Source organism: Amycolatopsis sp. NPDC004169, assembly GCF_040610315.1.
GTDB lineage: Bacteria > Actinomycetota > Actinomycetes > Mycobacteriales > Pseudonocardiaceae > Amycolatopsis.
Genome location: NZ_JBEXMD010000018.1, coordinates 57672 through 111956, shown reverse-complemented (window position 1 = coordinate 111956; position 54285 = coordinate 57672). Strand labels below are relative to the sequence as shown.

At 72.5% G+C, this 54285-nt stretch carries 61 protein-coding genes and 1 riboswitch (2 of these 62 running past the window's edge); of the genes, 23 read left to right on the top strand and 38 right to left on the bottom strand.

Annotation, left to right across the window (positions count from 1 at the left end):
* Both ABZX11_RS24490 and ABZX11_RS24485 read right to left on the bottom strand, forming a co-directional pair.
* On the bottom strand, positions 1–74 hold the start of the coding sequence (locus tag ABZX11_RS24490) for an aldo/keto reductase (protein ID WP_354916685.1). Its footprint begins 706 nt before the window's first position; the window shows 74 of its 780 coding nt (coding positions 1–74); its start codon is at positions 72–74; its stop codon lies beyond the left edge, outside the window.
* Between the two features lie 40 nt (positions 75–114).
* Complete coding sequence (locus ABZX11_RS24485; RefSeq protein ID WP_176177608.1) at positions 115–909, bottom strand: helix-turn-helix transcriptional regulator; 795 nt, start codon at positions 907–909, stop codon at positions 115–117.
* Between the two features lie 191 nt (positions 910–1100).
* Between ABZX11_RS24485 and ABZX11_RS24480 the strand changes: the two genes are divergently transcribed.
* Complete coding sequence (locus tag ABZX11_RS24480) at positions 1101–1460, top strand: nuclear transport factor 2 family protein (RefSeq protein ID WP_354916682.1); 360 nt, start codon at positions 1101–1103, stop codon at positions 1458–1460.
* A 38-nt stretch (positions 1461–1498) separates the two neighbouring features.
* Here the strand turns inward: ABZX11_RS24480 and ABZX11_RS24475 are convergent, their stop codons facing one another.
* Positions 1499–2653, bottom strand: a complete 1155-nt coding sequence (locus ABZX11_RS24475) for an NAD-dependent epimerase/dehydratase family protein (protein ID WP_354916679.1) — start codon at positions 2651–2653, stop codon at positions 1499–1501.
* Positions 2654–2792: 139 nt separating this feature from the next.
* Here ABZX11_RS24475 and ABZX11_RS24470 point away from each other — a divergent pair, with 139 nt between their 5' ends.
* Positions 2793–3290 carry a GtrA family protein gene (locus ABZX11_RS24470; protein WP_354916676.1) on the top strand — a complete coding sequence of 166 codons (498 nt, stop codon included), beginning with the start codon at positions 2793–2795 and terminating at the stop codon, positions 3288–3290.
* On the opposite strand, the gene ABZX11_RS24465 is transcribed toward ABZX11_RS24470, so the two are convergent.
* From ABZX11_RS24465 to ABZX11_RS24450, 4 genes are all read right to left on the bottom strand, one after another.
* Complete coding sequence (locus ABZX11_RS24465; RefSeq protein WP_354916673.1) at positions 3220–5394, bottom strand: glycosyltransferase family 2 protein; 2175 nt, start codon at positions 5392–5394, stop codon at positions 3220–3222. The two genes, ABZX11_RS24470 and ABZX11_RS24465, sit on opposite strands and share 71 nt — an antisense overlap.
* Positions 5391–6326: an SDR family NAD(P)-dependent oxidoreductase gene (locus ABZX11_RS24460; RefSeq protein WP_354916670.1), complete on the bottom strand. Its 936-nt coding sequence runs from the start codon at positions 6324–6326 to the stop codon at positions 5391–5393. Before ABZX11_RS24460 ends, ABZX11_RS24465 begins: the two co-directional genes overlap by 4 nt.
* Before the next feature lie 47 nt (positions 6327–6373).
* Positions 6374–9250 carry an aminomethyl-transferring glycine dehydrogenase gene (gene gcvP / locus ABZX11_RS24455; RefSeq protein ID WP_354916667.1) on the bottom strand — a complete coding sequence of 959 codons (2877 nt, stop codon included), beginning with the start codon at positions 9248–9250 and terminating at the stop codon, positions 6374–6376.
* A 300-nt stretch (positions 9251–9550) separates the two neighbouring features.
* Positions 9551–9649, bottom strand: a riboswitch (glycine riboswitch).
* A gap of 42 nt (positions 9650–9691) precedes the next feature.
* A complete protein-coding gene (locus tag ABZX11_RS24450) occupies positions 9692–10270 on the bottom strand; it encodes a MerR family transcriptional regulator (protein WP_033260631.1) in 579 nt (192 codons plus the stop codon).
* Positions 10271–10550: 280 nt separating this feature from the next.
* On the opposite strand from ABZX11_RS24450, the gene ABZX11_RS24445 reads away from it, so the two are divergent.
* Complete coding sequence (locus ABZX11_RS24445; protein ID WP_254896598.1) at positions 10551–11183, top strand: TetR/AcrR family transcriptional regulator; 633 nt, start codon at positions 10551–10553, stop codon at positions 11181–11183.
* Here ABZX11_RS24445 and trxA read toward each other — a convergent pair.
* The 8 genes from trxA to ABZX11_RS24405 all read right to left on the bottom strand — a co-directional run bounded on the left by trxA (position 11164) and on the right by ABZX11_RS24405 (position 15648).
* Positions 11164–11508: a thioredoxin gene (trxA, locus tag ABZX11_RS24440; RefSeq protein ID WP_176169413.1), complete on the bottom strand. Its 345-nt coding sequence runs from the start codon at positions 11506–11508 to the stop codon at positions 11164–11166. The genes ABZX11_RS24445 and trxA overlap by 20 nt on opposite strands.
* A gap of 11 nt (positions 11509–11519) precedes the next feature.
* On the bottom strand, positions 11520–11915 hold the full coding sequence (locus ABZX11_RS24435) for a MerR family transcriptional regulator (protein WP_176169412.1): 396 nt from the start codon (positions 11913–11915) through the stop codon (positions 11520–11522).
* A 115-nt stretch (positions 11916–12030) separates the two neighbouring features.
* Positions 12031–12504 (bottom strand): bifunctional nuclease family protein, encoded by a 474-nt coding sequence (locus ABZX11_RS24430; protein WP_004559569.1) that lies wholly within the window; start codon positions 12502–12504, stop codon positions 12031–12033.
* Between the two features lie 216 nt (positions 12505–12720).
* Positions 12721–13467, bottom strand: a complete 747-nt coding sequence (locus tag ABZX11_RS24425; RefSeq protein ID WP_217709532.1) for a MerR family transcriptional regulator — start codon at positions 13465–13467, stop codon at positions 12721–12723.
* Positions 13464–13928 carry a glycogen accumulation regulator GarA gene (gene garA / locus ABZX11_RS24420; RefSeq protein WP_004559567.1) on the bottom strand — a complete coding sequence of 155 codons (465 nt, stop codon included), beginning with the start codon at positions 13926–13928 and terminating at the stop codon, positions 13464–13466. The genes ABZX11_RS24425 and garA overlap by 4 nt, the downstream gene beginning before the upstream one ends.
* A gap of 114 nt (positions 13929–14042) precedes the next feature.
* Positions 14043–14429 (bottom strand): glycine cleavage system protein GcvH, encoded by a 387-nt coding sequence (gene gcvH, locus ABZX11_RS24415; RefSeq protein ID WP_013226819.1) that lies wholly within the window; start codon positions 14427–14429, stop codon positions 14043–14045.
* A gap of 89 nt (positions 14430–14518) precedes the next feature.
* Positions 14519–15133 (bottom strand): CDP-alcohol phosphatidyltransferase family protein, encoded by a 615-nt coding sequence (locus tag ABZX11_RS24410; RefSeq protein ID WP_176169411.1) that lies wholly within the window; start codon positions 15131–15133, stop codon positions 14519–14521.
* A 305-nt stretch (positions 15134–15438) separates the two neighbouring features.
* Positions 15439–15648, bottom strand: coding sequence for a hypothetical protein (locus tag ABZX11_RS24405; RefSeq protein WP_033260629.1), 210 nt, complete (start codon positions 15646–15648; stop codon positions 15439–15441).
* Positions 15649–15946: 298 nt separating this feature from the next.
* Here ABZX11_RS24405 and ABZX11_RS24400 point away from each other — a divergent pair, with 298 nt between their 5' ends.
* Entirely contained in the window at positions 15947–16450 is a 504-nt protein-coding gene (locus ABZX11_RS24400; RefSeq protein WP_176169410.1) for a hypothetical protein, read from the top strand.
* 30 nt (positions 16451–16480) lie between these two features.
* Positions 16481–16879 carry a hypothetical protein gene (locus ABZX11_RS24395; RefSeq protein ID WP_354916660.1) on the top strand — a complete coding sequence of 133 codons (399 nt, stop codon included), beginning with the start codon at positions 16481–16483 and terminating at the stop codon, positions 16877–16879.
* Between the two features lie 3 nt (positions 16880–16882).
* On the opposite strand, the gene ABZX11_RS24390 is transcribed toward ABZX11_RS24395, so the two are convergent.
* Positions 16883–18586, bottom strand: coding sequence for an AMP-binding protein (locus tag ABZX11_RS24390; RefSeq protein WP_354916657.1), 1704 nt, complete (start codon positions 18584–18586; stop codon positions 16883–16885).
* 13 nt (positions 18587–18599) lie between these two features.
* The gene (locus ABZX11_RS24385; RefSeq protein ID WP_354916655.1) at positions 18600–19442 is read right to left on the bottom strand and encodes a crotonase/enoyl-CoA hydratase family protein; all 843 of its coding nucleotides are present in this window, start codon (positions 19440–19442) and stop codon (positions 18600–18602) included.
* Between the two features lie 159 nt (positions 19443–19601).
* Here ABZX11_RS24385 and ABZX11_RS24380 point away from each other — a divergent pair, with 159 nt between their 5' ends.
* Together ABZX11_RS24380 and ABZX11_RS24375 are read left to right on the top strand one after the other, a co-directional pair.
* The gene (locus ABZX11_RS24380; RefSeq protein ID WP_176169407.1) at positions 19602–20477 is read left to right on the top strand and encodes an alpha/beta fold hydrolase; all 876 of its coding nucleotides are present in this window, start codon (positions 19602–19604) and stop codon (positions 20475–20477) included.
* Between the two features lies 1 nt (position 20478).
* Positions 20479–20997, top strand: a complete 519-nt coding sequence (locus ABZX11_RS24375; RefSeq protein ID WP_354916653.1) for an AAA family ATPase — start codon at positions 20479–20481, stop codon at positions 20995–20997.
* Between the two features lie 116 nt (positions 20998–21113).
* Here ABZX11_RS24375 and cobA read toward each other — a convergent pair whose 3' ends face one another.
* The 7 genes from cobA to rpmB form a co-directional block, all read right to left on the bottom strand.
* Entirely contained in the window at positions 21114–22331 is a 1218-nt protein-coding gene (gene cobA, locus ABZX11_RS24370) for a uroporphyrinogen-III C-methyltransferase (RefSeq protein ID WP_354916651.1), read from the bottom strand.
* 47 nt (positions 22332–22378) lie between these two features.
* A complete protein-coding gene (locus ABZX11_RS24365; RefSeq protein WP_354916649.1) occupies positions 22379–24250 on the bottom strand; it encodes a hypothetical protein in 1872 nt (623 codons plus the stop codon).
* Positions 24247–25308, bottom strand: coding sequence for a MoxR family ATPase (locus ABZX11_RS24360; RefSeq protein ID WP_354916647.1), 1062 nt, complete (start codon positions 25306–25308; stop codon positions 24247–24249). The genes ABZX11_RS24365 and ABZX11_RS24360 overlap by 4 nt, the downstream gene beginning before the upstream one ends.
* Before the next feature lie 89 nt (positions 25309–25397).
* Positions 25398–25652: a 30S ribosomal protein S18 gene (gene rpsR / locus ABZX11_RS24355; protein WP_176169403.1), complete on the bottom strand. Its 255-nt coding sequence runs from the start codon at positions 25650–25652 to the stop codon at positions 25398–25400.
* Positions 25649–25954 carry a 30S ribosomal protein S14 gene (rpsN, locus tag ABZX11_RS24350; RefSeq protein ID WP_176169402.1) on the bottom strand — a complete coding sequence of 102 codons (306 nt, stop codon included), beginning with the start codon at positions 25952–25954 and terminating at the stop codon, positions 25649–25651. The genes rpsR and rpsN overlap by 4 nt, the downstream gene beginning before the upstream one ends.
* A complete protein-coding gene (gene rpmG / locus ABZX11_RS24345; RefSeq protein WP_003091682.1) occupies positions 25954–26121 on the bottom strand; it encodes a 50S ribosomal protein L33 in 168 nt (55 codons plus the stop codon). Before rpmG ends, rpsN begins: the two co-directional genes overlap by 1 nt.
* Positions 26121–26357 (bottom strand): 50S ribosomal protein L28, encoded by a 237-nt coding sequence (gene rpmB, locus ABZX11_RS24340; protein ID WP_003091680.1) that lies wholly within the window; start codon positions 26355–26357, stop codon positions 26121–26123. The genes rpmG and rpmB overlap by 1 nt, the downstream gene beginning before the upstream one ends.
* A gap of 79 nt (positions 26358–26436) precedes the next feature.
* Here rpmB and ABZX11_RS24335 point away from each other — a divergent pair, with 79 nt between their 5' ends.
* From ABZX11_RS24335 to ABZX11_RS24315, 5 genes are read left to right on the top strand one after another with little or no spacing between them, the layout of a single operon-like run.
* Positions 26437–27681, top strand: coding sequence for a GTP-binding protein (locus tag ABZX11_RS24335; protein WP_354916643.1), 1245 nt, complete (start codon positions 26437–26439; stop codon positions 27679–27681).
* Entirely contained in the window at positions 27678–27932 is a 255-nt protein-coding gene (locus ABZX11_RS24330) for a type B 50S ribosomal protein L31 (RefSeq protein WP_354916640.1), read from the top strand. The genes ABZX11_RS24335 and ABZX11_RS24330 overlap by 4 nt, the downstream gene beginning before the upstream one ends.
* A complete protein-coding gene (gene rpmF / locus ABZX11_RS24325) occupies positions 27932–28084 on the top strand; it encodes a 50S ribosomal protein L32 (protein ID WP_176169398.1) in 153 nt (50 codons plus the stop codon). Before ABZX11_RS24330 ends, rpmF begins: the two co-directional genes overlap by 1 nt.
* Positions 28081–29190 carry a GTP-binding protein gene (locus ABZX11_RS24320; RefSeq protein ID WP_354916637.1) on the top strand — a complete coding sequence of 370 codons (1110 nt, stop codon included), beginning with the start codon at positions 28081–28083 and terminating at the stop codon, positions 29188–29190. Before rpmF ends, ABZX11_RS24320 begins: the two co-directional genes overlap by 4 nt.
* Positions 29160–29834 carry a hypothetical protein gene (locus ABZX11_RS24315; protein WP_354916634.1) on the top strand — a complete coding sequence of 225 codons (675 nt, stop codon included), beginning with the start codon at positions 29160–29162 and terminating at the stop codon, positions 29832–29834. The genes ABZX11_RS24320 and ABZX11_RS24315 overlap by 31 nt, the downstream gene beginning before the upstream one ends.
* Before the next feature lie 55 nt (positions 29835–29889).
* On the opposite strand, the gene ABZX11_RS24310 is transcribed toward ABZX11_RS24315, so the two are convergent.
* On the bottom strand, positions 29890–30186 hold the full coding sequence (locus ABZX11_RS24310; RefSeq protein WP_354916631.1) for a hypothetical protein: 297 nt from the start codon (positions 30184–30186) through the stop codon (positions 29890–29892).
* A gap of 142 nt (positions 30187–30328) precedes the next feature.
* Between ABZX11_RS24310 and ABZX11_RS24305 the strand changes: the two genes are divergently transcribed.
* The 4 genes from ABZX11_RS24305 to ABZX11_RS24290 are packed head-to-tail and all read left to right on the top strand — an operon-like array spanning position 30329 to position 33478.
* Positions 30329–30763, top strand: coding sequence for a MarR family transcriptional regulator (locus tag ABZX11_RS24305; protein WP_254896596.1), 435 nt, complete (start codon positions 30329–30331; stop codon positions 30761–30763).
* Positions 30760–32457, top strand: coding sequence for an MFS transporter (locus ABZX11_RS24300; RefSeq protein WP_354916628.1), 1698 nt, complete (start codon positions 30760–30762; stop codon positions 32455–32457). The genes ABZX11_RS24305 and ABZX11_RS24300 overlap by 4 nt, the downstream gene beginning before the upstream one ends.
* On the top strand, positions 32454–33194 hold the full coding sequence (locus ABZX11_RS24295; RefSeq protein ID WP_176169392.1) for a dienelactone hydrolase family protein: 741 nt from the start codon (positions 32454–32456) through the stop codon (positions 33192–33194). The genes ABZX11_RS24300 and ABZX11_RS24295 overlap by 4 nt, the downstream gene beginning before the upstream one ends.
* Before the next feature lie 11 nt (positions 33195–33205).
* Positions 33206–33478: a DUF6295 family protein gene (locus ABZX11_RS24290; protein ID WP_354916625.1), complete on the top strand. Its 273-nt coding sequence runs from the start codon at positions 33206–33208 to the stop codon at positions 33476–33478.
* Here the strand turns inward: ABZX11_RS24290 and ABZX11_RS24285 are convergent, their stop codons facing one another.
* The 5 genes from ABZX11_RS24285 to ABZX11_RS24265 all read right to left on the bottom strand — a co-directional run bounded on the left by ABZX11_RS24285 (position 33479) and on the right by ABZX11_RS24265 (position 38742).
* The gene (locus ABZX11_RS24285) at positions 33479–33946 is read right to left on the bottom strand and encodes a hypothetical protein (RefSeq protein WP_354916622.1); all 468 of its coding nucleotides are present in this window, start codon (positions 33944–33946) and stop codon (positions 33479–33481) included.
* Positions 33943–35358 (bottom strand): aminotransferase class V-fold PLP-dependent enzyme, encoded by a 1416-nt coding sequence (locus tag ABZX11_RS24280; protein WP_354916619.1) that lies wholly within the window; start codon positions 35356–35358, stop codon positions 33943–33945. The genes ABZX11_RS24285 and ABZX11_RS24280 overlap by 4 nt, the downstream gene beginning before the upstream one ends.
* On the bottom strand, positions 35345–36658 hold the full coding sequence (locus ABZX11_RS24275; protein WP_354916616.1) for an MFS transporter: 1314 nt from the start codon (positions 36656–36658) through the stop codon (positions 35345–35347). The genes ABZX11_RS24280 and ABZX11_RS24275 overlap by 14 nt, the downstream gene beginning before the upstream one ends.
* A 119-nt stretch (positions 36659–36777) precedes the next feature.
* Positions 36778–37803, bottom strand: coding sequence for an LLM class F420-dependent oxidoreductase (locus ABZX11_RS24270; protein WP_176169387.1), 1026 nt, complete (start codon positions 37801–37803; stop codon positions 36778–36780).
* Positions 37804–37812: 9 nt separating this feature from the next.
* The gene (locus tag ABZX11_RS24265) at positions 37813–38742 is read right to left on the bottom strand and encodes an oxygenase MpaB family protein (RefSeq protein WP_354916612.1); all 930 of its coding nucleotides are present in this window, start codon (positions 38740–38742) and stop codon (positions 37813–37815) included.
* Between the two features lie 87 nt (positions 38743–38829).
* Between ABZX11_RS24265 and ABZX11_RS24260 the strand changes: the two genes are divergently transcribed.
* The 3 genes from ABZX11_RS24260 (at position 38830) to ABZX11_RS24250 (ending at position 42195) form a co-directional block, all read left to right on the top strand.
* On the top strand, positions 38830–39420 hold the full coding sequence (locus ABZX11_RS24260; RefSeq protein ID WP_354916609.1) for a TetR/AcrR family transcriptional regulator: 591 nt from the start codon (positions 38830–38832) through the stop codon (positions 39418–39420).
* Positions 39421–39471: 51 nt separating this feature from the next.
* Entirely contained in the window at positions 39472–40257 is a 786-nt protein-coding gene (locus ABZX11_RS24255) for an IclR family transcriptional regulator (RefSeq protein ID WP_176169384.1), read from the top strand.
* A gap of 87 nt (positions 40258–40344) precedes the next feature.
* Positions 40345–42195: a glycosyl transferase gene (locus ABZX11_RS24250; RefSeq protein WP_354916605.1), complete on the top strand. Its 1851-nt coding sequence runs from the start codon at positions 40345–40347 to the stop codon at positions 42193–42195.
* A gap of 7 nt (positions 42196–42202) precedes the next feature.
* On the opposite strand, the gene ABZX11_RS24245 is transcribed toward ABZX11_RS24250, so the two are convergent.
* The 6 genes from ABZX11_RS24245 to ABZX11_RS24220 form a co-directional block, all read right to left on the bottom strand.
* A complete protein-coding gene (locus ABZX11_RS24245; RefSeq protein WP_176169383.1) occupies positions 42203–43354 on the bottom strand; it encodes an LLM class flavin-dependent oxidoreductase in 1152 nt (383 codons plus the stop codon).
* Positions 43351–44361 carry an ABC transporter substrate-binding protein gene (locus tag ABZX11_RS24240; RefSeq protein ID WP_354916602.1) on the bottom strand — a complete coding sequence of 337 codons (1011 nt, stop codon included), beginning with the start codon at positions 44359–44361 and terminating at the stop codon, positions 43351–43353. Before ABZX11_RS24240 ends, ABZX11_RS24245 begins: the two co-directional genes overlap by 4 nt.
* Positions 44348–45052, bottom strand: a complete 705-nt coding sequence (locus ABZX11_RS24235) for an ABC transporter ATP-binding protein (protein WP_354916599.1) — start codon at positions 45050–45052, stop codon at positions 44348–44350. Before ABZX11_RS24235 ends, ABZX11_RS24240 begins: the two co-directional genes overlap by 14 nt.
* Positions 45037–45855, bottom strand: coding sequence for an ABC transporter permease (locus tag ABZX11_RS24230; RefSeq protein WP_354916596.1), 819 nt, complete (start codon positions 45853–45855; stop codon positions 45037–45039). The genes ABZX11_RS24235 and ABZX11_RS24230 overlap by 16 nt, the downstream gene beginning before the upstream one ends.
* Positions 45856–45980: 125 nt before the next feature.
* The gene (locus ABZX11_RS24225; protein ID WP_354916593.1) at positions 45981–46691 is read right to left on the bottom strand and encodes an MBL fold metallo-hydrolase; all 711 of its coding nucleotides are present in this window, start codon (positions 46689–46691) and stop codon (positions 45981–45983) included.
* Between the two features lie 10 nt (positions 46692–46701).
* Complete coding sequence (locus ABZX11_RS24220; RefSeq protein ID WP_354916590.1) at positions 46702–47583, bottom strand: LysR family transcriptional regulator; 882 nt, start codon at positions 47581–47583, stop codon at positions 46702–46704.
* Between the two features lie 103 nt (positions 47584–47686).
* On the opposite strand from ABZX11_RS24220, the gene ABZX11_RS24215 reads away from it, so the two are divergent.
* Positions 47687–48298 (top strand): dihydrofolate reductase family protein, encoded by a 612-nt coding sequence (locus tag ABZX11_RS24215; protein WP_354916587.1) that lies wholly within the window; start codon positions 47687–47689, stop codon positions 48296–48298.
* On the opposite strand, the gene ABZX11_RS24210 is transcribed toward ABZX11_RS24215, so the two are convergent.
* On the bottom strand, positions 48267–49394 hold the full coding sequence (locus ABZX11_RS24210; RefSeq protein ID WP_354916584.1) for a hypothetical protein: 1128 nt from the start codon (positions 49392–49394) through the stop codon (positions 48267–48269). The genes ABZX11_RS24215 and ABZX11_RS24210 overlap by 32 nt on opposite strands.
* Positions 49395–49645: 251 nt before the next feature.
* The gene (locus ABZX11_RS24205; RefSeq protein ID WP_176169374.1) at positions 49646–50158 is read right to left on the bottom strand and encodes a DinB family protein; all 513 of its coding nucleotides are present in this window, start codon (positions 50156–50158) and stop codon (positions 49646–49648) included.
* Between the two features lie 54 nt (positions 50159–50212).
* Between ABZX11_RS24205 and ABZX11_RS24200 the strand changes: the two genes are divergently transcribed.
* The 3 genes in view from ABZX11_RS24200 to ABZX11_RS24190 are tightly spaced (at most 53 nt apart) and all read left to right on the top strand, a layout consistent with a single transcriptional unit that may run on beyond the window.
* On the top strand, positions 50213–51073 hold the full coding sequence (locus tag ABZX11_RS24200; RefSeq protein WP_354916581.1) for a hypothetical protein: 861 nt from the start codon (positions 50213–50215) through the stop codon (positions 51071–51073).
* Between the two features lie 53 nt (positions 51074–51126).
* A complete protein-coding gene (locus ABZX11_RS24195; RefSeq protein ID WP_354916578.1) occupies positions 51127–52797 on the top strand; it encodes an ABC transporter ATP-binding protein in 1671 nt (556 codons plus the stop codon).
* Positions 52794–54285 carry the 5' portion of an ABC transporter ATP-binding protein gene (locus ABZX11_RS24190; RefSeq protein WP_354916575.1) on the top strand. The gene runs 260 nt beyond the window's last position, so only the first 1492 of its 1752 coding nucleotides appear in the window; it begins with the start codon at positions 52794–52796; its stop codon lies off the right edge, out of view. Before ABZX11_RS24195 ends, ABZX11_RS24190 begins: the two co-directional genes overlap by 4 nt.

Genomic DNA, 54285 nt, shown 5'->3' with positions numbered 1-54285 from the left:
AGGCCGGCGACGCCGAACAGCAGCTGGGGGATGCGGACTCCGACGGACAGGGCGAGCGAAGGCGGGACGGCCATCAACCGGTGATCCTCACTTCGGATGCTGCGCGGACCCCCATCATCCCACCCGGGCGGCCCGCTCGCGCAGATACGCCGCCGTCGCCGGGTCGGCCGGGAAGAACGACTCGATCACCAGCTCCGCCACGGTGACGTCGAGGGGGGTGCCGAACGTGGCCACGGTGCTGAAGAACGTGAGGTCGGTGCCCTCGTGGCGGAACTTCAGCGGCACGAAGATGTCACCCGGTCCGGGGACCTCCACCTCGGGCACGGGCTGGTCGCAGGGGTACCCGCGCAGCTCGTCGAGGAGCTCGGCGAGACCGCTGTCGGCGGTCTGGGTCACCTGGCGCCGCAGCCGGCCGAGCAGGTGGGCGCGCCACTCCCCCAGGTTGAGGACGTGCGGCGCCATCCCGTCCGGGTGCAGGGTCGCGCGCAGCACGTTGGTGGTCAGCTCGGCCGGGATCCCGGCGACGAAGAGCCCGACGGCGGCGTTGGCGTCGACGAGGTCCCAGTTCCGGTCGACGACGGCGGCCGGGTAGGGCTCGTGGCCGGCGAGCAGCTGCCGGACGGCCTGGCGGACGGCGTCCATCCCGGGGTCCTTCAGCGCGGTCTCGGTGTAGGCGGGCGCGTACCCGGCGGCGAGCAGCAGCCGGTTGCGTTCCCGCAGCGGGACGTCGAGGTGCTCGCCGAGCCGCAGCACCATGTCCCGGCTCGGCTTGGAGCGCCCGGTCTCCACGAAGCTCAGGTGGCGGGTGGAGATGTCCGCCGAGATGGCCAGATCGAGCTGGCTGATCCGGCGCCGGTCCCGCCATTCGCGCAGCAGCTCCCCGACGGGCCGTTGCCGCGCCTGCACCATGGTCGTCACGCGGGCGACGCTACGGCGATCACGGAGCCGCCGCCATTACTTCGGGGGTAATGCCGCGCGGCCGCCGCGGCGGCCGCCCCGGCATTACCTCTCGCGTAATCGACGGGCCGCCGCCACGCCGCCAGAGTGGGTTCCAGCAGCGGGACGGCAGAACCGGTTGTCCCCCAACGAAAGGAAGCCCCATGAGCGACGTCCGCACGATCGTCGAGCAGTACATCGCCGTCTGGAACGAGACCGACGGCGACAAGCGCCGGGCCCTCATCGCCGACGTCTTCACCGCCGACGCCGGCTACACCGACCCGCTCGGCGCGGTCACCGGGCACGACGGGATCGACCAGTTCGTCGCCGGGGCGCAGGCGCAGTTCGGCGGGCTCACCTTCAGCCTGCCCGCCGACCCGGACGCGCACCACGATCTCGCCCGGTTCCAGTGGTACCTCGGCACGCCCGGTGCCGAGCCGGTCGCCATCGGGTTCGACGTCGTCGAGCTCGAAGACGGCCGGATCGCCAAGGTGCACGGCTTCCTCGACAAGCTGCCCGGCTGAACCGGACGGGGGCTCCCCACCGGGAGCCCCCGCCGCGGTCAGCTCTTCAGCGCACCCCGCCAGCGGACCGTCGGCCGCAGCTTGTCCGGGTTCACGCGGTGCTTGTTGGCACCCACGATGTCGAACATCGACTCGATCAGCGTGTCCGACAGCAGGTGCGGCTCCAGGCCCAGCCCGACCAGGCCGGTGTGCCGGACGTTGTAGTAGTGCTCCGGAGCCTCGGTGCGCGGGTTCTCCAGCTGCTCGATCTGCACCGGGCCCGGGAACCGGTCGGCCACCAGCTCGGCGATGGCGGCCACGGACATGCTCTCCGTCATCTGGTTGAACACCCGGAACTCGCCCGGCTCGGCCGGGTGCTCGACGGCCAGGCGGATGCACTCGACCGTGTCGCGGATGTCGATCAGGCCGCGGGTCTGCGCGCCCTTGCCGTACACCGTCAGCGGCTGGCCCAGCACGGCCTGGATGACGAACCGGTTGAGCACCGTGCCGAACACCGCGTCGTAGTCGAAGCGGGTCGCCAGGCGCGGGTCCAGCGCCGTCTGCGGGGTCTGCTGGCCGTACACGATGCCCTGGTTCAGGTCCGTCGCGCGCAGGCCCCACGCGCGGCAGGTGAATTCGATGTTGTGCGAATCGTGCACCTTGGTCAGGTGGTAGAACGAACCCGGCCGTTTGGGGAACAGCACGCGGTCGGAGCGGCCGTTGTGCTCGAGTTCGAGCCAGCCTTCTTCGATGTCGACGTTCGGCGTGCCGTATTCGCCCATCGTGCCGAGTTTGACCAGGTGGATCGCCGGATTGATCTCCGCGATCGCGTACAGCAGGTTCAGGTTCCCGATCACGTTGTTGTGCTGCGTGTACACCGCGTGTTCGCGGTCGATCATGGAATACGGCGCCGACCGCTGCTCCGCGTAGTGCACGATGGCGTCCGGCGCGAACTCGCGCACCGCCGCGAACAGGAACTCCGCGTCGAGGAGGTCGCCCTCGTAGCTGGTGATCGCCCGGCCGGAGACCTCCCGCCAGGTCGCGATCCGGTCGGCGAGGGATTCGATCGGGACCAGGCTCTCCACGCCGAGTTCGGCGTCGTAGCCGCGACGCGCGAAATTGTCGAGGACGGCCACCTCGTGGCCTTTGTCCGATAAGTGCAGCGCGGTCGGCCAGCCCAGATATCCGTCACCGCCGAGAACCAGCACCCGCATTGTGCCGCCTTTCCTGCTCGTTTACGCCACACGAACGCTATAGATCACGTGCTGATGAAGACCTGGCAATGACCTGTGAATCTTCTGTGCATGCGGGGGTCGGACGGCGGCGCGGCCGGCCCCCGGGGAGGATGGGGACATGACGACCGTAACCAACGCGGTGCGGCCCCGCACGGCGGAGAAGACCCGCCGCCGCGGCTGGGCCCGGCTGGTGCGCGCCGCGACGACGTCGGTCGCGGCCACGGTCCTCAGCCAGGTCGTGCTGCTCGCCGTCCTCGCCACCGGCGGCGCCGCGGCCCTGGCCGGCACGCTGGCCTGGGCGGCGGGCGCGGTGCTGAACTTCGTGGTCACCCGGCGCTGGGTGTGGGGCCGCACCGGGCGCCCGCGCGTCCGCCGCGAACTGCTCCCCTACCTCGCCGTGATCGGGCTCGGCGGGCTGGCCTCGATCGGCCTGACCACGCTCGCGGGCGCCCTGCTGGCGCCGCTGGACCTGCCGCACTTCTGGTGGGTCGTGCTGGTCGACGGCGCGTACGTCGCGAGCTACGCGCTGGTGTTCGTCGTCAAGTTCACCCTGCTCGACCGGCTCGTGTTCGGCCGCGGCGCAGCACGTACCCCCGCCACCACGACCCGGTCATGACCCGGGCGTAGTTGGCGCCGTAGATCAGGCTGCCGCCCTTCTTGCTCTTGCCCGCCTTGCGCAGCCGCATGCTCATCGGCAGCTCGGTGACGCGGGCGCCGCGGGCGGTGACGCCGAGCAGCAGCTCCGAAGACTGGTACTGCGGCTCGTGCAGCGGGACCGCACACGCCAGGTCGGCCCGCATCGCGCGGAAGCCGAACGACGTGTCGGTGATCCGCCGCCCGGTCAGCACCGACGCCAGCGCCGCGAACACCCGCACGCCGAGCCACCGGACGCGGCTGTCGGCCTCCTCGTGCCCGAGCCGCCGGGACCCGGTGACGAAGTCCGCGGTGCCCTCGACCACCGGGCGGACCAGCGCCTCCAGCTCGCTGTTGTCGTACTGGCCGTCGGCGTCGGTCGTCACGACGTACTCGGCGCCGGCCTCGGCCGCGAGGTGGTACCCCAGCCGCAGCGCCGCACCCTGGCCGCGGTTGCGGGGCGCGACGCACACGTACGCGCCGTGCGCTTCGGCGATCGCGGCCGTGTCGTCGGTCCCGCCGTCGACGACCACCAGGACGTCGACCGGCATGCCGAGGCACTCGTCCGGCATCTTCTCGAGGACTTCGCCGATGCCGCCGGCTTCGTTGTAGGCGGCGATGACGACGGTCAGCGGCGCCAGTTCCAGCTCCGGGTGCCGGCCGCGGAAGTCGTCGAGGGCGGCCGAGTCGACGTCGTCGGGGTAGGCGGCGAGGCGCTTCCGGCTCGCCGAGGTCAGCGTCGTGAAGCCGAGCGCCCCGGCGACCGGCAGCAGCACGAGCGCCGGGAGCTGGTAGCGCCAGGAGAACTCGAACGCCGCCGAGGCGAACAGCAGCACGAGCCCGCTCGACGCGGCGAGCAGCGCCCCCGCCTGGGCCTTGTCCAGGGGTTTCCTGCGGCGGAAGACGGTCAGCAGGCCGAGGACGGCGCCGAGGCCGAGCACCGCGCCCGGGACGTACCCGCCGCCGAGCTGGTAGTCGCGGAGGAACCCGGCCAGCGGCCGGTCGACGCTCGCGACGACGCCGTCGTTCTGCAGGGTGACCAGGTCGATCAGGGACTGGTCGGCCCACTGCGGGTAGGTGAGCTGGAACTGCCAGCGGTCCAGCGGGACGTCGGTGGGGTCCTGCTCGCGCGTCCAGGCGAAGCTCTTGGCGAAGTCGTCCAGGACCGCTTCGGCGACGTCGCCGGGCTGCTCCTTCAGGACCTCGACCGCGAACTCGTGCGCCAGCGCGGCCTTGTCCGCGCCCGGCGGCAGCGGGCCCGGCCAGTTCGGGTCGAGGTCGGCGTGGGTGTAGTTGTCGACGAGCCGGGTTTCGCGGGGTTCGGCCGGGCAGAACACCTGCAGCTCCGGCGCGAGGTGCAGGTTCGGGCAGTCGGCGACGGCGGCGGTGCGGCCGTAGAGCATGTTCCCCGACGGCCCGGTCAGCCCCCACTTGCCGGTCTCCGCGTGCACCCGCGCGGCATACGGCACGAGCACGGCGAGCAGGCCCAGGAGGCCGACGCCGGCCCGCCGCCAGCCGGCCCAGTGCCGCCACGCGCCCCCGGCGACGAGCAGGAAGACCAGCAGCGGCAACGCCCACGAAACGCCGATCAGCCGGGTCAGCACGCCGAAGCCGAGCAGCAGGCCGGCGGCCCCGGCGCGCTTCCAGCCGGGCGTGCCCCACCCGAGCAGCAGCCAGAGGAGCCCGAGGAGCACGGCCTCGAACGTCACCTCGGACATGATGTTCTGCTCGATCTGCAGCTGGTAGGCGTCCAGCAGCACCGGCGTCGCGGCCAGCGCACCGGCCCACGGACGGCCGCCGAGGCGCAGCACCAGCCCGTAGACGCCGACCGCGACGAGGATGCCGCCGGCGTGCTGGACCGCCGCGACCCAGGCGAGCCCGCCGACGGCCAGCAGCGGCCGCAGCACCAGGTCGTAGCCGATCGGGTTGAGCTGGTCGGCGCGCAGGGCGTGCAGGTTGTCGAGGTAGCGGAAGGAATCGATGTACAGCAGCGCCGGGCGGTAGGCCAGCCAGGTCAGCACCCGGAGGGTGATCGCCGGGACGAGGAGCAGGAGCAGCGGCCAGTGGCGCCGGAGAAAGGCACTCACGACGTGGCGAGGCCGGAGAAGTACTTCCACGCCGTCGCGAGGCCGTCGGTCAGCGAAACCTCCGGCCGGTAGCCGATGGTCTCGGCGCTCGCCGAGACGTCGACGACGACCGCGGGCATTTCCCCGGCCGGGGCTTCGACGTGCTCGACCGGCAGCTCCGCGCCGGTCACCTCGCGCACGGCCTCGACCAGCTCCAGCACCGACACCGACCGCCCGGCGCCGACGATCGCGCGGCCGGAGTAGCCGGTGTCGAGGGCCGACACCACCGCGCGCACGACGTCGTCGACGTGCACGAGGTCGCGGCGCTGGCGGCCGTCACCGTAGACCCGGACCCCCGTGCCGGTCAGGGCGGCGCGCATCATGCGCGGCACGAAACTGTCCTTGTGGGACATTCCCGGACCGTAGACGTTGGTGAACCGCAACGCACACGTCGTCATGCCGTACGCGCCGGCGTAGCCCGACAGCAGCATTTCGCACGCCGCCTTGGTGGCGCCGTACGGGGTCAGCGGGCGCAGCGGCAGGTCCGGGGTGATGGTCGCGGAGCCGACGTTGCCGATCACCGCGTTGGTCGAGGACAGCAGGAACTTCGGCACTTCGTGGCGGCGCGCGAGCTCCAGGAGTTCCTGGGTGACCACGACGTTGTCGGCGAAGGTGTCTTCGGGCAGCTCGACCGACTTCAGCACCGACGTCAGCGCGGCGAGGTGCACGATGCCCGCGGTCGTCCGGTCCACGGCCTGCTCCCGGACGGCCGCGTCACGCAGGTCGCCGGTCACCACCCGCACGCCGTCGAGGTCTTCGGGGAACGCGACCCGGTCCACGACGGTGACCGGGACGCCCCGGTCGCGGAGGGCGTGCACGACGGCCCGGCCGATGAAGCCGCTGCCGCCGGTCACGACCACGGACGTCCGCTCAGGACCGTGCCCACTCACCATGCGCGCCAACCTACCTGCCGTTCCTGTGCGCCCGCGCGACGACTCGCTCAGGCGAAGGCCTCCGGCGGCGGGCAGGAGCAGACCAGGTTCCGGTCGCCGGCGGCGCCGTCGATGCGGCGGACCGGCGGCCAGATCTTCGCCGCGGACGGCCCCGCCGGGAACACCGCCGTCTCGCGGCTGTAGGGCCGGTCCCACTCGCCCGCGACGCAGCGGGCGGTGTGCGGGGCCTGCCGCAGCGGCGAGTCCTCGAGCGGCCACTCCCCCGCCGCGACGCGGTCGATCTCCCCGCGGATCGCGATCATCGCCGCGCAGAACCGGTCGAGTTCGGCGAGGTCCTCGCTCTCGGTCGGCTCCACCATCAGCGTGCCCGCGACCGGGAACGACATCGTGGGCGCGTGCAGGCCGTAGTCCGCCAGCCGCTTGGCGACGTCGTCGACCGTGACGCCGGTGGCCTTCGTCAGCGGCCGCAGGTCGAGGATGCATTCGTGCGCGACGAGCCCTTCGCGGCCCGCGTACAGCACGGGGTAGTGGCCGGCGAGGCGGCGGGCGACGTAGTTCGCGGTGGCCACGGCGACGAGGGTGGCCCGGCGGAGCCCCTCGGCGCCCATCATCCGGATGTAGGCCCACGAAATCGGCAGGATCGACGCGCTCCCCCACGGCGCCGCGCTGACCGGGCCGACGCCGGTGGCCGGGCCGGCCGCCGGCTGCAGCGGGTGGTTCGGCAGGAACGGCGCCAGGTGCGCGCGGACGCCGATCGGGCCGACGCCGGGCCCGCCCCCGCCGTGCGGGATGCAGAACGTCTTGTGCAGGTTGAGGTGCGAGACGTCGGCGCCGAAGCGGCCGTACTGGGCGACGCCGATCAGCGCGTTGAGGTTGGCGCCGTCGACGTACACCTGCCCGCCCGCGTCGTGCACCGCCGCGCAGACCTCGCCGACGGTGTCTTCGTAGACGCCGTGCGTCGAGGGGTAGGTGAGCATGATCGCGGCGAGGCCCGCCCGGTGCTCGTCCACTGTGGACCGCAGGTGCGCGAGGTCGATGTTGCCGGCCTCGTCGCAGCGGACGACGGCCACGCGCATGCCCGCCATCACCGCGCTGGCCGCGTTGGTGCCGTGCGCGCTGGCCGGGATCAGGCAGACGTCGCGCGCGTGCTCGCCGCGGGAGCGGTGGTAGGCCCGGATCGCGAGCAGGCCCGCGAGCTCGCCTTGGCTGCCGGCGTTGGGCTGCAGGGAAACCGTGTCGTAGCCGGTGATCCGCGCGAGCCAGGCGCTCAGGCCGGCGACCACTTCGAGGAGCCCGGCGGCGTCTTCGGCGGGCGCGAACGGGTGCAGGCCGGCGAACTCCGGCCAGGTGACGGGCTCCATTTCGGCGGTGGCGTTGAGCTTCATGGTGCACGAGCCGAGCGGGATCATGCTGCGGTCGAGCGCCACGTCCTTGTCCGCCAGCTGCCGGAGGTAGCGCAGCATGGCGGTTTCCGAGCGGTGCGCGTGGAACACCGGGTGGGTGAGGTACTCGCCGGTGCGCCGCAGCGGGCCCGGGAGCGCGTCGGCGGTGTCCGCGTCCAGGCCGTCCACATCGGACACCGAGACGCCGAACGCCTTCCACACGCAGGAAAGCCGCTCGCGGGTGGTGGTCTCGTCGCAGGCGATGCCGACGTGGTCGTCGTCGACCTCGCGCAGGTTCACGCCGAGGTCGCGGGCCGCCGCGACGACCGTCGCCGCGCGCCCGGGCACGGCCGCGACGACGGTGTCGAAGAACTCGCCGTGCACGACGTCGATGCCGCCTTCGCAGAGGCCCGCCGCCAGCACGGTGGCCATGCGGTGGGCGCGCAGCGCGATCCGGCGCAGCCCGTCGGGGCCGTGGTAGACCGCGTACATCGACGCCAGCACCGCGAGCAGCACCTGGGCGGTGCAGATGTTCGAGGTCGCCTTCTCGCGGCGGATGTGCTGCTCGCGGGTCTGCAGGGCGAGCCGGTATGCGGGCGTGCCGTCGGCGTCCCGCGAGACGCCGACCAGCCGGCCGGGCAGCTGCCGTTCGAGGCCTTGGCGGACGGCGAGGTAGGCGGCGTGCGGGCCGCCGAAGCCGAGCGGGACGCCGAACCGCTGCGTCGACCCGACGGCGACGTCGGCGCCGAGTTCGCCGGGTGATCTGAGCAGGGTGAGGGCGAGCGGGTCGGCGGCGACGATCACCGCGGCGCCGGATTTCTTGGCGTCGGCGATGGTCAGGTCGAGTTCGCGGACGGCACCGGAGGCACCGGGGTAGGACAGGAGCACGCCGAAGAAGTCGCCGCCGAGCCCGAGGCCGGTCAGCCCTTGGGAGAGGTCCTCGACGACGAGTTCGATGCCGAGCGGTTCGGCGCGGGTCCGGAGCACGGCGAGGGTCTGCGGGAGGGTGTCCTGGTCGACGACGAACCGGCTGGACGTCGTGCGCCCGGCCCGGCGCACCAGCGTCATCGCCTCGGCGGCCGCGGTGGCTTCGTCGAGCAGGGACGCGTTGGCGACGGGCAACCCGGTGAGGTCCGCGACCACGGTCTGGAAGTTGAGCAGCGCTTCGAGCCGCCCCTGGGAGAGTTCCGGCTGGTAGGGCGTGTAGGCGGTGTACCAGGCGGGGTTCTCGAGGACGTTCCGCCGGATGACGGGCGGGGTGACGGTGTCGTGGTAGCCGAGCCCGATCATCTGCGCCATCGGCCGGTTCCGCCCGGCCAGTTCCCGCAGTTCGGCGAGCGCTTGGGCTTCGGAAGCGGGCGGCGGCAGTTCGAGCGGCTCGGCGGACTCCCGCAGCGACGCGGGAACGGCCCGTTCGGCGAGTTCGTCGAGCGAAGCGACGCCGATGACGTCGAGGATGTGCCGGAGGTCTTCGGGGCCGGGCCCGATGTGCCGGTCGGCGAAGGGAACACCCTGTTCGAGGGAGGCGAGTGACGGATCCACGATGGCCTCCTTCGACCGGCGGTGCGTACCAACCCGACCCTAGAGCGAAAGGTGACCACGGCGGGGGTCCGGGGGCGGAGCCTCCCGGGCGGGGTGTGGGGGTTGCACCCCCACAAGACACTCCGGAGGGGCCAGGCGAGCGCTCTTCGCGAGCACACTTCACCCAGCCCCGGAGGAAACCTCCCCGCTCTGTCTGACCCCAACGGGGGCGCCTGAGAGTTTCGCCCGCAGGTTGAGCCGGGCTTGCACCGTCGGCGGGGCCATCAGGCTGTGTCCTGACGACCCGCTTTCCAGAGGCGTCTCATCCGCGCGGTCCGGGGTGCCTGAGAGGTTCCGGGGAGGACTTGCTCCTTCGGCGCCGAGCTCAAGGTGTGGCTCGGACTCTCCCGCGCGGATTCGTCGACCGCAGGGAGAACCTTACTCCGTCCGCCGCAGCGGTGATCACCCGGTCTTGCGGGCGTTGCGGCGCTGGGTGAGTTCGTCCGGTTCGTGCGTCTCGACGATGCCGCCGTCGGCGCGTTCGGCCGGGAACTCGTGGATCGTGCCGCTGATTTCCTGCATCGCGCCGCTGACCGCAATACCGAAGACGCCCTGGCCGCCTTGGAGCAGGTCGACGATCTCCTCGGGCGAGGTGCATTCGTAGACCGTGGTGCCGTCGGAGAACAGCGTCACCCGGGCCAGGTCGCGGACGCCGCGGACGCGCAGGTGGTCGACGGCGACGCGGATGTTCTGGAGCGAGACCCCGGTGTCCAGGAGCCGCTTGACGACCTTGAGGACGAGGATGTCCTTGAAGGAGTACAGCCGCTGCGAGCCGGAGCCGTGCGCGGTGCGGATGCTGGGCGCGACCAGCTTGGTGCGGGCCCAGTAGTCGAGCTGGCGGTAGGTAATGCCGGCGATCTGGCACGCCGCCGGACCGCGGTACCCCACCAGCTCGTCGGGCAGCGAGTTGTCGGGGAACAGTTCCCCCTGCTCACCAGTCGCGACCTCGACAGGCTGCTTCTCGGAACCAGCCTCGACCACGCAAGCCTCCCCTCGCCCGACCTGGCGGCCGGCGAATGACAGCCGGAGGAGTCCCAGGAGCGGGACCCGCCGGAGATCAACCGCCACGATCCGGCCCCAGACCGTTAATCACACCGTGGCAATTTCTCTTCTTCGACGGTAAGCGCCCGGACAGTGCCGGTCAACGCGACGCGCGGCAAGCCGAGGCGGTCGGCTGCGCCTTTGAGCCGTTCGCCGTACCCCCTACGGCGTGATCCAAACCCGCTTGACTCCTTTTACTCAGCCGAGTAACTTTTTACTCATGCAAGTAAACCCCGACCTCATGGCGGAGATGGGTCTCAGTGTCACCGAGGCCGCCCGCCGGGCGCAGATCATCGGCGCCACCATCGGCGTCCTGGCCGACCTCGGCTACCGCCGGACCACCTTCGCCAAGATCAAGGAACGCGCCGGGCTCAGCAGCACGCGGCTGATCTCCTACCACTTCACGAACAAGGCCGGCCTGATGCAGGCCGTGCTGAGCACGGTCGTCGAGACGAAGAACGAGTTCCTCACCGAGCGGACCGGCGGCGGCCTGGACCCGGCCGACCGGCCCGGCTACCTGCGGGCGCACATCGAGACGTCGGTGGCGTTCCTGCGCGCCTACCCCGAGTGCGTCCGGGCGCTGAGCGAGCTCGCGGCCAACGCCGACGACGTCGACGGCTGGGTGATGACGAAGGTGCTGGTCGACGACATGCGCGTGCACGGACTGGCCCGCCAGCTGCGGCAGGGCCAGGCCGAGGGCGCCTTCGGCGAATTCACGCCGGAGGTGATGGCGATGTCGATCGCGCAGGCCATCGACGGCGTCGCCGCGGCCTACGCCGCCGACCCCGCGCTGGACCTCGAACGGTACGGGCGCGAGGTGGCGGACACCTTCGTCAAAGCGACGGCACCGTGAGGACCCGATCGAGCCGCTCTTCGATGCGGGCCTTCGGGAACGCGCCGACGATCGTCTCGACCGGCTCGCCGCCGCGGAAGAGAATCATCGTCGGCAGCGACATGACCTGGTAGGACCGGGTGGTCTCGGGGTTCTCGTCGGCGTTGATCTTCCGGACGGCGAGGCGGCCGTCCCGCTCGGCGGCCAGCTGCTGCAGCACCGGGCCGACCATCCGGCACGGGCCGCACCAGGTGGCCCAGAACTCGACGAGCACGGGGACGTCGCTGTCCAGGACCTCGGCGAAGGTCGCGTCGGTGACTTCGGTGACTGTGGCGTTTTCGGACATGGCGGGGCTCCTCAGGGGCGCGGGGAATCGGGCACGACACACGGATCGGGCGCCTGGCGGGCCAGCGCGCCGGCGAGCTTCGCGGCCAGTTCCGCGCGGATGCCGCCGAGCCGGGCGAGAAGAGCGTCGGCTTCTTCCAGCTTGCGGCGGTAGACCTCGATGGAGCTCAGGCAGGAGTCGCCGGTCTCGTGGCCGCTGCGCAGGCACTCGACGAACGGGCGGGTCTCCTCGAGGGTGAGGCCGACCGTCTGCAGGGTCTGGATCTCCTGGACCAGCTGCAGGTCGTCCTCGTCGTATTCGCGGTAGCCGTTCGCCGAGCGACGGGCCGCGAGGAGGCCTTGGGCCTCGTAAAACCGCAGCGCACGGGTGGTGACACCCGTGCGCTGCGCCAGTTCTCCGATCCGCATGCTTCGACGCTAGACGTTGACGTCCGCGTCAAGGCAAGGGAAACGCCGTACTGCGGGAGGACGCGGGTTCCGGGGCCGTGCCTCGAGCCCAAGCTCCGCGCCTTCCGGCGAGGAATCAGGTGTCCGCGCCGCGGAAATCTTCCGGGGAAACCGAGTCGAGGAACTCGCGGAACTTCTCGACTTCGTCTTCCTGCTCGTCCGGGATGATGAGGCCGGCTTCCTCCAGCACCGAATCCACGGCGTGGATGGGGACGCCGATCCGCAGGGCCAGCGCGACCGAGTCGCTCGGCCGGGCGGACACCCGGATGTCGCCGTCGAAGACCAGCTCCGCGAAGAACGTGCCTTCCTTGAGGTCGGTGATGACGACCTGCTCGAGCTCCCGGCCGAGCGCTCCGATGACCTCTTTCAGCAGGTCATGCGTGAGCGGGCGGGCGGGGCGGACCCCTTGTTGCTCCAAGGCGATGGCGGTGGCTTCGACCGAGCCGATCCAGATCGGCAGGTACCGTTCACCCTCGGTTTCCCGCAGCAGCAAGATCGGCTGATTCGCGGGCAGCTCGACCCGCACACCGACGACGCGCATTTCGCTCATCGGGCTTCGCCTCCCTCTCGTGCACACGGGCTGCAGCGCTGAACCGGCTTCACGCCCATACTCCCGACGCTACCCGTCATCCGTGCGCTGTGCTCGCTGTCCGGACTCTCTCGGTTCGCCTGCCGCAAACCCGTGCCTTCACGGTACGGCATGCGGTGCCGAACATTCAGTCATTGACATGGGACCGCAAAGAGGATCTCACTGCCCCGTTATCGATCAACACCCCGCGACGCCGCGGATTCCCGCCTTCACGAGGAGCGTGTGCAGGGTCACGGACAGTGCCGCGAGCTCCCGCACGACCTCGTCGGCGCGGGACTTGGCCTCCGGGTCGCGGTGCCGGTACACCGGCGTCACGATCTGCTCCAGCAGCCCGACCTCGCGGTCGGCCGCGGCGCGGAAAGCACGCAGGTGTCTCGGTTCGATCCCGAATTCGGTCATCGCCTTCACCGTCCGCGCGACCAGCACCGCGTCCGGGTCGAAGAACCCCGCCGGACCGGGCCGGACCAGGCCGTACTGCTGCAGCTCGGCCAGCGCCGGCGCGTCGATGCCGGCCTGTTCCAGGAGCTCCTCGCGGGTCAGGCGCAGCTCCTTGCCCACGGTGAAGTCGTCCGCCACCGGCAGGCCGACGTTCTCCGCCGGTGCGTCGATGGGCACCAGCCGCCGCGGCGGCCGGGGCAGGGCCGCGGTGGGCCCGGCACCCGAGTCCGCCGCGTCCAGCTGTTCCTTGATGACCTTCAACGGGAGGTAGTGGTCCCGCTGGGCGGCCAGGACGAACCTCAGTCGCTCCACGTCCGCCGCGGCGAACTGCCGGTAACCCGAAGGGGTGCGGCCCGGTTGCACCAGGCCTTCCGCTTCGAGGAACCGGATCTTGGAGATGGTGACATCGGGGAAGTCGCCGCGCAGCTGCGCGAGAACCGCCCCGATGCTCAGTCCGTGGTTCTGTGGCCGCCCGGCCGCCGTCACTGCGCCCCCTGGCCCCCGTGCCCCGGGCCGGTCAGGAAGACCAGGCGGAACTTCCCGATCTGCACCTCGTCGCCGCCGGCGAGGACGGCCTGGTCGACCGGCTCGCGGTTGACGTAGGTGCCGTTGAGGCTGCCGACGTCGATGACGACGAACTCGCCGCCCTCACGCCGGAACTCGGCGTGTCGGCGGGAGACCGTGACGTCGTCGAGGAAGATGTCGCTGTCCGGGTGCCGCCCGGCGCTGGTGGTGTCGCGGTCGAGCAGGAACCGCGAACCGGCGTTCGGGCCGCGCTTCACGACCAGCAGCGCCGAACCCGGGGGCAGCGCGTCGACACCCTGGACCGGGGCTTCCGGGGCGGGCTCGCGACCTTCGGCTTCGGCCAGGAAGTCGGCCCGGAAGACAGAGGTCCGCTCCGGAGACTGCTCCGGGGGAACACCGCCGGGCCCGTCGTTCGTGCTCACCTGAGCTCTCCTCCACACATGCTGTGTTGCCAGTACTCAAGAACGTGTAGCTGCCAACGTACCGTGCCTGATCGATTCTCCGAGCCCCGGCTCCCCGAACCGGCGGAGCGGGCTTCAGCCCTTGGTCAGCGCGTCGTACGCCTCGGCTTCGAGCAGGGCTTCCAGGCCCGCCGGGTCGTCGAGCCGGATCTCGATCAGCCAGCCCTCGCCGTAGGGGTCGCTGTTGATGAGCTCGGGCGAGTCGGCGACGGCGTCGTTGACCGCGACGACCTCCCCGTCGACCGGCGCGAACAGCTCGGAGACGCTCTTGGTCGACTCGACCTCGCCGAAGACGTCGCCCGCGCTCACCTGCCTGCCGACGTCGGGCAGGTCGACGAACACGACGTCGCCGAGCTGGTCCTGCGCGTACTCGGTGATGCCGACGCGCACGAGGGTGTCCTCGCCACGGGTGGCGACCCACTCGTGTTCCTCGGTGTAGCGAAGCTCTTCAGGAGCGGACAACGCCGGTCCCCTTTCATGCCCTCACTGGAAGTGTTGCGCGAAGTCTTACACCCACACGGCCCAGCCGCCCGCCACGGCCCGGCGGAAGCTCACTCCGCGGGTTCGCCGCGCAGGGCGTTGCGCGCCTGGACGACGTAGAGGACGCCCGACCAGACGTAGAGGACGGCGCCCCAGATGGTGAAGGCGTACCCGATCGGCCGCGCGACCGCGGCGACGTCCGAGCCACCCTGCGCGAGCAGCAGGAACGGGAAGGCGTACATCAGGACGAAGGTGGCCCCCTTCCCGATGTAGGTGACCTCGGGCGGCGCGAAGCCCCGGCGGCGCAGGGTGACGACGCAGACGCCGAGCACGGCCTCCCGCAGCACCAGCGGCACGACGACCCACCACGGGATGATGTCCCGGACGAGGAAGGCGATCAGGGTGGCGAGGATGTAGAGCCGGTCGGCGGCGGGGTCGAGCAGCTGCCCGAGCCGCGACATCTGGTTGAGCCAGCGGGCGAGCTTGCCGTCGAGCCAGTCGGTCAGCGCGCTGAAGACGAGTAGGGCCAGCGCCCAGCCGTCCTCCCGGGGGCCGAGCAGCAGCCAGAGGAAGACGGGCACCCCGGCCAGCCGCAGCAGGGAGAGGATGTTGGGGACGTTCAAGGCCTGCCGCCACAGTGACGGTTCGGCGGCCTGAGCGGCGGGTTCGGGGGCGGCTGTGCTCACGGGGCCATTAAACAGCGGTCGGGGGTGCGGTCGCCCGGTGGTGCCGGGCGGGCCGGTGGGCCGGTCACGACGCGGACCGGCCGGGACGGGCGGGTACGCGGCGGTGGGACGCAGGCGCACGGCGGCGACTCGGGGCTGATCGGCGGCCGGGTGAGCCGGCGGGCGCCGGATTCGGCGGGGCGAAGAGGAGATCCCCCAGCGGCCTTCTGGCGCGGCAGGACGGGCCTCCCGGCGGCGGGTGGCGGCCGCCGGGCGTCCCGGGTGGTGCAGCCGGGCCACCCCATCGGCGCGGCCCGGCGTCACGCTCAGCTCGCGCGGCGGTGGCTCCAGCCGCGCCGCTGCAGCTCGGCGCTGGTGAGCGACTCGGGGCGGCCGCGGTAGTCGGTGCCCATCCAGCGGGCTCGGCCGGCTCGTCCTTCGAGGACGTACGGGCGGCCGCAGCACCACACGACGGTGCTCGGGACGGTCGGCGGACTGGAGGGGTCTTCGGTACTGGTCACAGCGTCGGCGTTCATCGCTCTCACGGATTCGGGACGGGTTCGGGGGACGGGAAGCCCTTCGGCCTCCACCAAGATCTTCGGCGCGCGCGGCCGGATTGTTAACCGTCGCGGGACGAATTAGACCGATCGATTCTTGATGACAGCGGGAGGTTTCGGAGCGTGAACGGAATGTTAATCGTCCATTGTGGACATCATTTCGGCGGCCACCGGACCGGGCCGCCCGGCCGCTGTTGTAATCTCCGGCACACCCGTGGGCGCACCTCGCCCGCAGGACCAGGACGACCGGCCGGCCCGGCGGGGAGGAAGGATCGCGGTGCCCCACCCGACCACCACGAGGACGTGGCTCGCGGCCTGCCTCGCCCTGCCCGTGCTCACCGCCTGCTCCGGTGATCCCGCCGCGCAGGCTCCCCCGGCTCCGCCGCCCGCGACCACGGCACCGTCCGTGACGACCTCGGCCGCCACCCCGCCGCCTCCGCCCGGCGGCACCGGCAGCGAGTCCGCGCCTGCCCCGGCGACCCGGCCGTCCGGGCCGCCGCCGTCGGTGCCCGGGTCGTGCGGCACCGTCACCGCCGCCAGCGGGCTGACGCTGTACGTCTTCGACAGCGGCTCCGCCGGGGTCAGCTGCGTCGCCGCGACGAAGCTGGTCGGCGACTTCCACCGCAAGATCGCCGGCCGCCAGGGCGCCGGCTCGAACGACGCGGTGAACGAGACCGTCGACGGCTGGCTGTGCACCTCCGGGCCGCCCGCCGCCCAGGGCGGCACCACCTGCACCAAGGGCGAGCAGACGGTCTTCGCCGCCGTCGTGCCGTCCGAGTGAGTCCCGTTCCGATCCGCTCCTGAAGGGCCCATGAAGACTCTCGCGTACCCCCTGCTGCTCGTCGCCGCGGCCGCCGCGCTGGCCGGCTGCGGCAGCGACCCGGCGCCCACCGCACCGTCCCCCTCCGCCGGCCCCGTCCCGGCCGCGGCCGCGGCGGCCGGGTCCACCGCGCCGGGCGTGCCGTGCGGCGACGTCACCGGGACGGGCGGCGCGAAGACGGCAGTCGTCGCGCACGGCAAAGTCGACTGCGCCGCCGCGACGAAGCTGCTCCGGGACTACTTCGCGAAGCTGACGCCGGCCGAGGTGAACGACGCCGACGGCCCCGGCCCGGTCGTCCTGGACGACTGGACTTGCGGCAGCGGCCCGAACGACCCGGTGACCGCCTGTTCGACCGAGGACGGCCGCCAGGTCGAGGGCACCCGCGGCTGAGGCTCAGGACTTGAGGTCCGGGAAGTCCTCCTCGCGGTACTCCGTCCCCTGGCCGCGCTTCGGGTCGCTCTCGCGGCCCCGCAGCTCGACGCGGCGGATCTTGCCGGAGATCGTCTTCGGCAGCTCCGCGAACTCCAGCCGCCGGATGCGCTTGTACGGCGCCAGGTGCTCGCGGCAGTACGCCAGGATCGACCGCGCGGTCTCCGCATCGGGTGAGAACCCGGCCGCCAGCACGACGTAGGCCTTGGGCACCGCGAGCCGGATCGGGTCGGGGGCCGGGACGACCGCCGCCTCGGCCACCGCTTCGTGCTCGATCAGGACGCTCTCCAGCTCGAACGGCGAGATCCGGTAGTCCGAGGCTTTGAACACGTCGTCGGTGCGCCCGACGTAGGTGATGTACCCGCGTTCGTCGATCGAGCCGACGTCACCGGTGTGGTAGAAGCCGCCGGCGAAGGCCGCCGACGTCCGCTCGTCGTCGTCGGCGTACCCGGTCATCAGGCCGACCGGCCGGTGCGCGAGGTCGAGGCAGATCTCGCCCTCCGTCGCGCGTTCGCCGCTGACCGGGTCGACCAGCGCCACCACGAAGCCGGGCAGCGGGCGGCCCATCGAGCCCGGCACGACGTCCTGGCCGGGCGTGTTGGCGATCTGGACGCTGCTTTCGGTCTGGCCGAAGCCGTCGCGGATGGTGACGCCCCATGCCTTCCGCACTTGGTCGATCACCTCGGGGTTGAGCGGCTCCCCCGCCCCGACGACCTTCTTCGGCGGTGCCGTCAGTGCGGTCAGGTCGGCCTGGATGAGCATCCGCCACACCGTCGGCGGCGCGCAGAAGCTCGTGACGCCGCAGCGGTCCATCTGCGCCATCAGCGCGCCGGCGTCGAACCGGTTGTAGTTGTAGAGGAACACCGTCGCCTCGGCGTTCCACGGGGCGAAGAAGTTGCTCCAGGCGTGCTTCGCCCAGCCGGGCGAGGAGATGTTCAGGTGGACGTCGCCGGGTTCCAGGCCGATCCAGTACATCGTGGAGAGGTGGCCGACCGGGTAGGAGACGTGCGTGTGCTGCACGAGCTTCGGCTTCGCCGTGGTGCCGGAGGTGAAGTAGAGCAGCAGCGGGTCGGCGGCCTTCGTCGGGCCGTCCGGGGCGAACTCCGGGGACTCGGCGAACGCGGCAGAGTACGGGTGCCAGCCCTCGACCGGCTCCCCCACCGCGATCCGCGTGTAGCCGCCCTCGACGCCGTCGAACTTCGGGGCGTCCACCGAGCGGACGACGACGTGCTTCGCCGCGCCGCGCTCGACCCGGTCGGTCAGGTCGGCCGGCCCGAGCAGCGTGGACGCCGGGATGATCACCGCGCCGAGCTTGATCGCGGCGAGGATCGTCTCCCACAGCTCGCCCTGGTTGCCGAGCATGAGGATCAGCCGGTCGCCGCGGCGGACGCCGAGGGAGCGCAGCCAGTTCGCCACCTGGTTGGACCGGGCGGACATCTCGGGGAACGTCCAGCGGTTCTCGCGGCCGTCCTCCTCGACGATCCAGAGCGCGTACCGCTGCGCGTTGGCCGGGTCGTGCGCGACGACGTCGAACCAGTCGATCGCCCAGTTGAACTCGTCGAACTCCGGCCAGGCGAACTCGCGGTACGCCGTGTCGTAGTCCTCGCGGTGGGCCTGCAGGTAGTCCCGCGCGACGCGGAACGCGTGGTGGACCTCCGAAGCGGACACGCTGCCTCTCCTCCTACTCGCCCTTGAACTCCGGCGGGCGGCGCTCCAGGAAGGCCTGGACCGCCTCGCCGAGGTCCTTGCTGGGCAGGAACGCCGAGTTCCAGGCGGCGACGTACCGGAGGCCGTCGGCGACCTGGCGCTCGGTGTTCGCCGCCAGTACCTGCTTCGTACCCTGCACCACCAGCGGCGGATTCGCAGCGATCTCCCCGGCGAGTTCGCGCGCGGCCCTCAGCAGCGTGTCCTGGTCCGGGTAGACGTCGTTGACCAGGCCGATCTTCTCGGCGCGGGCGGCGTCGATGTCCTTGCCGGTGAGGGCGAGCTCCCGCAGGTGCCCCTCGCCGATGATCGGGGCCAGCCGCTGCAGGCTGCCGAGGTCGGCGACGATGGCGACGCGCACCTCGCGGACGCTGAACTTCGCGTCGGCGCTGGCCAGCCGGACGTCGGCGGCCGCGACGACGTCGACCCCGCCGCCGATGCACCAGCCGGAGACGGCCGCGACGACCGGTTTGCGGCATTCCGCGATCGAGCTGACCGCCGCCTGCAGGGACCGGACCTGGTCGAGGAACGCCGTCCGCGGGCCGGCCAGGTTCTCGCCGCCGAGCATCGGCGCCCAGTCACCCATCATCGCGGGCAGGTCGAGGCCGTAGGAAAAGTGCCGGCCGCTGCCGGTCAGCACGACCGCCCTGACCTGCGGGTCGGCGTCCAGCGCGCGGAAGACCAGCGGCAGCTCGCGCCAGAAGTCCGGGCCCATCGCGTTGCCCTTCGACGGGCCGAGGAGCGTCACTTCGGCCACGGAGCCGTCGATGTCGACCTTGAGGGACACCAGGTCGGGCAGACTGTCAGCAGTAGCGGTCATGGGGGTCATCTTGACCCATGCCCGCGACGACCCGCCATTGGCACGGTGTCAATTGCCCCTCATGTCACTGTGTGATCGGAGCGGCACGCCGCTGTGCCAACCCGGTCGGGGGATGCTTTCCTGGAAGAATCGACGCCGACACGGGGAGGACGGTGGGACATGAGCCCGGCCAGCGCGACCGCGATCGAGACCGGACCTCCGTCCGCCCCCGCCCGGCGGGCCTCCCGCCCGATCGAACTGACCGGTTCGTTCGACCACGAGGGCCACCGGCTCTGGTACACCGAGTTCGGCAGCGGCGACAAGGTCGTCGTCCTCACCCACGGCATCATGCTGACCCGCCGGATGCACGCGCCGCTGGCGCGCCGGCTGGCCCGCGCGGGCTTCCGGGTGATCACCCTCGACCTGCTCGGCCACGGCGACTCCGACCGGCCGACCGAGTCGTGGCTGTATTCGATGCCCTCCTTCGCCGAGCAGACCCTGGCCCTGCTGGACCACCTCGAGGTCGAGTCGGCCGTGGTCGGCGGGACGTCGCTGGGGGCGAACGTCTCGCTGGAAGTGGCGGTGCTGGCGCCGTCGCGGACGCGCGGGCTGATCGTCGAGATGCCGGTGCTGGACAACGCGATCGTGGCCGGGCTGGTCACCTTCGCCCCGCTGCTGATGGCGGCCCGGTTCCTGCCCTTCACGGTGCAGGCGGTGGCGCTGGCGGCCTCGGTCGTCCCGCACGGCAACCAGTGGGTCGACGTCGTCACGGACACGCTCTCCCAGCGCCCGGCCCCGATGGCGGCCCTGCTGCACGGGGTGCTGTTCGGCCGGATCGCGCCGCCGAAGGCGGTCCGCCGCAAGATCAGCACCCGGGCACTGGTGATCGGTCACCAGGGCGACCCGATCCACCCCTTCGGCGACGCGGACACCCTGGCGGTCGACATGCCGGACGCGGAGTTCGTCCAGGCCCGCAGCCCGGTCGAACTGAGGTTCGACCCGAGCCGCCTCTCGGACGCGATCCGCGATTTCGCCGCGAGCTGCTACGAAGACTGACATGCCGTTGGTGTGGGTGACGGGCAACGCCGGAGCGGGCAAGTCGGCGGTCTGCGCGGTGCTGAAGGAGCGGGGCGAGGTCGCGGTCGACGCGGACAACGAGGGCTACCACCACTGGGCCGACCGGACGACCGGGCAGGTGGTCACCGTCCCGCCCGACCCGGTGCCGGCGGGCTGGCTCGACCGCTACGGGTGGCGGATCAACCGCGCCAAGGTCGAGGCCCTGGCGGCCCGGGCGGCGGGCGAGATCGTGTTCTTCTGCGGCTGCCCGGAGAACCACGAGGACGTGCGGGACCTGTTCGACCTGGTGATCTGCCTGGTGATCGACGAGGACACCCTCCGCCACCGGCTCCGGACCCGCACGTCGAACAGCTTCGGCAAGCACCCGGAGGAGCTGGCGGCCGCCCTCGCGGACAACGCCTACGTCCACCCCGGCGCCGCGATCATCGACGCCACCCGCCCCCTCCCCGAAGTCGCCGACGCCGTCCTCGCCGCCACCCGCTCCCCGGAACTCGCGTGATCAAACCCGGATTTCGCGTGATCGAACACGTAAGTCGCGTGATTGGAGACGGAACTCGCGAGTTCCGGCTTCAATCACACGTGTTCCGGCTTCGATCACGCGAGTCACGGGCCTGATCACGCGGGGGCGAGGCCGGCGACCGGGCCGATCACGATCACCGCCGGCGGGCGGACGCCCGAGGCCGCCGCGTCGGTGACCACTGTGTCCAATGTGGACCGGAGGGTGCGCTGGGTGCGCATGGTGCCGTCCTCGATGATCGCCACCGGGGTGGCGGCGGGGCGGCCGCCGTCCAGGAGGGCCTTGGCGAACTGCGGGAGCCGCTCGACGCCCATCATCAGCACGATCGTGCCCGTCATCCGGGCCAGCAGGTCCCAGTCGACCAGGGAGCGGTCGTCGCCGGGGGCGACGTGGCCGGAGACCACCACCACCTCGTGCGCGACGCCGCGGTGGGTGACCGGGACGTCCGCCACCGCCGGGACGGCGAACGCGCTGGTGATGCCGGGGACCATCGTCACCGGGACGCCGGCCTCGACGCAGGCGAGCACCTCCTCGAAGCCGCGGCCGAACAGGTACGGGTCGCCGCCCTTGAGGCGGACGACGAACTTGCCCTCCTTGGCGCGCTCGATCAGCGTGCTGTTGATGACTTCCTGGCTGGCCGCGCGGCCGTACGGGATCTTCGCCGCGTCGACGATCTCGACCTCCGGCGCGAGCTCGTCGAGCAGCTCGCGGGGCGCCAGCCGGTCGGCCACGACGACGTCCGCGCGCGCCAGCAGGCGCCGGCCGCGGACGGTGATCAGTTCCGGGTCGCCCGGGCCGCCGCCGACCAGCGCCACCCCCGGCAGGGTGCCCTCCGGGTGGGGCCGGCGGCCGTCTTCGATTGTGCCGTTGTGCAGGCCGTCGAGCATCGAGTCGCGGACCGCCGCCGAGCGCAGCGGCTCGCCGCCGGAGAGCACGCCGAAGAGCAGGCCGCCGTGGCGGCCGGACGCCGGGGTGACCGCCGAACCGGACTCGCCTTCGTCGGCGCGGACGCAGAACACCCGCTCCCGCTCGGCTTCGGCGCAGATCTCCGCGTTCACCGCCGGGTCGTCCGTGCAGGCCAGGGCGTACCAGGCGGCTTCGAGATCACCGGGAGCATAACGGCGTTCGTGCCAGACGAGCTCGCCCGCGTCCACCATCCCCTGCACCGACGGCGTCGTGTGCGGCGACACCAGTTCGACGCGGGCGCCCGCCGCGATCAGCCGGGGCAGCCGTCGTTGGGCCACGCTGCCGCCGCCGAACATCACGACGCGGCGGCCGGTGAGCTGGAGGCCGGAGAGGTAGTGCGGGTCGTCCATGCGCGGGAGTTTATTGGCGAGCGAGCCCTTCGCCAGCCCAGCGTGGGTCACGCCACCCGGAACACCGGCCCGCGGGCCGCGAACGGCAGCCGCGCACCCCGCGGCACCAGGTAGGCGTGCTCGCGGCGCGGCCGGACGTGGTCGCAGTACGCGTCGGTGATGATCAGGATCGGCCCGTCCGCCGGGAAGTCGGCCGCCCCCTGCAGCAGGTCGACGCCGGGTTGCAGGATCGTCCCTCCGCGCCCCCGCACCTTGACCCGCCCCGCGATGTCCTCCACCGCCAGATACCCGGCGTCGTAGGCGACGGCGTCGCAGAACACCACCCGCACCGCCGGCACGTCCCGGGCCAGCGCGTAGGACGCGATCGCGCCCAGTGCCTTGCCGAGCAGCTCGGCGTTCATCGACCCGGACGTGTCCAGCACGACGCCGAAGGTGACGCGCCGGTCGAGGCGTTCCGGGCGGACGCGGCCCGGGCGCGGGATGTCCGGGGTCGCCGCCTGGCGGCGGGACGCCCGCGCGTAGCTGCGCACCGGCAGCTCCACCCGCACGTGCTCGTCGAACCAGCGGGCCAGCTGCGCGTCCCACGGCAGCGGCGGGTGGTCGAGGGCCCGGATCTCCTGTTCCAGCCCGGCCGGCAGCAGGCCGCGACCCCGGGCGTGGTGGTACTCCAGGCCCTGGGTGAGCGCCCGGCGGTAGAACTCGTCGAGGTCGACGCCGTGGACGCGGTCACCCCACGGCATCGGCCGCGAGTTCCGCTTCGACGCCCGGCGCTGCACCGCGTCCGGTTCGGACAGCCAGTCGCCCAGCACGTCCCCGGCCTCGCGCGCGCCCAGGGTCACCAGCTTGCGGGCACGGCGGATGTCCGTCGTCAGCGTGTCGTACACCGACTCGGCCGACATCCCGGTGAGCTGCTGGTCGTGCAGGCTGCCGTGGGGCAGCTCGCCGACGCCCATCGAGACGAGCCAGCCGTTGATGACGTAGTCGCAGGCGACGTTCCACAGGTACGGGTCGCGGCCCAGCGCGCGGCGGTCGTGCCGCAGCGCGGCGTGCAGCATCTCGTGGGCCAGCACGAACCGCCACTCCTCGGCGGTCAGTGCCGCGCTCGGGTTGACGTAGATCTCGCCGTGCTCGGCGTCGACCGCGGCCAGGGTGATGTCCCAGGCGCGGACGACTTCGGCGTCGACGACCAGGGTGAATCCGGCCGCCACCGCGCCGAGCAAGGGGAACGACGAGACGAACCAGGACAGCGCGCGGTCCCACTCCCCCACGGCCCGCCGGTGGCGGGTCTGGCCGCGGGCGTCGGCGGCGCGTTCCATGGCCTCGGTGGCCGAGGCGATCAGCCCGCGGGCGAACCGTTCGGTCCAGGGTGCCGGCGTCCCGTGGTACTGCAGCTGCCAGCGGGACAGCGGCTCGCCGAGCACCAGGCACGGCCGTCCGGTGCCCAGGTCGGCGAACGGTGCCGGAACGCCGGTTTCGCGCCAGGCGCGGGTCAGGGCGAGCTCGTCGGTACCCGGGAGTTCGGGCAGGTCCAGCACCGGGGTCCCGACGCGGAGGGCCTCGGCGAACCGGTGGACGGCCACGCAGCACACGGCGGCGTAGACCGGATCGACCACCCGGTCCGGGACGATCGCCTCGGCCTCGGTCAGCCGGTCGTCGTCGAGGTGGCCGAGGCCGAGGTGCAGCAGCAGGTGCGCGAACACCCAGGCCCACTCGCCCGGTGCGGCATCCCGGGCGCGGTTCGGGGTGATCCCGCCGCGGTCGGTGACCACGGCCCAGCCTCCGCCGGTGCTCTCCGTGCTGAGGCGCGCGCCGCGCGCGAGGTGCTCCAGCACGGTGTTGCCGCACACCGCGGCCCAGCCGTCGGCGATGGCCTTGTTCCGGCGCTCGCGGCGCTCGGCTTCGACGCGGGCGTTGCTCATGCCCGCGCCGCCACCAGCCGCGGCAGGTCGCGGGCGGCTTCGACCAGGAACCACGCCGGCAGTCGCGGGTTGCCTGCCTCGTCGTCGGCGATGACCAGCTGGGCCATCTCCAGCGAAATCTCGGCCAGCTCGACGAGCAGGCTCTTGGCCCGGAAGGCGAACTGGCGGACGGCCGCCGAGGCGTGCCGCTTGTCCGCGGGCAGGTCCTTGACCAGCCGCGCGCGGAAGGTCTCGGCGAGGAAGTAGAGCAGGTCGCGGTCGGCCGGTCCGGCGGGCCAGCGCGCGTCACCCTTGAGGATCGCCTCGAGGTCGTAGGCGTGCCGGGCGACCTTGAGGTACGCGCGGAACGCTCCGGCGTGCGCCGGGGTGAGGGTCGCGTACGCGAGCAGGGCGATCGTCTCGTCGTCGGCCGGGTCGCCGGCGGAGTGGAGCAGGTCGGAGAGCATGTGCCAGGACCTCGGGGTCGAGAACGGCTCCTCGGTCTTGGGCGGCGGGCTCCAGAGGTGGTCCGGACGCTGGGTGAGGTACTCGATGACCCACGGGTGGATGCCGTGGCCGGCCGCCCAGGCGAGCCAGTCACCGGGCGCGGCCCGCAGGTGGACGTGCACCAGGCGGTTGACCAGGGCCGAGGCCATCGGCCGGGCCAGCGCCTGGTCGGTGGCGCGGTTGCCGGCCCCGATCACGACCGAACCCGGCGGCAGCTCGTAGGAGCCGATGCGGCGGTCGAGGATGAGCGAGTAGAACGCCTTCTGGACGTCGGGTGCCGCGGCGTTCAGCTCGTCGAGGAACAGGCAGTACGGCTCGTCGCGGGCGATCTGCTCCGGCGGGCAGAACCGGCTGCGGCCGCCCGTGATCTGCGGGACGCCGATCAGGTCTTCGGGCGCGAGCTGGGTGCCCAGCAGGGAAACGCACTCCAGGCCCAGTGCCGCCGCGAAGTCGCGCACCAGCGAGGACTTCCCGATCCCGGGCGCGCCCCAGAGGAACACCGGCCGCACGACGGCGGTGGTGAGCAGGAGCTCGGGCAGCCGGGCGGGCGTGACCGTGAGCTGGGCGTGCAAGCGTGGACCTCCTGATGTCAGGACATCCCCGTGCGACGCCCCCTTTCGTGCGCCCATGGTCGCGCGCCACCCGGCTTCGCGCACCCGAATTACTGCGCGCGACCCGCGGAGGGGTAGGGCAGCAAGGCCATCTCGCGCGCGTTCTTGATCGCCGTGGCGACCTGTTTCTGTTGCTGCGGCGTCAATCCCGTCACCCGGCGGGCGCGGATCTTGCCGCGGTCGGAGACGAACTTCCGCAGCAGGTCGACGTCCTTCCAGTCGACGTGGGTGATCTTGCTGGCGTGCAACAGGTTCACCTTGCGCTTGGCGGGACGGTCGCGGTTCGGCTTCGGCATGCGGCTCACCAGCTCGACTTCGCGACGCCGGGCAGCTCGCCGTTGTGCGCGGCCTGCCGCATCTTGACGCGGGACAGCCCGAACTTCCGCAGGTAGCCGCGCGGGCGGCCGTCCGCGGTGTCGCGGTTGCGGATCCGGGTCGGGCTCGCGTCGCGCGGCAGCTTCTGCAGCGCGACGACGGCCTCCGCCTTGGCCGCGGCCGACGAGCCCGGTGAGGCGATGACGGCCTTGAGCGCGCGGCGGCGTTCGACGTACCGGGCGGCGATCACCTTCCGCTGCTCGTTCTTCGCGATCTTCGACTTCTTGGCCATCAGCGCTCTTCCTTGAACTCGACGTGCTTGCGCGCGACCGGGTCGTACTTGCGCAGGACCATCCGGTCCGGGTCGTTGCGGCGGTTCTTCTTGGTGACGTACGTGTAGCCGGTGCCCGCGGTGGACCGCAGCTTGATGATCGGCCGGACGTCGGTGCTCTTCGCCATTACAGCTTCACCCCCTTCGCCTTCAGCTCGGCGACGACGGCCTCGATGCCGCGCTTGTCGATCGTCTTCATGCCCTTGGCGGACACGCGCAGCCGCACCCAGCGGCCCTCGCTGGGCACGAAGTAGCGACGGTTCTGCAGGTTCGGTTCCCACCGCCGGGACGTACGGCGGTGCGAGTGCGAGACCTGCTTGCCGTAGCCCGGCTTGCGGCCGGTGACCTGGCACACGGCGGACAAGGGCCCTCCCGAGTTGATAGTGATTGTCGTTTTCAGTTACTGTAGCGCACCGCACCCCGTCCGCATTCCTGGAGCCCCTGTGACCCACCACTCCCGCGTCCCGCTCGTCCTGGTGAGCGGTCTGGCGGCCAGGCCGAACGCCGCGCTCGCCGAGCTGCTGCGCGTGGCCGAGGCCGGTACCGCCGTCGTCCATCACGACCTGCGCGAGATCCACTCCGGCGTCGTCCGCCGCCGTCTGCAGCTCGGCGAGCGCGACGACCTGACCGTGCTCGAACTGGCCCACGGCTGCGTGTCCTGCACCCTGCGGGAGGACCTGCTCCCGCTGCTGCGGCGGCTGGCCCGGCGCCCGGACGTGACCCGGATCGTCGTCCGGCTCGACGAGGCGATGGAGCCGGAGCCGGTGAGCTGGGCGATCCGCAACGTCCTGGTCGGCGAGCACCCGGTGAGCGAGGACGTCGACCTGCGGGCCGTCCTCACCGTGGTCGACTGCGCGACCTGGCTCGCCGACGCGACCGGCGACGACGAGCTGGCCGACCGGAACCTGCAGGGCAGCCCCGAGGACGAGCGGACGGTCGCCCAGGTCGCGCTGTCCCAGGTGGAGTTCGCCGACGTCCTGGTGCTGGCCGGCGCGGCGACCGACGCGTGGAGCGCCGCCAAGGCGTCCGCGGTGCTCGACCGGGTGGCCCCTTCGATCCCGCGGGTCGAGCTGGCCCGGACCGACGGCGACGGTGTGCTCGCCGCGGTCCCGGCGGACGCCCGGCGCGGCGAGGTCACCGACATGCACGGCGCGCTGCTGCGCGGCGAACCGCCGCTGCACGACGACTGCGGCATCGCCCTGCTCACCTTCACCGCGCGGCGGCCGTTCCACCCGGAGCGGCTGCACGACGCGCTGGACGTCCTGCTCGACGGCGTCGTCCGCACCCGCGGGCGCGCGTGGGTGGCCAGCCGGCCCGACGTCGCGTTCTGGATCGAGTCGGCGGGCGGCGGACTGGGTCTCGGCCACGCCGGGCCGTGGCTCGCGTCGCCGGACGGTCCGGAGTGGACGGACGTCTCCCCCGAGCGCCGCACGCTGGCGTCCCTGCGGTGGGACCCGGTGCACGGCGACCGGGCGCAGGAGCTGGTCGTGGTGACGGACCAGACAACGCCCGACGAGATCGACGCGGCCCTGCGCGGCGCTCTACTGACCGACGAGGAACTCGCGGCCGGACCCGGAGCGTGGGCGCACTACCCCGACCCGTTCGGGGATTGGCACGAGGAGCCGTGCCAGGACACCGAACCCGACCCGGCGCGGCACTCCGCGGCGAACCGAAAGGAAGAACGATGAAGACCGGAATCCACCCCGACTACCACCCCGTGGTGTTCAAGGACTCGTCGACCGGCGACGCCTTCCTCACCCGCTCCACCATCACCTCCGACAAGACGATCGAGTGGTCCGACGGGAACACCTACCCGCTCGTCGTGGTCGACATCAGCTCGTGGTCGCACCCGTTCTGGACCGGCACCCAGCGGATCATGGACAGCGCCGGCCAGGTGGAGAAGTTCCACCGCCGCTACGGGAAGCGAGGCGACCGCTGATGGCCGTCCCCAAGCGCAAGACCTCCCGCAGCAACACCCGCTCCCGGCGGGCGCAGTGGAAGGCCGCCGTGCCGGACCTGGTGCCGATCAAGGTCGACGGCCAGGTCCAGCTGGTCCCCCGGCGGCTGATGAAGCACTTCCACACGCGGTGAGCGTTCCGGTCACGGTGCTGTCCGGCTTCCTCGGCGCGGGCAAGACGACGCTGCTCAACCACATCCTCGCCAACCGGGCGGGCCTGCGGGTCGCGGTGATCGTCAACGACATGAGCGAAGTCAACATCGACGCCGCGCTCGTCCGCTCGCAGGAGCGGCTGGTCGAGCTGACCAACGGGTGCATCTGCTGCACCCTGCGGGAGGACCTCCTCGAGGAGGTGGCGGCACTGTGCGCGGACGGCCGCTTCGACCACGTGCTCATCGAGTCCAGCGGCATTTCCGAACCGATGCCCGTGGCGGCGACGTTCACCTTCCTGGACGCCGTCGCCCACCTCGACACGATGGTGACCGTGGTCGACGCGGCGAACTTCGCCCGTGAGCTGGCAGCCGGCGACTCCCTCGTGGAGCGCCGGCTGGACCAGTACGCCGGTGACGAGCGGACGGTCAGCGACCTGCTGGTGGACCAGGTCGAGTTCGCCGACGTCCTGCTGCTGAACAAGACGGACCTGGTGCCTTCCGCCGGGGTGGACCGGCTGGTGGCGACCCTGCGGCGGCTCAACCCGGCCGCCGACGTCGTCACGGGCCGCTTCGGAAAGGTGCCGCCGGAGCGGGTCTTCGGGACCGGCCGGTACGACGCCGCCCGGGCTCAGCAGGCGCCGGGCTGGGTGGCCGAGCTGAACGGCGACCACGTGCCGGAGACCGAGGAGTACGGGATTTCCAGCGTGGTGTTCCGCGCTTCCCGCGCGTTCGACCCGGCGGCGCTGTGGGATTTCGTCACCCGGCGGCTGGATTCGGGCGAATTCGGGACGGTGCTGCGGTCCAAGGGGTTCTTCGCGCTGGCGTCCCGGCCCGGGGTGACGGGACTGTGGTCGCAGGCGGGCACGGTGGCGCGGTTCGAACCCCAGGGCGTGGCGGCCGAGCCGCGGCAGGAGCTGGTGTTCATCGGGGTCGACCTCGCGGGGGACGCGCTCCTGGCGGCACTGCGCGACTGCCTCGGCGACGTCGCCACCGGACCGGACCGGTTCCCCGAGTGGGAGCCGGTCATTTCCGTTGACGGCGGCGGGAAGATGGCGCCATGGACGGGCGGAGATACCTCGAGAAGCTGATTTCCGACGGCCTCGGCGCGGGCCGCGGGCAGCCGGAGTTCGGGCGCCAGGCCGGGTTCGACCGGCGGCTGATCCGGGGCGTGGCGATCGGCCTGGTCGCGGCCGGGGCGCTGGCGCAAGAGGACGCCGACCGGATCCTCGCCGACCTCGACGTGACCATGCAGCGGTCCGGATGGCTCAACGTCAGGCACGCGGAAGCATCGGCCACGGCCACCTCCGCGCCGGTGGCCGAGCGCGTGGGCGCCGAGCGGCCCGAGTGGCAGGAGGCGATCGAGGCGCCGCCCAAGCCCGTGCTGCGGCAGGTGGTTTCGCTGGCGGGCCGCACCATCGATGTCGGCGAGGTGACGGCGGACCTGGTCAGCCTGGAGGTGTGGTCGGCGTTCGTCGTCCTGACCTTCTCGCACGAGTACGAGGACCGCGATCCCGGCCGCTTGCGGCACCGCTTCCGGCCGGACGTGCAGTGGCGCGGGTGGGACGACACCGGGACGCAGTACCGGGCCCGCGGCGGCGGCGGGACCGGATCGAACGGCCTGCTCGTGGACCGGCGCACCTTCGAACCCGGGCCGACGGCGGAAGCCCGGGAGCTGACTCTGGCCGTCGAGTTCCCCGGTGGTCGGGACACGGTCGTGGTCCCGCTCGGCTGACCCTCACTGGTGGACGTTGGGGGTGGACAGATTCCGTCCGAGGCCAAGGCCGCTCTCAGTGGTCGTCGTAGTGGTCCTCGTGGACCGCGTGGCGGTGGCCGTCGTGCAGGTAGTCGACGTGCTCGCCGTGCGGGACGGCCACGTGGCCGCAGCCCTCGCCGTGCGTGTGGTCGTGCCCGGTGTGCGGGACGTGGCCGGTGATCTCGCACTCGTCGAAGTGGCCGTCGTGCGCCCGGTGCAGGTGCCCCTCGTGCACGTAGTCGATGTGGTCGCCGTGCGGGACCGCCGCGTGGCCGCAGCCCTCGCGGTGGACGTGGTCGTGGCCGGCGTGCACGACGTGCGGCATGGTCATCGGCTGTCCCTTCCCGGTGTGTCCACTTCGGACGCTAACACCGGGCCCCCGCGTCAGTACGGGCGAAAGCTCCCGGCTCACCCGATAGCGGCGCTCGCGTCCGAGTTGCTCAACCCAGGTTTATCAGTCTAGGTTGACGATTGTGACGGACGAGGAACTCCTCCGGGCGAGCAACGACCTGCGCGTCGCCCTGGGCCGGCTGGTCCGGCGGCTGCGTCAGGGGTACGTGGCCGGCGACCTCACCACCCCCGAACGCTCGGTCCTGTCCCGGCTCGACCGCGAGGGCCCGGCCACGCCGGGCTGCCTCGCCGATCTCGAACGCGTCAAACCGCAGGCCATGGGCGTCACCCTGGCCGGGCTGGTCGACCGCGGCCTGGTCGAGCGGCGCAAGGACGAGTCCGACGGCCGCAAGGTGGTCATGTCGGTGACCGAGGACGGCGTCCGGCTGCTGGTCGACAAGCGGTCGCGGACGACGCAGCTGATGGCCGACGCGCTGGCCGGGAAGTTCACCGAAGCCGAGCAGCGCGAGCTGATCGCGGCCATCCCGCTGATCGAGCGGCTGGCGGACGAGCTGTGAGCTACAAGTGGGTCGCGCTGTCCAACACCACGCTCGGCGTGCTGATGTCCGCGCTCGACGGCTCGATCGTGATCATCTCGCTGCCGGCCATCTTCCGCGGCATCGGGCTCGACCCGCTCGCCCCGGGCAACATCGGCTACCTGCTCTGGATGATCCTCGGCTACCTGCTGGTGCAGGCCGTGCTGGTGGTGACGCTGGGCCGGCTCGGCGACATGTTCGGCCGGGTCAAGATGTACAACCTCGGCTTCGTCGTGTTCAGCGCCGCGTCGGTCGCCCTGTCGTTCGACCCGTTCCACGCCGGCGCCGGCGCGCTGTGGCTGATCGGCTGGCGGGTCGTGCAGGCCGTCGGCGGGTCGATGCTGACGGCGAACTCCGCGGCCATCCTCACCGACGCCTTCCCGGCGCGGCAGCGCGGCATGGCGCTGGGCGTCAACCAGATCACCGCGCTCGCCGGGCAGTTCCTCGGCCTGGTCGTCGGCGGGCTGCTGGCCGAGATCGACTGGCGCGCGGTGTTCTGGGTCAGCGTCCCGTTCGGCCTGCTCGGCACCATCTGGTCGATCCGCAGCCTTCGCGAGGTGGGGACGCCGCGGCGCGCGAAGGTCGACTGGGGCGGCAACGTCACCTTCGCGGCCGGGACCGCGCTGCTGCTGGCCGCGATCACCTACGGCATCCAGCCGTACGGCGGCGCGGCCACCGGCTGGGGCAACCCGTGGGTGCTCGGCGGGATCGGCGCCGGCGTGCTGCTGCTCGTGCTGTTCGGCGTGATCGAAACACGCGTCGCCACGCCGATGTTCCAGCTTTCCCTGTTCCGGATCCGGGCGTTCGCCGCCGGCAACATCGCCGCGTTGCTGACTTCGGTCGCGCGTGGTGGCATGCAGTTCATGCTCATCATCTGGCTGCAGGGGATCTGGCTGCCCCTGCACGGCTACGACTACGAGCGGACGCCTCTGTGGGCGGGCATCCACCTGCTGCCGCTGACCGTGGGGTTCCTCATCGCCGGGCCGCTGTCGGGCTACCTGTCCGACCGCTTCGGCGCCCGGCCACTGGCCACCGGCGGCCTGCTGCTGGTCGCCGCGGCCTTCCTCGGGCTGCTGGCGTTGCCGGTGGACTTCTCCTACCCGGCGTTCGCCGCCCTGCTCGTGCTGAGCGGCGTCGGCCAGGGCATGTTCGCCGCGCCCAACACCTCGGCGATCATGAGCAGCGTGCCCACCGAGCAGCGCGGGGTCGCCTCCGGCATGCGGGCGACGTTCCAGAACTCCGGGACGTCGCTGTCGATCGGGGTGTTCTTCTCGCTGATGATCGCCGGGCTGGCCACGTCCCTGCCCCAGACGCTGACGGGCGGGCTGCAGGCCCACGGCGTCCCGGCACCGGTGGCCGACGGCGTCGCGCAGCTGCCGCCGGTCAGCACGCTGTTCGCCGCGTTCCTCGGCAGCAACCCGGTCGGGCACCTGCTCGGCCCGGACGTCCTGAACGCGCTCGCGCCTGCCGACCGCGCGACGCTCACCGGCGGGTCGTTCTTCCCGCAGCTGGTGTCGGCACCGTTCCACCACGGCCTGGTGGTCGTGTTCACCGCGGCCGCGGCGATGGCCGTGGTCGCCGCGATCGCCTCCGCCTCCCGCGGGGCGCGGTACCTGCACTCCTCCGAAAACTCCCTTGAAGAAAACTCCCGTGAAGAAGCGAAGGAGAACCGATGAAGGACGAGATCGTCGCCGGGACGGTCACCATCTCCGGCCACGGCGGGGACGAGCTCGAGGCGTACCTGGCGAAACCGACCGACGCTGCCCCGCGCGGCGGCGTCGTGGTGATCCACCACCTGCCCGGCTACGACGCGGCGACGAAGGAGATGGTGCGCCGCTTCGCCGTCGAGGGCTACAACGCGCTCTGCCCGAACCTGTACACGCGAGAAGCACCGGGAGCCGACCCGGACGACGCGGCGGCGACGGTCCGCGCGGCCGGCGGCGTCCCCGACGACCGCCTGGTGGGTGACGTCTCGGGTGCGGCGGACTACCTGCGCGCGCTGGAGAACGCGAACGGCCGGATCGGCGTCATCGGGCACTGTTCCGGCGGCCGCCACGCGTTCCTGTCCGCGTGCTCCCTGGACCTCGACGCGGCGGTGGACTGCTACGGCGCGTTCGTCGTCAACGACCCGCCCGAGGCCATGAGGATGATGAAGCCGCTGCTCGGGCTGACCCCGCAGCTGTCCTGCCCCCTGCTGGGCATCTTCGGCGCCGAGGACCAGTTCCCCGGCCCGGACGAGGTGGCCGTGCTGGCCGCCGAGCTGGAGAAGCACGGCAAGGAGCACGAGTTCCACACGTACGCGGGCGCCGGCCACGCGTTCTTCGCCGTCGACCGCCCGAGCTACCGCCCCGAAGCCGCCAAGGACGGCTGGGAACGCATCCTCGACTTCTACGCCCGCACGCTCACCGCCTGAGAGGACCGCCCATGTGCACTTACCTGACGGAGAAGTTCGCGCTCGAAGGCAGCGGCAAGGGCGCCCGCGGCTGGTTCCGGCTGTCCGAGGGCACCGTGTACGTCGACCACCCGGTCCACGCGCCGTACGCGCACACGGTGAACATCGACTTCCGCAACCCGGGGCTGGGCGCTTCGGCGCGCGTCGCCCTGGAACTGACCGAAGAGGACGCTCTCGCACTGGCGGACGCCATCCACGCCGCGGTCAGGTCCGCGCCCGCCGGCCTGGCTTCGCGGAGCCAGTGATCACCTGAGCCGCCGCCCGGCGGCCTCGACGAACGCGGTCAGGATCTCCTGGCTGCGGTCTTCGAGCTCCCGCAGCTCGGCGCGGTCCGCGGCCTCGCGGATCGCGCCGATCGGTTCGAACGCGGCGTCGGCGAGCCGGAGCAGCTCGGCGTCGTCGGTGAGCAGCCGCACCGCGAACCGGGCGTGGTCGGCGGCGGCGCCACTCCGGTCCGCCTCCGTGTACGCGGCCCGGGTCTCCGCCCCGTCCGGGTCACGCTGCCGCAGCAGCCCCAGGGAGATCACCTTCTGCCGGAGCTCGGTCATCGCCCCCGCGAACGCCGCGTAGGCCGCGATCCGCTCCTGGCGAAGCCGTTCCTCGCACGCGGTTTTCTCCGTCCGGCGGGCGGTGAGCCGGGCGAACAGGTACGTCAGGCTCGACCCGGCCAGCGTTCCGCAGACCGCGATGATGCTGGTCAGTACTCCGTTCACGGCGTGTAGAGCGCGCCCAGGAACTCGAGCAGCAGCCGCTCCCGCAACGGCACCGGTGCCGTGGCGAGGAGGGCGTTGATCGGCGCCATCCGCTCCGGCAGCCCCGCACCGGAACCGAGGCCCGCCGCGGCGAGCAGGCCCGCGAACTGCTCGGACGTCAGCGTGTCCGGGTCGAGGGCCGCCACGAACTCCGCCACCGCGGGGTCGACGACCACCGGGCCGGCCGCGCGGGCCGCGTCCAGCGACGCCGCGAGGTCGGTGAGGAACTCCTTCTCGCTGCCGTGGTTGGCCGCCGTCACGGTCAGGTGCAGGTTCGCCGGGGACGACAGGTGCGCGAACTGCGGCTGGACGTACCAGCCGCGGGCCTTCATCTCGTCCGCCACCGTGAACAGGTCGAAGCCGTCGTCGCCGGTGAACGCGAGCAACGTCGAGACCGGGTCGCCGAGCACGTGCAGGCCGGGCAGTTCTTCGATGCCCGACCGGATGCGCGCGGTCGCCTCGCGCGCGGCGGACGCCAGCTTGAGGTAGCCCTCGGGACCGAGGTGGTGCACCACAGCCCACGCCGCGGCGAGCGGGCCGCCGGAGCGGGTGCTCTGGATCGTCGTGTTGAGCATCGTGTAGCCCGGCCAGGCCGCGCTCGCGAAGTAGTGCGTGCGCCGCAGCTCCGCCGAGGCGTGCAGCAGCACCGACGTCCCCTTGGGACAGTAGGCGTACTTGTGCAGGTCCACCGAGATGCTCGTGACGCCGGGGACGCGGAAGCCGAACGGCGGGACGTCCGCGCCGAGCCGGGCGAAGTACGGCAGCACCCAGCCGCCGATGCAGGCGTCGACGTGCATCCGGACGCCGCGCTCGAACGCCGCCGCCGCGATTTCCGAAATCGGGTCGAGCACGCCGTGGGCGTACGAGGGCGCGCTCGCGACGACCAGGACCGTCGAGTCGTCGATCGCCGCGGCCATCGCCGCCGGGTCGGCGCGGAAGGTCACCGGGTCGACCGGGACATCGATCCGCCGCAGCCCGAACAGGTGGGCCGCCTTGTGGAACGCCGCGTGCGCGGTCGTCGGCAGCACCAGGGACGGCGAAGCGATGTCCGGCCGCGCGTCCCGGGCGGCGAGCACGGCCAGCAGGCACGACTCCGTGCCGCCGGACGTCACCGAGCCGGCCACGCCCGGGACGTCGCCGAGCAGCGCGCAAGCCGCCGCGACGAGGTCGTTCTCCATGCGCAGCAGGCTCGGGAACGCCGTCGGGTCAAGGCCGTTGGCCGACGAGGCGAGCGCGTGCGCCGCCGCGCCCAGGGAGTCCACTTCGGACAGGCCGCTGTCGTAGACGTAGGCCAGGGTCCGGCCACCGTGCGTCGGCAGGTCGCCCGCGCGCAGCTGCCGGAGCCGGTCGAGGACCTCCTCAGGCGAGTTCATGGCGCGGCTCCAGCACCTTGCGCCGCAGCAGCGGCAGGGCCAGCGCGATCAGCACGCCCGGGATGATCGACGAGCCGACGAGGATCGCCACGATCGCGCTGTGCGGCTGGAAGGCGGTGGCGTCCGTGCTGGAGACGTACCCGCCGAACTCCAGGATGAGCGCCCAGAGCCCGCCGCCGAAGGCCAGCCCGAGCGTCTCCCCCGCCGTCCACACCCCCGCCGCGATCCCCGCGCGGGTCTGCCCGGTGCGCTCCTCCTCGGCGGTGATCAGGTCCGGCAGGATGGCCAGCGGGAACACCGAAATCCCCGCGTAGCCGACCCCGCAGAGCGCCACGAAGACGAACGAGACGACCAGCGGGATCGACTGGGCGAACACCAGCCCCAGCAGGCCGACCGCGAACGCCGCGGTGGCCAGGCGGAAGCCGTTGAGCTTGCCGACGCGGTCGCCCAGGCGCGGCCACAGCGGCATGGTGACCAGCGCCGGGCCGACGAAGATGACGAACAGGATCGTGCCGTAGCCGTCGTGGCCGAGGATGCGCTGGGCGAAGAACGGGATCGCGGCGAGCACGGTGCCGATGCCCAGCGCCTGGATGAAGTACGTGCCGAGCAGCCAGCGGAACGGCCGCCAGCCGGCGAGCGTGCCGACGAGCTCCTTCAGGCTCACGGTGTTCGGCCGCAGCGAGCCGACCGGCGCGTCCTTCAGGCCGAAGTAGACCAGCAGGGTCGCGGCCAGCACGATCAGCCCGATCACGACGGCCATGACGCGGTAGCCGGCGACCCCGGCGATCGCCGCGGTGATCGCCGGGGCGCCCCCGCCGCAGATCAGGATCGTCACGGCCAGCACCCCGATGCGGACGCTGGTGAGCTTCGTGCGCTCGGTCGCCGACTCGGTCAGCTCGGCGGGCAGCGCGTTGAACGGCACCTGGAACAGCGCGTAGGCCGTGGCGCAGGCGGCGAACGTGATCGCCACGTACAGCGCGTCCGGCAGCGGGCCGCCGAAGCCGGGGTGGGCGAACATCGCCGCGAACAGGATCGCCACGCCGATGCCGCCGATCAGCAGGAAGCGGCGGCGGCTGCCGGTCTTGATCAGGTCGGCGTCGGACAGCCGGCCCGCCACGGGGTTGAACAGCACGTCCCAGGCCTTGGGCACGAACACGATGGCGGCGGCCCAGCCGGCAGGCACGGCCATCGTGTCGGTCAGGTACTTGACCAGGACCAGGCCGGGGACCGTGCCGAAGGACCCGGTGACGAAGGAGCCGAGCGAATAGCGGAACCTCGTCCGGCCGGACAGCGTCGCCATGGTCCTCCTCGAATGGCTCACCGGGTGCCCGCATGAGTATTCGATCTCGGCGGGCACCCGGTAGGGGTCGGGGGGAATCGTGCCATCGTCGTGACCTGGCGCACGGGGCGACCCGCCGGTCAGCCCAAGGCGCGGGCGATCTTCTCCAGCGTCGCGGCGTCCCCGCGCAGGAGCAGCTGGGTGACGACGGTGTCCTCCCAGGCCTTGAGCTCTTCGCGGATCTTCTCCGGCGGCCCGATCAGGGAGGTGTCCTCCACCAGCGACGTCGGGATCGCCGCGGCCGCCTCCGCCTTGCGGCCGGCGAGGAAGAGCTCCTGGACCTCGTCGGCGACGTCGCCGTAACCCAGCCGCGCGTACACGTCGTGGTGGAAGTTGACGCTCTTGGCGCCCATCCCGCCGATGTACAACGCCAGCGACGGCTTGATCCAGCTCGCCGCCTCCTCGACGTCGTCGTGCACGATCACCGGCAGCGAGCACGGCACCTCGAAGGTGTCGAACGTGTGCCGGGCACCCGGCCGCGAGAAGCCTTCTTCGAGCGCGGCCTTGTAGAAGTCGTTGCTCTTGGGCGAGAAGAACAGCGGCAGCCAGCCGTCGGCGATCTCGGCCGCGAGGGCCACGTTCTTGGGGCCTTCGGCGGCGAGGTGGATCGGGATGTCCTTGCGCAGCGGGTGGACGGTCGGCTTCAGCGGCTTGCCGAGGCCGGCGCCGCCCTGGTAGGGCAGCTGGAAGTGCTCGCCGTCGAGGGTCACCGGTGCCTCGCGGGCGAGCACCTGGCGGACGATGTCGATGTACTCGCGCGTGCGGGCCAGTGGCTTCGGGTACGGCTGGCCGTACCAGCCCTCGACGACCTGGGGGCCGGACGCGCCGAGCCCGAGCACCATCCGGCCGCCGGAGAGGTGGTCGAGGGTCAGCGCGCTCATCGCCGTCGCGGTCGGGGTCCTGGCGGCCATCTGGACGATGTTCGTACCCAGCCGGATGCGGCTGGTGGAAGCGCCGTACCAGGCCAGCGGCGTGAAGGCGTCCGAGCCGTACGCCTCCGCCGTCCACACCGAGTCGAAGCCGAGCGCCTCGGCCTTGAGGACGGCTTCCAGCGCACCCGGGGTCGGGCCGCTCTGCCAGTACCCGACGTGGAATCCCAGCTTCACGAATGCCTCCTAAGTGTTTCGACGGACGTTCGGCGCGTAGTGCTCGGGCTTGCCCCGCTCCGGCAGCGGCGGCAGGTTCCTGGGTGGAGTCTCGACCAAGGGCGCGTCCGGAGCCACCTCGCCGCGGACCCGGCGCCAGCCGGCGCGCGCTCGCGGGTGGTAGCGGCGGTCGTGCGGAACGAGCTTGAACACGGCGTTGACGAGCTTCCCGAAGCGCCGGTGCCGGCGCGCGTCGCGTTCGGTCCAGCGGAAGCCGAGCAGGTCGCGGATCTCGCGGTCGTACAGGCCGATCGTGAGCCACACGAAGTGGCGCGCGATCACCCCCCGGACCGGCCGCCACAGCGCGTCCGGCAGCCAGGGCAGGAAGGGCGGCTTGCCGAGGCCGCGGATGTCGAGGACGTCCCGGGTGGCCTTGTTGTCCTCGAGGACGTCGGTGCACATGTGCTTCCAGTACCGCTGGAAGTCCTCCCAGCTCTCCGGCACCGGCCGCATGCTCATGTCGTACATCCGCCACCAGCGGACGTGCTCGTCGAACAGCTGCCGCTTTTCGGCTTCGCCGATGCCGCCCATGAAGTGGCCGGCGATGAGGATGGTGCTGACGAAGAAGGTCGCGTGGGCCCAGTAGTAGGTGTCCGGGTCGAGCGCGTGGTAGCGACGGCCCCGGGCGTCGACGCCCTTGATGCGGTCGTGGTAGCCGCGGACTTCGAGGGCGGTCGCGTGGGCGCGCGGGCCGTCGTAGACCACGCCGCCGATCGGGTAGAGCGAGCGGAACAGCCGCTGCCAGCGCTCTTCGAAGAACCGCGAGTGCTGCTCGACGCCGGCGCCGAGGCCGGGGTGCATGTTCTGCATGGACCCGGCCCAGAGGCCGATCAGCAGGCCGCGCCAGTCGCCGAAGTACTTCCAGGTCAGCGAGTCCGGCCCCAGCGGCTCGGGTGTCATCGGCGCACTCCTCGTCGAGTCCTGAACTGACTACGGCTGTTGTCAGGCTAGGATCTGACAACAGTTGTAGTCAACCGAGGAGCTGTGATGCCGGGCCGGACCTGGGCGGGCACGACGCTGGACGACCGGAAGGCGCTCCGGCGCGACCGGCTGGTGGCCGCCGGCCTGGAACTGCTGGGCACCGAGGGATCGGCCGGGACGAGCGTCCGCGCGGTCTGCCGGCACGCGAAGCTCACCGAGCGCTACTTCTACGAGAGCTTCGCCGACCGCGAAGAACTCGTCGCGGCCGTGTACGAGCACGTCGGCGAAGAGGCGCGGCAGGCGCTCGTCGACGCCGTGCGGGACGCCCCGACGCCGGTGTCGCGGGCGGAGAACGCGGTGCGGGCGTTCGTCGAGCTGATCGTGGACGACCCCCGCAAGGGCCGGGTCCTGCTGCTCGCGCCGCTGACCGACCCCGCGCTGACCCGCCGCGGCCTGCACCTGCTGCCGGTGTTCGCCGCACTGGTCGGCGAGCAGCTGTCCCACGGCGACGAGACCGAACGCCGGATGGTCGCCGTCGGGCTGGTCGGCGCGCTGAGCAACGTCTTCATCGCCTACCTCGACGGGTCGCTGAAGGTCTCGCGCGAACGGCTCGTCGCGCACTGCGTGAAGCTCGTCCTCGGTGCCGACAGCCACTGAGCCCACCTCCCTTTGCTGACATTCGCCCCGCGGATCGGGCAGACTCAACCCATGCGTACCGCTGGGCGGAACGACGGCGCGAGCGGCGACGGCCTCGTCGCGACCCGGCTCGCCGCGCTCCTGGAAGCCTTCCGGCCGGGCGACGAGACCCTCGGCGTCTCCGAACTGGCCCGGCGGACCGGGCTGGCGAAGACGACCGTGCACCGGCTCGTCGGGCACCTGACCGACACCGGGCTGCTCGAACGCGAGGCCGGGGCGGTGCGGCTCGGGCTGCGGCTGTTCGAGATCGGCCAGCTGGCTTCGCCGCGGCGCGGGCTGGTGGAGGCGGCCCGGCCGTACCTGGCCGACCTGCGCGAGGCCACCCGCAACACGGTCCACCTCGCCATCCTCGAAGGCACCGAAGTGGTGTACCTGGACGTGCTGCGCGGCCCGGACGCGCCGACGCTGCCCTCGCGCATCGGCGGCCGGTTCCCCGCGCACGCCACCGGCGTCGGCAAGGCGATCCTCGCGTTCTCGCCGGAACCGGTGGTGAACCAGGTGATCGACGCCGGGCTGCCGCGGATGAGCGCGCGGACGATCACCGCACCGGGCCTGCTGCGGCGGCAGCTCACCCGGGTCCGGGAAGACGGGATCGCCTTGGAGCGCGAGGAATCCGGCGTCGGCGTGGTGTGCGCGGCGAGCCCGCTGCTCGACGCCCGCGGTGTCGCGGTGGCGGCGGTGTCGATTTCCGGCTGGGCCAACCGGATGCGGACCGAACGGGTCGCCCCGGCCGTCCGTACGGTGGCGCTGGCGTTGACCCGGACGCTCTCCGGATCCACTGCGGACAGTCGACGATAACCTCGCCGGGCCACGGCTTTCCGGCGATCGGCGGGCCTCCGCCGTCCCGGATCGGAGCGGTCGCCGCCGCCCGCTACGATCCGTGCAATGGTCCAGCACCGCCCGGTCTCCGCCGCGCAGCGGTTGCTGTCGCTCGACATCGTCCTGGCGTTGCTGGGGCTGGCCGGCGGCCTGCGCGTGCTCTACCTGGCCGCGCCCGGCCCGGCCCTGCCCACGGAGGCGGCGACCGTCGCCCACGCTTACGCCCTCGGCAACCTGACGACGTTCGCCGACGCGGGCGGAGCGGGGGTGAGCCCGTTCGGCTGGCTGCAGCTGGCGGCGGCCACGATGGTCTCGGACGCGTTCGGCCGCTCGGCCACGGCGCTGGCCGCGGTGCGGGAGACGGTGCTGGTCGCCGCGCTGGTGGCGGCGGTGCTGTCGTGGATCCTGGCGCGGCGGCTGGGCCTGACGCGCTGGGCCGCCGCGGCGGCGGTGCTGTTGGTGGCGGCGTCCCCGCTGGCGCTGGGGCTGCAGCGGCTGGTGGTCGTGGAGCACCTGGCGGCGGCGTGGGCACTGGGGGCGCTGGCCCTGATCACCCGTCGGCGCGCCCGCATCCGCCACGACATCGCGGCGTCGGCGTGCCTGCTGGCGGCGGTGCTGACGTCTCCGCTGGCGCTGTTCTTCCTGCCGGCGGCGGGCTGGTTGCTGGTACGCCGGGCCCCGGTCCGGGCGGCGTTGGTGGTGGTGCTGCTGAACCTGGGCCTGGGCATCGCGTTCGGCCCGGCGGCGGGGGTGTTGCGGCCCCACCTGGCGGCGGCGACCCCGCCGACGGTGACGGACTGGGCGGCATTGGACCCGGCGTGGGTGGTGTTGTCGGTACTCGGCTTGGTGGTGGCGCCGGCGGTGAAGGCGGTCCGGCCGCTGGCGGCAACGGGGCTTTTGCTCGCGGCGACGTTGCTCGTGCCGGGGGTGCCGGCCACGGCCGTGCTGGCGTTGCTGGTGCCGGTGACACCGCTGTTGCTGGCGGGGATCGCGCAGGCGACGGCCCGCCATCGGGTGCCTGGTGGGCTCGAAAGCAAGCCTGCTTCCGCCCTCCCCCGGGCCGCCGACACAACTGCCCGCCTTGCGTCCACAAAGGACACGAACCACGGTCCCCGGACCGGAGCCCGTCACAGCCGCCGGATCGTGGTCGGGGCCGCCGCCGTCGTCGTCGCCGCGCTTGCCGTCAGCTGGAGCTCCGGCTACCCCGGTCTCCACCCCTCCGTCGCCCGGGGCGGCCCGCTCGCCGCCGCCCGGGACTGGTTGCACGCCAACGCCTCCGGCTCCCGGCTGCTCGTCGATGACGCAGCCTGGGCCGAGCTCGCCAACTCCGGCTGGCCCACCGGCATGCTCGCCCCGCCCGCCGCCTGCTCGGTCGCCTGCCCGCCCGCCGAATGGGCCGTCTTCGGCAGCGGTGAAACCGCCCTCCGCACCCACTACCCCGCCCTGGACGGTGCCTTCGCCGGCGCCGGCCCCACCGCCGTCTTCGGGGCCGGGGACACGCGGGTCACCGTCTGGCGGCTCGGGCTGCCCCCGGCCGATCCCGCCGCGCCACCCGAAGCCCCGGCCCGGGCGCACGCCGGGGCCGCACTGGCCGCGTCGGCGCGGGTCAGCCCGTCGCCCGCGGCCGCCGCCGTGTTGCGGGACGGCTGCGCCGATCCGCGGCTCATCTCCACCATCGCCGCGCTCGCCGCCATCCAGCCCGTCGGCATCGCCGCCTTCCCCGAGGTCGCCGGCGAGGACGCCGCCGGCCAGCCGCGCCGGCGCGTCCTGCTCACCGGCGGCGAAGACGGCACCACGGCCTTCTACACCGGCCAGCGCGACCTCTTCCGCCCGGCCTCGGTCGTCCGCACCGCCGACGGCGTCCTCGTCACGTACCCGCTGTTCGCCCCACCCGGGCTCCTCCCGCTGACGCGGTAGCTCCCGGCTACAACGCCGAAACGTTCCGCTCCGGGTGCGACGGCCGCCGCAACGCCGGGACGTCGGCCAGCAGGCCGCGCCGGGCCAGCTCCGGCCGCACCCCGTCCCCGAACCAGTACGCCTCCTCCAGGTGCGGGTAGCCCGACAGCACGAACTCGCTCACGCCGACGCTGTGGTACTCCTCGATCAGATCGGCGACCTCCTCGTGGCTGCCGACCAGCGCGGTCCCCGCCCCGCCGCGCACCAGGCCGACGCCCGCCCACAGGTTGGGGTGGATCTCCAGCGCACGGACCCCGTCGCCGTACCGGCCGCCGTGCAGCGCGACCATCCGCTGCTGCCCCACCGACTCGCTCGCGGCCAGCTGCGCCTGGGCCTTCGCGACCTGCTCCGGGCTCAGCGCGTCGAGCAGCTTCTGCGCCTCCGCCCACGCCTCGGCCGAGGTGTCCCGCGAGATCGTGTGCAGCCGGACGCCGAACCGGATCGGCCGGTCGCCTGCCAGCTCGCGGACGCGGCCGATCTTCTCCGCGACCTGCGCGGGCGGTTCGCCCCAAGTCAGGTAGACGTCGGCGTGCCGGGCGGCAACCGGCAGCGCGGCCGGTGACGAGCCGCCGAAGTAGATCGGCGGCACCGGGTCCGGCGCGGCCAGCGTCGTCGCGCCTTCGACGCGCAGGTGCTCGCCTTCGAAGCTGAACGGCTCACCGGACCAGACACCGCGCACGATGGTGAGGAACTCGTCCGTGCGGGCGTACCGGGCGTCGTGGTCGTGCCAGTCGCCGAAGCGGCGCTGCTCCACCGCGTCGCCGCCGGTGACGATGTTGAGCAGCACGCGGCCGCCGGAAAGCCGCTGGAACGTGCCCGCCATCTGCGCGGCGAGCGTCGGCGAAATGACCCCGGGGCGGAAGGCGACCAGGAACTTCAGCCGGCTCGTCTCCCGGATCAGCGCGGCGGTGGTGAGCCACGCGTCCTCGCACCAGGTGCCGGTCGGGGTCAGGACGCCTTCGAAACCCTGCCGCTCGGCCGCGCGGGCGACCTGGGCCAGGTAGTCCAGGTCCGGGTCGCGCTGGGCGGCCGGGCCGGCGGAGCGGTTGGCGTGGAAGCGTTCCACGATCGTGCGGCCGTCGCCGCTGGTGGGCAGGAACCAGTGCAGCCTGATGCTCATCCGTTGCTCCTCGCCTGGTCCAGGTCGGGACCGTACCGCCGGTCGACGAAGGCGGCGAAGTCCACCTTCCCCGGCAAAGTCTTCTCGTCGGTGAAGGCGTCCGCGAGCTGCTGTTCGGACGCGACCACGGAGTCGTCCAGCACGATCGGCTGGTCGCGGCCCGCGTCGACGGCCTTCTGCGCGACTTCGACCTTCAGCCCGGTCTCCTTGGCCCACGCCTGCGCCCACGCGTCGCGGTGGGTGTCGGCCCACTTCTGCGCCTTGACCACGCGCACCGCGAAGTCGCGCAGCGCGGAGTTCTTGCCGGGATCGCCGAGCGCGGCCGTGCCCGCGGTCAGGAAGGCCAGGCCGTTCGACGCGCCCCGGCCGTCGGCCAGCACGCGCGCGTGGGCTTCGAGCTGCGCCTGCGCGGTGTAGGGGTCCCAGATCGCCCACGCGTCGATGGTGTGCTGGGTGAACGCGGCGTAAGCCTCGGACGGCTGGAGGAAGCTCAGCTTGACGTCCTTTGTGGACAAGCCGTTGTTGTGCAGCGTGTTCAGCAGCTGCCCGTGCGCCGAGCTGCCCTTGGCCACGCCGATCGTCTTGCCCTTCAGGGAGGCGGCGTTCTGCAGCGGCGAGTCCGGCGGGACGAGGATGGCTTCCCGCTCGACGTTGCTGCGCGCCACGCTGATCACCTTGATCTTCGCCTTCGCGGCGGCCGCGAAGATCGGCGGCGTGTTGCCGACGCGCCCGGCGTCGATCGCGCCGGCCGAGGCGGCCTCCAGCAGCGGCGGGCCGGAGGTGAACGTCGCCCACTCGATCTTGTACGGCGTCCCCTGCAGCAGGTTCGCCGCGATGAGCAGGGACTTCACCCCGCCCTTCTGGTCGCCCACCTTGAGCGTCACCTTCGCCAGGTCCGCCGCGCCGACCGTGGCCGGCACGGCGGCCGGGCCGTCGCCGCCCGCCGTCCCGCACGCGGACACCACGAGTGCCGCCGCGACGGCCAGTATTCCCTTACACCACAACATCTTCGGTCACTCCCAGGTCGGCCAGCACGCGCCGGCGGAGGTCGTCGTGGTCGGCGGCGTCGCGGGGCCGGTGCTCGGCCACGATCCGCCCGTCGTCGAGCACCAGGACGCGGTCGGCCAGCCGGAGGGCCTCGTCGACGTCGTGGGTCACCAGCAGCACGCCCGGCCGGTGCCGCCGCCAGAGGTCCTGCACGAGGCCGTGCATGGAGATCCGGGTGAGCGCGTCCAGTGCGCCGAACGGCTCGTCGAGCAGCAGCAGGCCGGGTTCGCGCACCAGCGCGCGAGCCAGCGAAACGCGCTGGGCCTCACCGCCGGACAGCGTGAGCGGCCAGTCGTCGGCGTGCTCGGTGAGGTGCACCTCGGCCAGTGCTTTTTCGGCCAGCGCCCGGTTGCGGGACTTGGACACGCCGTCCTGGCGCAGGCCGAGGACGACATTGCGCCAGACCTTCCGCCACGGCAGCAGTCTCGGCTGCTGGAACGCGACCGAAACCGTCGCGGTGACTTCCGCGCGGCCTTCGACGTCGGAATCCAGCCCGGCGAGCACGCGCAGCAGCGTCGACTTGCCGGACCCGCTGCGGCCGAGCAGGGCGACGAATTCGCCGTGCCCGACGGTCAGGTCGAGGTGGGACAGCACGGTCCGGTCGCCGAACCGCTTGGTGAGGCCACGGACCTCGGCTACCGGGTTCGCCACCGCAGTACCCTCCGTTCGAGCAGCCGGACCAGCGCGTCGGTGACCAGGCCGAGCAGCGCGTACAGGACCAGTCCGACGACCACGACGTCGGTGCGGAGGAATTCCCGCGCGTTGTTGATCAGGTAGCCGACGCCGGCGTCGGCGTTGACCGTCTCGCCGACGATCAGCGCGAGCCAGGCCAGGCCGAGCGACTGCCGCAACCCGACCAGCGCCTGCGGCAACGCGCCGGGCAGGACCACGTGCCAAAGCCGCTCCGCGCGGCTGAACCCGAGCGCCCGTGACGCTTCGACCAGCGCCGGGTCGGCGCCGCGGATTCCCGAGTGGACGTTGAGGTAGAGCGGGAAGGCCACGCCGAGCGCGACCAGCACGATCTTGGTCTCTTCGCCGATGCCGAACCACAGGATGAACAGCGGGATCAGGCCGAGGAACGGCAGCGTCCGCAGCATCTGCACCGGCGGGTCGACCAGGGCTTCGCCCCAGCGGGACAGCCCGGACACGATGCCGAGCAGGACACCGGCGAGCGCGCCGAGGGCGAAGCCGGCACCGACCCGGCCGAGGGACACCGCGAAGGCGGCACCGAGTTCCCCGCTGCGGGCGGACTCGATGCCGGCCTGCACGACCGTCCACGGTGCACTGAGCTTGTCCGGCGGCAGGACACCGGTGGCGCTGGCGAGCTGCCAGGCGGCCAGCAGCACCACCGGGCTGATCCAGCGCCGCAGATCAAGCCGCCTGCCGGCCTTGCGCGGCGGCTCGGCGGCGCGTTTCCGGGCATGCGCGAGCACGCCCGTGGTGGAAATCGACACGGATTTCTCCCGGGGACGGGGGGTTTCTCGATTGCGTGGCCCCGACCATCCGGGGAGTGGGACACCAAGTCAATCGGTGCCCACTCCGTGAACACCCCGTGTTTCACCCCGTGGAACGACTTGGCTCAGCCGCCGAACATGACCTTCCATTCGTCCAGCGACCGGGGCCGGTAGACGAAGTTGGAGCGCTTGACCTCCGACAGCGCGGCCGACGGCTCGGCCGAGTACTGGTGCCCGGGGTAGACCACCGGGTCACCGGGCAGGCCGGCGAGCGCCTGCAGGCTGCGGTAGATCTCGTCGGCGTCACCGCCGGGGAAGTCGGTGCGGCCGCAGCCTTCCAGGAAGAGCGTGTCGCCGGAGACGAGCTTGTCCTCGACCAGGAAGCACTGGCTGCCGGGGGTGTGCCCGGGCGTGTGCAGCAGCCGGATCGGGATGGCGCCGACCTCGAGCACGTCGTCGTGGTCGTGGGCGCGCAGGTCGGTGCCGGAGACGCCGGTGACCCGCTTGACCCACTCGGTCTCGGCCCCGTTGACGTGGATCGGCACCGGTTCGACGGCGAGCAGCTCGGCGATCCCGGGCAGCGAGAAGCCGAGCATCTCGCCGCCGACGTGGTCGGGGTGGTGGTGGGTGGCCAGCACCCCGGTGAGCCGCATGCCGTCCTGCGCCAGGACGTCGAGGAGATCCCGCACGGCGTAGGCGGGGTCGACGATGACGGCCTCGGAGGTCTCGCGGTCGCCGATCAGGTAGGCGAAGTTCACCATCTGCGTCGCGACGGGATCCCCGACGGCGAAGTCACGCCCGGCGAGCAGCTGCCGGAAGTAGAGCCGATCAGTCATGCCGGACACCCTACGGTCCGCTCCGCCCCGGTGCGGCGGCCCGGGTGAGGGCGGCCAGGACGGCGGCCACCGCGGGCGGGTCCGGCGGGTCGCCGTAGGTGGCCGCGTGGATGCGGCGGTGGACGCCCGGGAGTTCGGTCGCGTGAATGCCGGGATGGCGATGTGCTTCCAGTGCGAGCCCGGGCAGGGTCGCGACACCGAGGCCGGCGGCGACCAGGGACTGCACGACGACCATGTCGTCACTGGACGAGCCGAGCCGCGGACGGAAACCCGCTCCCGCGCAGATGGCGGTCAGCTCCGCGCGGCACCGGGGGCAGCCGCCGATCCAGGCCGAGTCGCGGTGGTCGGCCGGGCTTTCCCCCGGCCGGCGGCTGATCAGGTGGATCGGGTCGTCGGCGAGGTGGCGGAAGCGGAATCCGTCCTCCTCGAGCGGGGCGCCGGCGTGCTGGAAGACGAGGGCGGCGTCGAGTTCGCCGCTGCGCAGCATGGCCAGCGCTTCGACGGGATGCCGGTCGACCAGGGTCAGCTCGAGGCCGGGGTGCGCCTCCGCCAGCGACGCGACCGCTCTCGGCACGAGGGTGCTCAGCGTCGACGCGTTGGCGCCCAGCCGGACGCGCCCGGCTCGCAGGCCGACCTGCGCGGCCAGCTCTTCGGCCGCCGCGTCCACGCGTCCGGCGATTTCGGCGGCGCGGTCGGCCAGCAGGCGGCCTTCCGGTGTCAGCCGGATCCCGCGCCCGGCCCGCTGCACGAGCCGGGCGCCGGTGGCCGCTTCCAGGCGGGCCAGGTGGTGGCTCACCGACGGCTGCGAATAGTGGAGTTCGCGGGCCGCTTCGGTCACCGAACCGTGCCGGGCCACCGCGGCCAGGACCTTGAGCTGGACCAGGTTCAGCATTCATCAAACTTATCAATGGGTTGTCGGCTCAATTGACATTGGACGTCATGGGATGTCCCGGCCATCCTGATTCCGGAGCAGCTCGACCCAGGAGGACACGGACATGACCGGCAAGGTGACCTGCGACCTCACGATCACCCTCGACGGGTACGCGGCCGGACACCACCAGAGCGAGCAGCGCCCGTTCGGCGACGACGGCGGCGACGGCTGGGGCGACAAGCTGCACGCCTGGTACGGCGAGGGCCGCGACGAGCACGCGAGCGAGTTCGACCGGATGCTGACGGCCAAGGCGTTCATCATGGGACGCAACATGTTCGGCCCGGTCCGTGGCGAGTGGGATCGGCCGTGGACGGGCTGGTGGGGCGACAACCCGCCCTACCACGGCCCGGTCTTCGTGCTCACCCACCACGCTCGCGAGCCGCAGCCGATGGCGGGCGGCACCACGTTCCACTTCGTCACCGACGGCATCGAGGCCGCGATGGCCCGCGCCCGCGAGGCGGCGGGCGACGACGGGATCTCCGTCCACGGCGGACCGACCACCGTGAACCAGTACCTCGCCGCGGGCCTGGTCGACGAGCTCCGGCTGCACGTCGCGCCGTACACGCTCGGCGACGGCGTCCGGTTGTTCGACGGCGTGCCGCCGCTGAACCTCGAGCAGGTGGACAGCCGGGCGACCACCTCGGTCACGCACCTTCGCTATCGCGTCCTCCGCTGAGTCCGGCCCACTGGTGGACGCTCCCCCGGTGCAGGGCGGCGTAGGCCCGGTCCCTGAGGACGTTCGCCTCCCGATCGGACAACGTCCGGTCCAGGGGCCGGAGCACCAGGCGGACCAGCAGGTTCTTCTGGTCCGGAGTCGCGCCGAGCCGGGCTCGCGCCTGCGCCGGCAGCCGGGCGTACGAGGTCTCCTGCCGGATCTCGACCGACTCGACGACGTCGGCTTCGTCGCCGAGCGCGTCGCGGACGCGGTCGCCGAGGTCTTCGGCGCGGTCGCCGGCCGGCACCGCGATCGACAGGTCGCGGCGCACCGGCGGCAGTGCGGAGACGGGCCGGTAGGGCGTGAGGTCCGTCAGCTGGCCGGCCACGGCCGGCTCGGTGGAGCGCAGCAGCCGGATGTCCGGGATGCCCTTGCGCAGCATGACCATCCGGTCGAGGCCCATGCCGAGCGCCAGGCCGGACCAGCCGTCGTCGAGCCCCGCCCGCGCGAGGACGCCCGGGGCGGCGAGGCCGCACTCGGCGACCTCGACCCAGCGCCCGTCGTGTTCGACGTCGAGCTGCGCACCGTCCACTGTGTACGGATGACGGCGGGGTTCGAGCCGCCACCGCCGGTCCGGCACGAGGGCGGCGACCATCTCCTCGAGGTCGGCCGGGGTGACGCTCCCGCGGACGATCCGCCAGAGGTCGAGCTGGTGCGGGGTGCCGCTGTGCAGCCGGTCGATGCTGTCCCGCCGGTAGACGACGCCCGGGCAGACGAGCAGGACGTCGTCTTCCGGGTCCGCGGCGAGGCTTCGCAGTGCCGCGGGGACGAGGGCGGTGGAGTGGCTGCGCAGGACGTGCCGGTCGTCGACGTACCGGGTGTAGCGGGCGTCGCGCGTGACGTCGGCGGGGTCGTAGCCGAGGTTGTCGTAGTTGTCGGCCACGGTGACGATGCGGTCGCCCGGCCACCGCCGGACGATGCACGGCCAGCGGCCGGTGAGCGCCTCGACGGCTTGGTCGACGACGAGCTGGACAGCGTGCGCCCCGGCGGCCGGATCGGTGAGGTCGCGGACGGCGAGGTCACGGGCGAGCTGAGCAGGGGTGAGTGTTGCGGGCATGGCGGAATCTCCGGGCTCGGGTGGGGTTTCGGGGGCGGTTCCCCCCTGGCCCGGGCGGCCCGGCGAAGGTTCAGGCGGACATGGCGCCGGGACCCCGCTGGCGCCCGGAACGGGCCAGGGGGCCGGTAAATCGGCGGTACTCCGCGACGACGGCCACGGATCCAGGATAACGGCGCTTGTCACCCGTATTTCCGCCGAAACCTCTCCTTCCCCCTCCCGAGCCCACCCGCCGCCACCGCCTCACCGGTCCGTCACTCGCCCACCTCCCCGTCCGCCAGCTCCCGCAGCACGTCCAGATGCCCCACGTGCCGCGCCGTCTCCTGCACGACGTGCGTCACCACCCAGCGGACCGTGAACTCCGACCGCCGCCGCGTGCGGTCATCGGGGCCGAGGCCGCGCAAAGCCTTCTCCACCCGCCCCCACTCCGCCTTGTACGCCGCCACCACCGAGGCCGGGGTGTCCTCCGGCCCCACGTCCCAGCTCGGGTCCGGGCTCCCCGCCCACAGCGATGGCAGGTCCGCGCCGCCCGCCTCGATCGACAGCCACCAGCGCTCCACCGCCGTCAGGTGCTTCACCACCCCCAGTGCGCTCATCCTCGGCGATGACGGCAACGGTGTCGCCGACGCCTGCGGCAACGACAGCCCGGCCAGCTTGTTCACCGCCGTGGCGCGCAGGAACTGCAGGAAATCCAGCAGGAGACGCAGCTCGTCACCCGCCAGCGGCGCGGGCCACTGGCGGTGCGTCTTCGAACTCGTGTTCGACATGGCCGCACCGTACCGCACCGGTCCGACAAAACCGCGGCCAATAGAGTGGCCGGCATGTGGTGGGGACTGCTCTGCGCCTTGGGCGCCGCATGCGCGTACGGCGTGGCTTCGGTGATGCAGTCGGTCGCCGCGCGGGCCACGGACACCGGCACCGAGGGGGTCGACCCGAAACTGCTGGTCCGGGTGCTCGGCCAGGGGAAGTTCGTGCTCGGCCTGCTGCTGGACGTCCTCGGGTTCGTCGCCCAGATCGCCGCCCTGCACGTCCTGCCGCTGTTCGTCGTCCAGGCCGCCCTGGCCGCCAGTCTCGCCGTCACCGCCGTCGCCGCGCGGTTCCTCGGGGTGCGGCTCGGCACGAGGGAATGGGTCGCCGTCGGTGTCGTGTGCGCCGGGCTCGCGCTGCTGGGCGCCGCCGCCGAAAGCGAAGGCTCGGACCCCGTCGGGCTCGGGTTCCGGCTGGTGCTCGCCGGGGCGGTCGCCGTGCTCGGCGTGGCCGGGATCGTCGCCGGCAAGGCGAGCCGGCGGGTCCGGACGCCGGCGCTCGGGCTCGTCGCCGGGCTGTGCTTCGGGGTCGTCGCCATCGCCGGGCGGATCATCCCCAGCCTCGCGCCGCTGGACCTGCTCACCGACCTGGCGACCTACCTCGTCGCGATCGCCGGCGGGATGGCCATGCTCTTCTACGCGACGGCGTTGCAACGCGGCAGCGTCACGACCTCGACGGCGATGATGGTGCTCGGCGAGACGATCTTCCCGTCACTGGTCGGCGTGCTCGTCCTCGGCGACCGCACCCGCCCCGGCTTCGCACTGGTCGCCGTCGCCGGGTTCACCCTCGCCGTCCTCGCCGCACTCGCCTTGGCCCGCTTCGGCGAACCGGCGACCGAGCCGCGATCCGAGACGAAGCCGACCGTCTTCCCGTAATTCCTTTACTTAGACTAGCCTTACCTATCTCAGCTCTGGAGAGGGAGGCGCGGGTGAGCACGACGGGACGGCAGGTCCTCCGCCGGTCGATCGCCGGGCAACGACGACCGGTGGCGCTGGCGGCGCTGCTGACCGCGAGCCACCAAGGCGGCGAAGCACTGGTCCCGGTGGTGATCGGCGTGGTGATCGACCAGGCCGTCGCAGGCGGCTCGGTGGGCACCCTGCTGCTCTGGCTGGTGGTGCTGGGCGCGCTCTTCGCCGTGCTGTCGACCAGTTACCGCCTCGGCGCCCGGTTCGGGGAACGCGCCGCCGAGCGCGCGGCCCACGACCTGCGCCTCGACGTCGGACGCCGCGTGCTGCACCCCGGCGGCGTGGCCGACTCCGGCACCCTCGCCGGCGAGCTGGTGAGCATCGGGACGTCGGACGCCAAGCGCGTCGGCACGGTCAACGGCGTGCTCCCCTTCGGCGTCGCGGGCCTGGCCGGACTGCTGGTCAGCGCCGTCGCCCTGCTGGCCATGTCGCTGCCGCTCGGCCTGCTCGTGCTGCTCGGCACGCCGCCGATGCTGTACCTGGCGCACCTGATCGGCAAGCCCCTCGAGCGCCGCAGCGAGGCCGAGCAGGAGCGCTCCGCGTTCGCCTCCGGCGTCGCCACCGACCTGGTCGCCGGGCTGCGCGTCCTGAAGGGCGTCGGCGCCGAACGCGCCGCCGTCGACCGCTACCGCCGCACCAGCCGGGATTCGCTGCGCGCGACCCTGCGCGCGGCCCGCGCCCAGGCCTGGCACAACGGCGCGCTGCTGGCGCTGACCGGCATCTTCATCGCCGTCGTCGCGCTCGTCGGCGGCAACCTCGCCGCGGCGGGTGACATCAGCGTCGGCGACCTGGTCGCCGCGGTCGGGCTCGCGCAGTACCTGATCACGCCGTTCTCCCTCTTCTCCTGGGTCAACGGCGAACTCGCGCAGGGCCGGGCCTCGGCCGCGCGCATCGCGGCCGTGCTGAACGCGGCCCCGGCCGTCGGCGGCGGGGACGCGGCACTGCCGGTGCCGCCGGCCGGGCACGTCAAGCTGACCGCGGTGAGCCGCGGCGCGCTGCGGGACGTCGGGTTCGAAGCACGCCCGGGCGAGCTGCTCGGCGTGGTGGCCACCGACCCGGCGGCCGCGACGGACCTGCTGGACTGCCTGGGCCGCGCCGCCGATCCCGCGGCAGGCTCGGTGTCGGTCGACGCGGTCGACCTGTCCACTGTGGACCCGAGCCGGGTGCGCGAGGTGGTGCTGGTCGCCGCGCACGACGCCGACCTGTTCGCCGGAACGGTCGCCGAAAACCTGGCCACCGGCCCGAAAACCGCCGAGGCGATGACCGCGGCGGCCGTCGACGAGGTGGCGAGCGCACTGCCCGACGGCGTCGCGACCGCCGTCACCGAACGCGGGCGGTCGCTGTCGGGCGGGCAGCGGCAGCGGGTCGCGCTCGCCCGGGCGCTGGCCGCCGACGCGCCGGTGCTGGTGCTGCACGACCCGACGACCGCCGTCGACACGGTCACCGAGGCCCGGATCGCCGCCGGGCTCGCCGAGCTGCGGCGCGGCCGCACCACCATCCTCGTCACCACCAGCCCGGCCCTGCTGGCCGCCACCGACCGCGTCGTCCTGCTCGACGACGGGCGCGTCGCGGGCGAGGGACGGCACGCCGAGCTGGCCGGCCGTCCCGACTACCGAGCGGCGGTGCTGTCATGACCCGCGAACTCCTGCCCGTGGCCGACGGGCGGCGGATCCGCGCCGTCCTCGGCGAGCTCCTCGGCCGGGAGAAGGGGCGCGCGGCCGCCGCGTTCACGACGCTCGTCGCGGCCACCGCGATCGGGCTGCTCACCGCGCCGCTGCTCGGCCGGGTCGTCGACCTGGTCGCCACGCACCGCCCGGCCACCGACCTCGTCACGCCGATCGTGGGCCTGGTGCTCGTCGCGGTGGCGCAGGCGGTGGCGACCGCGATCGGCGTGTCGCTGGTGGCGCGGCTGGGTGAGACGATCCTGGCCGAGCTGCGTGAACGCTTCGTCGAGCGCGCCCTCGGCCTGCCGCTGGAACAACTCGAGCGCGCCGGGTCCGGCGACCTCACCGCCCGCGTGACGAACGACGTCTCGGTGGTCGCCGAAGGTGTCCGGCAGGCGCTGCCCGAGCTGGGGCGGTCGGTGCTGACGGTCGTGCTGACCCTGGGGGCGCTGGCCGTGCTGGACTGGCGGTTCCTGCTGGCGGCACTGCTGGCCGTGCCGATCCAGCTGTGGACCGTGCGCTGGTACGTGCCGCGCGCGAAGCCGTTGTACGCCGCGCAGCGCGAGGCGGTCGGGACGCAACAGCAGCAGCTGCTGGACACGATCGGCGGCGCGAAGACCGTCCGGGCGTTCCGGCTGGCGGACACCCACCTTTCGCGAGTGCGCGAGCGGTCCGATGCCGCCGTCTCGCTGGCGCTGCAGGGGATCCGCCTGGTGACGCGGTTCTACGCGCGGCTCAACCTGGCGGAGTTCGTCGGGCTGTCCGCGGTGCTGGCGCTGGGGTTCGTGCTGGTCGGCGCGGACGCGGTCACGGTCGGCGTCGCGACGGCCGCCGCCCTGTACTTCCACAGCCTGTTCGGGCCGATCACGACGGCACTGGCGCTGGTCGACGACGCGCAGGCGGCCGCGGCCAGCCTCGCGCGGCTGATCGGCGTCGCCGACCTGCCGGCCGAGGCGTCGCCCGCGCGGCCGTCGCGGCCGGTGGACGCGTCGGTGAAGACGGCGGGGATCGGGTACTCCTATGTGGACGGTCACCCGGTGCTGCGCGACGTCGACCTGGGTGTCGCGCCCGGCGAACGGGTGGCGCTGGTGGGCGCGAGCGGGGCCGGGAAGACGACGCTGGCCAAGCTGATCGCCGGCATCCACCGCCCGGACACGGGATCGGTGACGCTGGGCGGCGTGCCGCTGGAGGAACTGGGACCGGAGGCGACGCGGCGGACGGTGGGGCTGATCAGCCAGGAGGTCCACGTCTTCGCCGGCACGCTGGCCGACGACCTGCGGCTGGCCCGCCCGTCGGCCACCGACGCCGAACTGCGGGCGGCGCTCGCGAAGGTCGGGGCGCTGACGTGGGTTTCTTCGCTGCCGGACGGGCTGGCGACGGTGGTCGGCGAAGGCGGTCACCAGCTGACGGTGACGCAGGCGCAGCAGCTGGCCCTGGTCCGGCTGGTGCTGGCGGACC

What these genes read in the sequence shown, in the direction of transcription:
- ABZX11_RS24255 (WP_176169384.1), top strand. Translation starts at nt 39,472, where the DNA reads ATGCGTACCGCTGGGCGGAACGACGGCGCGAGCGGCGACGGCCTCGTC.
- ABZX11_RS24265 (WP_354916612.1), bottom strand. Translation starts at nt 38,742, where the DNA reads ATGACACCCGAGCCGCTGGGGCCGGACTCGCTGACCTGGAAGTACTTC.
- ABZX11_RS24435 (WP_176169412.1), bottom strand. Translation starts at nt 11,915, where the DNA reads ATGCGGATCGGAGAACTGGCGCAGCGCACGGGTGTCACCACCCGTGCG.
- ABZX11_RS24385 (WP_354916655.1), bottom strand. Translation starts at nt 19,442, where the DNA reads ATGACCGCTACTGCTGACAGTCTGCCCGACCTGGTGTCCCTCAAGGTC.
- ABZX11_RS24310 (WP_354916631.1), bottom strand. Translation starts at nt 30,186, where the DNA reads ATGACCATGCCGCACGTCGTGCACGCCGGCCACGACCACGTCCACCGC.
- ABZX11_RS24215 (WP_354916587.1), top strand. Translation starts at nt 47,687, where the DNA reads ATGACCGGCAAGGTGACCTGCGACCTCACGATCACCCTCGACGGGTAC.
- rpmG (WP_003091682.1), bottom strand. Translation starts at nt 26,121, where the DNA reads ATGGCGAAGAGCACCGACGTCCGGCCGATCATCAAGCTGCGGTCCACC.
- ABZX11_RS24250 (WP_354916605.1), top strand. Translation starts at nt 40,345, where the DNA reads ATGGTCCAGCACCGCCCGGTCTCCGCCGCGCAGCGGTTGCTGTCGCTC.
- rpmF (WP_176169398.1), top strand. Translation starts at nt 27,932, where the DNA reads ATGGCCGTCCCCAAGCGCAAGACCTCCCGCAGCAACACCCGCTCCCGG.
- ABZX11_RS24330 (WP_354916640.1), top strand. Translation starts at nt 27,678, where the DNA reads ATGAAGACCGGAATCCACCCCGACTACCACCCCGTGGTGTTCAAGGAC.
- ABZX11_RS24430 (WP_004559569.1), bottom strand. Translation starts at nt 12,504, where the DNA reads ATGAGCGAAATGCGCGTCGTCGGTGTGCGGGTCGAGCTGCCCGCGAAT.
- ABZX11_RS24460 (WP_354916670.1), bottom strand. Translation starts at nt 6,326, where the DNA reads ATGGTGAGTGGGCACGGTCCTGAGCGGACGTCCGTGGTCGTGACCGGC.
- ABZX11_RS24470 (WP_354916676.1), top strand. Translation starts at nt 2,793, where the DNA reads ATGACGACCGTAACCAACGCGGTGCGGCCCCGCACGGCGGAGAAGACC.
- ABZX11_RS24375 (WP_354916653.1), top strand. Translation starts at nt 20,479, where the DNA reads ATGCCGTTGGTGTGGGTGACGGGCAACGCCGGAGCGGGCAAGTCGGCG.
- ABZX11_RS24200 (WP_354916581.1), top strand. Translation starts at nt 50,213, where the DNA reads ATGTGGTGGGGACTGCTCTGCGCCTTGGGCGCCGCATGCGCGTACGGC.
- ABZX11_RS24485 (WP_176177608.1), bottom strand. Translation starts at nt 909, where the DNA reads ATGGTGCAGGCGCGGCAACGGCCCGTCGGGGAGCTGCTGCGCGAATGG.
- ABZX11_RS24445 (WP_254896598.1), top strand. Translation starts at nt 10,551, where the DNA reads ATGCAAGTAAACCCCGACCTCATGGCGGAGATGGGTCTCAGTGTCACC.
- ABZX11_RS24380 (WP_176169407.1), top strand. Translation starts at nt 19,602, where the DNA reads ATGAGCCCGGCCAGCGCGACCGCGATCGAGACCGGACCTCCGTCCGCC.
- ABZX11_RS24280 (WP_354916619.1), bottom strand. Translation starts at nt 35,358, where the DNA reads ATGAACTCGCCTGAGGAGGTCCTCGACCGGCTCCGGCAGCTGCGCGCG.
- ABZX11_RS24475 (WP_354916679.1), bottom strand. Translation starts at nt 2,653, where the DNA reads ATGCGGGTGCTGGTTCTCGGCGGTGACGGATATCTGGGCTGGCCGACC.
- rpsN (WP_176169402.1), bottom strand. Translation starts at nt 25,954, where the DNA reads ATGGCCAAGAAGTCGAAGATCGCGAAGAACGAGCAGCGGAAGGTGATC.
- trxA (WP_176169413.1), bottom strand. Translation starts at nt 11,508, where the DNA reads ATGTCCGAAAACGCCACAGTCACCGAAGTCACCGACGCGACCTTCGCC.
- ABZX11_RS24295 (WP_176169392.1), top strand. Translation starts at nt 32,454, where the DNA reads ATGAAGGACGAGATCGTCGCCGGGACGGTCACCATCTCCGGCCACGGC.
- ABZX11_RS24220 (WP_354916590.1), bottom strand. Translation starts at nt 47,583, where the DNA reads ATGCTGAACCTGGTCCAGCTCAAGGTCCTGGCCGCGGTGGCCCGGCAC.
- ABZX11_RS24315 (WP_354916634.1), top strand. Translation starts at nt 29,160, where the DNA reads ATGGACGGGCGGAGATACCTCGAGAAGCTGATTTCCGACGGCCTCGGC.
- ABZX11_RS24480 (WP_354916682.1), top strand. Translation starts at nt 1,101, where the DNA reads ATGAGCGACGTCCGCACGATCGTCGAGCAGTACATCGCCGTCTGGAAC.
- ABZX11_RS24365 (WP_354916649.1), bottom strand. Translation starts at nt 24,250, where the DNA reads ATGAGCAACGCCCGCGTCGAAGCCGAGCGCCGCGAGCGCCGGAACAAG.
- ABZX11_RS24395 (WP_354916660.1), top strand. Translation starts at nt 16,481, where the DNA reads ATGAAGACTCTCGCGTACCCCCTGCTGCTCGTCGCCGCGGCCGCCGCG.
- ABZX11_RS24405 (WP_033260629.1), bottom strand. Translation starts at nt 15,648, where the DNA reads ATGAACGCCGACGCTGTGACCAGTACCGAAGACCCCTCCAGTCCGCCG.
- ABZX11_RS24260 (WP_354916609.1), top strand. Translation starts at nt 38,830, where the DNA reads ATGCCGGGCCGGACCTGGGCGGGCACGACGCTGGACGACCGGAAGGCG.
- cobA (WP_354916651.1), bottom strand. Translation starts at nt 22,331, where the DNA reads ATGGACGACCCGCACTACCTCTCCGGCCTCCAGCTCACCGGCCGCCGC.
- ABZX11_RS24245 (WP_176169383.1), bottom strand. Translation starts at nt 43,354, where the DNA reads ATGAGCATCAGGCTGCACTGGTTCCTGCCCACCAGCGGCGACGGCCGC.
- ABZX11_RS24205 (WP_176169374.1), bottom strand. Translation starts at nt 50,158, where the DNA reads ATGTCGAACACGAGTTCGAAGACGCACCGCCAGTGGCCCGCGCCGCTG.
- ABZX11_RS24225 (WP_354916593.1), bottom strand. Translation starts at nt 46,691, where the DNA reads ATGACTGATCGGCTCTACTTCCGGCAGCTGCTCGCCGGGCGTGACTTC.
- ABZX11_RS24275 (WP_354916616.1), bottom strand. Translation starts at nt 36,658, where the DNA reads ATGGCGACGCTGTCCGGCCGGACGAGGTTCCGCTATTCGCTCGGCTCC.
- ABZX11_RS24210 (WP_354916584.1), bottom strand. Translation starts at nt 49,394, where the DNA reads ATGCCCGCAACACTCACCCCTGCTCAGCTCGCCCGTGACCTCGCCGTC.
- ABZX11_RS24240 (WP_354916602.1), bottom strand. Translation starts at nt 44,361, where the DNA reads ATGTTGTGGTGTAAGGGAATACTGGCCGTCGCGGCGGCACTCGTGGTG.
- ABZX11_RS24290 (WP_354916625.1), top strand. Translation starts at nt 33,206, where the DNA reads ATGTGCACTTACCTGACGGAGAAGTTCGCGCTCGAAGGCAGCGGCAAG.